We start from the raw sequence: 57671 nt of genomic DNA on the forward strand, positions 1-57671 counted from the left end.
TTATCGTCCTTATGCTTTTTGTGCTTCCAGTCAGAGCTTTCGTGGTGATCGTGCCACTTATGATCCTTATGCTTTTTGTGCTTCCAGTCAGAGCTTTCTTTCTGGTCGTAATCGCTGCTGCTCTCTATATGCTTGAAATATTTGCGTTCTTTTTTTCTTTTGCATTTGCTGCATTTACAATTATGCTCATAATGTTCATGGTCAGTAAACATATCGGACTCTCCTTCCTTTCATATTAATCGATCTACTACAGCATATGGGGAAAAGCCGTTTCCGTATGGGGAAATAACTACTTAGAAAAAATTCTTATCATAAAGAGGCAGTGTGAAATTTGCTATTTGTGTATTTTAGATTCAAAATTAAAGTACAAAATAAAGTTACCGTTATTAAGTGGAGGTCTGTAAAGTGTTGAAAAAAGGAATGGAGCATTATATCCAAAAAAAGCTTAGTGAAAACAAAGACAGCGTGGAACTTTTTCGAGAGGAAAAAGAGTATGGAATTAAACATGATTTATTCGATCAGGGCTCGGTTTCAATCATCGATATGCCATCTGAAAACCGATTTAAAGACGCGTATATCGAAAGGGGAGATAAGGCAACAGATGAGTTTCTTGCCCGTGAAGATGAAGACTTCCTTGAAGAAAAGATAAATTATTTTGATAAACATAAAAATGAATTTTTGTATGTAGAATCACAATGGTGGGAAATGGTTGGCGCTGATGCTGTATCATTTGAAAAAGACGATGTATTTGGTAATTACGACGTTATGCTTGGTTTGAAGCTGCAAAAGAAACAGGATTCGAAAATCCGGCAATTTCTAAGCGAGAATCTTGCAGGTGAAGGTGCCGCGTACGATTTAATCTTTGATGGAAATGAAGGGGTTTGGAGTCTTAATTTTGCTTTAAATGATCTCGAAGGATATGATGAAGAACTTACTGTTGGCCAGGCTTTAGGGTTGATTTACAGCTTTTTAATGAAACTTGCTGAATCAATCGAAGTCTAATAAAGAGATTATAAGACGCCTTATGGCGTTTTAGATGAAAGAAAAATCAAGGGCCACTTCCATCTTGCGGACTAAATGTTCCTGAGGAACCAGCTGGTCTAAAGCAACCATCTCTAATTGGTCTTGTTGGATTGGATTATTTTTCGAAAGCATCTTCATCACCTCAAGCGTTATATGTTTCTATTTTAAAAGAGACTTATGGTTAGTTCCACACTAAGTTGAGGAATCCTGTTGATTGGAGTGGAAGGCGCGTAGACTCCTGCGGGATCAGACGGACAGGTGAGACCCCGCAGGCGCCAGCGGCGATGAGGAGGCTCACCGCCGGCCCCGCGGAAAGCGAAGCGCCTGGAACGGAAATCAACAGCCCCATTCCAGCACAAACCAAAAAAACTGTAGACAAGCTCGATTTCCATCGAGTTTGTCAGCGTTTTTTTTTTTTAGGTTTTCCCTTAAATTTTGCTGCTTCTCATAATTCCCACTAATGAACTATCCTTGAAATAGCCGGTTGAATCCAGAGAACGCTGCTTTCTTTTAAATAAACTCTTTAGTTTAGCAGTGTGTTACTATGCTAATATACTAAAATTTACCATATTGGGTTGACAGATAAGCAGTTAGCCACATAAAATTAGGTTAGTTATTAGTTAATAGTAAAAATTCTGAAATCGGGGTAAATAATGAACCGGAATATTGGAATAGGGAAGGCAGCGATCCTGCTGGCGACCTTGTCAGAAAATGAATTGGAATTATTGAGCCCTGCTTTAGATAACATTAAATTTTGTCTTGGTCAGGTTGGCTCTATGAATATGCAGAAAGTCATTTCTGCAGTTGAAACGGCTGCAAAGCGAAATGGGCTTATACACTCTGGATTGTATCGCGAAACACATGCACTCTATCATGCGATCATGGAAGGGATGGAAGGGGTAACTAGAGGCCATCTTGCAATTGGCGATATGAGCAGGACAGTTGGTCTTCGGTTTGCTGTTGTCCGGGGAAAGCCTTTCTCAGCGGATGCCGAAGGGGAATGGATTGCAGTAGCTTTTTACGGAACAATTGGAGCTCCAATAAAAGGCTCGGAGCATGAAACAGTTGGTTTAGGCATTAATCATATATAGTTTTGCATTGCCTATAGTCAAAAGTCAGAAGGAGGCGATGATGGTATAAATATGCCATTGTCGTCTCCTTTTTATATTAATTATTTCATTAGGAGGCAATTATTATGGTGGTATTAACCGGGGCATCGCTGAATCTTCAACATGTTAAGCGTGTATGCTTTGACGGAGAAGCTGTTGAAATCAGTCCGGAAAGCATGCAGAAAGTTCAAAAGAGCAGGGATGCAGTAGATAAAATTGTTAAAGAGAAGCGGACAATTTATGGCATAAATACGGGCTTTGGAAAATTCAGCGATGTAATCATTGATGAGCAGGATGTTAATGCACTCCAGCTGAACCTCATTCGTTCCCACGCTTGCGGAGTAGGAGACCCTTTCCCTGAAATTGTTTCAAGGGCCATGCTGTTGTTGCGCTTAAATGCTCTATTGAAAGGTTTTTCCGGTATAAGGCCTTTGATTGCGGAACGGCTGGCGGCATTGCTGAATAATCATATCCATCCAGTTGTTCCTCAGCAGGGATCACTCGGGGCTTCAGGTGATTTGGCACCACTTTCGCATCTTGCGCTCGTATTGATCGGAGAAGGTAAAGTCTTTTACAAGGGAAGGGTTTGCGCGACAGCAGAGGCATATAAAGAAGAAGGTTTGAACCCGATCTCATTACATGCTAAAGAAGGGTTAGCTCTAATCAACGGCACCCAGGCTATGACCGCAATGGGTGTGGTTAACTGGATAGAAGCGAATCAGCTGGCACTGCAGAGTGAATGGATCGCCGCTTTGACAATGGAAGGACTGGAAGGTGTAATTGATGCATTTCATCCATCAATACATGAAGCCAGGGGCTATAAACAACAGAAAGATGTTGCCGAAAGGATGCGCAGATTACTGGAAGGGAGCAAGCTTACCACAAGACAGGGAGAAAAACGAGTGCAGGATGCCTACTCGTTAAGATGCATTCCCCAGGTTCATGGTGCTTCCTGGCAGGCCCTTGATTATGTGAAAGAAAAATTAGAAATAGAAATAAATGCTGCTACAGACAATCCGCTAATATTTGATGATGGGAATCTGGTCATTTCAGGTGGAAATTTCCACGGACAGCCAATCGCAATTGCAATGGACTTTATGAAAATTGCAGTTGCAGAATTTGCAAGTATTTCCGAGAGACGGATAGAACGTTTGGTAAACCCGCAATTAAATGATCTCCCTCCTTTTTTAAGCCCCCAGCCAGGGCTGCAATCAGGAGCAATGATTCTCCAATACAGTGCGGCGTCGCTTGTGTCAGAGAATAAAACTCTTGCCCATCCGGCTAGTGTAGATTCGATTCCTTCTTCCGCAAACCAGGAAGACCATGTCAGCATGGGGACAATCGCTTCCAGGCACGCCTACAGCATCATACAAAATGCAAGGAGAGTGCTGGCGATTGAGTGTATATGCGCACTCCAGGCTGTCCAATATCGCGGAATTGATAAAATGTCACCTCATACAAAAAGCTTTTACGAGGATGCGAGAAATATCATTCCTTCTATCACCGAGGACAGAATCTTTTCTGAGGATATCGAAAGACTTTCAGAATGGCTTAAAAAAAATAATAGACAGTGGACAGCTATAGGGCAGAGAGAATTAAATATGGTATAAAAAGAGCTTCTTTTGGCAGGCCAGAAGATTCAGGAAATAAGTTGTTACTATCAAGGGAATCAATGTGATTCCAGTCATTTTTAGTTTTGGAAGCCTCTCCATGGACAAAATCATCAGTCCCATTTTAAAAGAGTAAAAATCAAATAGAATAAAGGAGTGTTTTAACATGAAAATAGAATCTTCCAAAGAGATTCGCGCAAAAAAAGGCCTGAAGCTAGAATGCAAAGGTTGGGAACAGGAAGCAGCTTTGAGAATGCTTTACAATAACCTGGACCCTGAAGTAGCTGAAAAGCCGGAAGACTTGGTAGTCTATGGCGGAATAGGGAAGGCTGCGAGGAATTGGGAGTCATTTGAAGCGATTGTGAATACTCTGCGCCGCCTGGAAAACGATGAAACATTGCTGATTCAATCCGGCAAACCAGTCGCGGTATTTAAAACACATAAAGCTGCTCCTAGAGTATTATTATCCAATTCAGTACTGGTGCCTAAATGGGCAAATTGGGAACATTTCCATGAACTTGATCAAAAAGGCTTGATGATGTATGGGCAAATGACAGCAGGAAGCTGGATCTATATTGGTACACAAGGTATTTTGCAGGGAACGTATGAAACATTCGCAGAGGCAGCCAGACAGCACTTCGGCGGCTCACTGAGAAATACGATTACATTAACAGCAGGGCTAGGAGGGATGGGTGGTGCCCAGCCGCTCGCCGTCACGATGAACGGCGGCGTATGTATCGCTGTTGAAATCGATCCTAAGCGGATCCAAAAGCGGATTGATACCCGGTATTGCGATAAAATGACGGACTCAATAGAGGAAGCGATGAGATGGGCGACGGATGCAAGGAATAAAGGAGAAGCTTTATCCATTGGACTTATTGGGAATGCAGCAGAGGTACATTATGACTTACTTCAGCGTAATTTCAAGGTAGACATTGTTACGGACCAGACTTCTGCTCACGATCCTTTAAACGGATACATTCCGGTAGGTTATACTCTCGAGGAAGCTGAAAAGCTTAGAAAAGAAAATCCAGAAGAGTATGTTAAGCAATCTTCCCGCTCCATGACTAAGCACGTTGCCGCTATGCTGGAGTTCCAGAGGAAAGGGGCAGTCACATTTGATTATGGAAACAACATACGCCAGGTTGCCAAAGATCAAGGAGAAGAGCATGCCTTCGATTTCCCTGGATTTGTTCCTGCATTTATCCGGCCGCTTTTTTGCGAAGGCAAGGGACCTTTCCGCTGGGCGGCTTTATCGGGAGACCCAGAAGATATTTACCGTACAGATCGGCTGATTAAGGACCTTTTCCCAGAGAATGGACCACTCCAGCGCTGGATTGAAATGGCTCGTGAAAAAGTGGAGTTCCAGGGGCTTCCTGCCCGCATTTGCTGGCTGGGCTACGGTGAACGAGTAAAAATGGGATTGGCAATTAATGAATTAGTCCGTAAAGGTGAGTTGAAAGCGCCCATTGTAATAGGACGTGACCATCTTGATTGTGGTTCAGTAGCCTCTCCAAACCGGGAAACAGAGGCTATGAAGGATGGGAGTGACGCGGTCGGTGACTGGGCTATCCTTAACGCTCTTATTAATGTTGCAGCTGGCGGTTCATGGATATCAGTACACCATGGCGGCGGCGTAGGAATGGGTTATTCTCTTCATGCCGGTATGGTTGCGGTGGCTGATGGGACCGACCTGGCAGAGGAAAGATTGAGAAGAGTCCTGACAACTGATCCAGGCATGGGAATCGTACGCCATGCGGACGCCGGGTACGATAAAGCGGTTGAGGTTGCAAAGGAAAAGGGCGTCGACATTCCAATGTTGAAATAAAGTCATTAAGAAGAAAGGTTGGTTCATTTGGACTTTGATTTGCTAGTACACAATATAGGGCAGCTCATTCTGCCTGAATATACTGGAAAAGCTTTAAAAGGGAAAGAAATGAAGCGATTGAATGTAAAAGAGTCAGCAGCATTTGCAGTAAATGATGGCAAGGTTGCATGGATAGGATCAGATGCAGAAGCGAAATCCTTTAACGCCAAAGTAAAGCTCAACGCAGAAAAGAAGGTTGTTTCACCGGGCTTGGTCGATCCTCATACACATTTGGTCTTTGGGGGGTCCCGTGAGCATGAACTGGCGTTGAAGCAGGAGGGAGTCCCTTATCTCGAAATACTGGCAAGTGGGGGAGGCATTTTGTCCACTGTGGAAGCGACAAAAAGTGCTACATTGCAAGAACTCTTAGATAAAGCAAGCTTCCATTTAGATAGAATGCTTTCCCATGGTGTAACAACTATTGAGGCAAAGAGTGGATATGGACTGGAAAGAGAGACTGAACTGAAGCAGCTAAGAGTCGTGAAACAATTGAATGAAAAGTATCCTGTTTCCATCGTATCCACCTTCCTGGGACCGCACGCCATCCCGCCATCCTATAAGGGAAATGAAGATGTATTCTTACAGGAAATGACGGCTTTGCTTGAGGAGATCAAAGAAAAGAATCTGGCGGAATTTGCGGATATTTTCTGCGAAACAGGTGTATTTTCAATTGAACAATCAAAGTTGTTTTTACAAAGAGCAAAGGAAAATGGTTTTGGTTTGAAGATCCATGCCGATGAAATTGACCCCCTTGGAGGAGCAGAATTGGCGACATCACTGGGAGCGGCGAGCGCCGACCATTTAGTGGCAGCCTCTGATAAAGGAATCGCAATGCTTAGTGAGAGCGAGACAGTTGCCGTATTGCTTCCTGGGACGACCTTCTATTTAGGGAAAGACCATTATGCAAGAGCAAGGAAAATGATTGATGATGGAGCCGCTGTAGCCCTGGCAACAGATTTCAATCCAGGAAGCTGCGTAACCGAGAATTTACAATTGATTATGTCCCTGGCAGCACTGAAATTAAAAATGTCATCTGAAGAAATCTGGAATGCAGTAACCATTAATGCAGCACACGCAATTGGCAGAGGTGAAAAAGCTGGAACACTTGATGTCGGCAGGCAAGCGGACTTCGTCGTATGGGACGTTCCAAATTACAAGTACATTCCTTACCATTACGGTGTGAATCATGCAAATTGCGTATATGTTTCGGGAGAAATCATATGGGAGAGGATGCCTTTTGGGAAATTTCAGTTATCTGAATCCAGGTAAACCGGCAATGTTTAAGGACCAGTATGTTACGAAGGTCAGCGAATGTATTGTCCCTTTTGCAGCTGAGCAAAGCGGTGATGTCGGATTGGTCGGACTGCCCTTTTCTAAAACGTCCATTTCATTTTCCCAGGCAGCGGAGGCGCCAAAAACCATCAGGGCCTGTCTGGGCAATTTTTCTACTTACTCAGGGGAACAAAACAAAGACTACAAAGATGTAAAGATTATCGACTTCGGGGATGTAATCACACATCCAACAAATACTGAAGCAAGTATTGATCGAATGTATACCAGTGTTAGGGAAATGCTGGATAAGGGTGTTTGTGACCGTTATATCCTTTTAGGAGGTGACCATGGAGTAAGCTATCCGTCCATAAGAGCCTTTCAAGAAAAATATGGAACAGTGGGGATCATCCAGTGGGATGCCCACCATGATGTCCGCAACTTGGACGATGGGGGAAGAACAAATGGAACACCTTTCCGAAGCCTGTTGGAAGGAGGTTTTATTAAAGGGGAGCACCTAGTGCAAATTGGAATCAGGGATTATGCAAACGCAAGGATGTACCATGAATACACAAAAGAAAATGCAATTTCTGTATACACTATGGCTGACGTGGAATCTCAAGGCATCATTCCAATTGTAAGGCGGGAGGTTGAGCGTCTGTCCCATCTTGTGGACTTCATATACTTATCAGTAGACATGGACGCAGTAGATCAGGCTTTTGCACCTGGCTGCCCTGCAATTGGTCCTGGGGGACTGACAAGCAGGGAATTATTGGCCAGTATTTCTGAAGCCTCTCATCATGAAAAGGTTATTGCCATGGATATTGTAGAAATCGACCCATCAAAAGATTTCCGTGATATTACAAGCAGACTCGCAGCAAACGCCATGCTTAAATTTATGTATGCAAGGATAGAATGAAAATTAACAACATTATTAAAAGCCTGTAAACCTTATGATAAGTTTACAGGCTTTTGTTCGTTATTTATTTTTTAACAATTGATCAAGCATGTCGGAGAGAGAAGAGTTTGGCTGAAGGTTTTCCGGAGAAAATTGTTTCTTCAACTCATCTCTCATTTTCCCCTGGCTACTGTTTAAATTGTCCTGGAGTTTTTTGTAGTTACGCTTCTGTTCGCGCTGCCTCATCAGGTTGTCCATGAGCTGTTCATTCATCTTGCGCATTTGTTCGACCATATCTTTGCTGTTTTGATTATTCATCCCTTAACCTCCTTCTCAATCGTTCTGCCTTATTACAGAACATCCAATTTAACGACTACAGCGATCAGGATTTGCAGAAGGGCTTGAATATTAACGGCAACGTCTGTGTCAGTGGTAGTTACTTTTACGTTCTTGGAACTTTCAACAATCGTTTTTTGAGTGTTTCTCTGCTTATTTTTCATTACTTGTTTGATATCCTGTACTACAGCATTTCCGCGATCAGTATCCCCGATTGTAATGCTGATTACTGCTGCAATCGCTGCCTGTAGACCTAACTGTAAGGAGACAGCAGCTTGAGTATCAGTTGTTTGTACATCTACACCCTCAGAATCCTTGATGATAATCCATTCGAATGATTGTTGGTCAGTTTTCATGAACTGATCACCTTCTTGCAAAACCGTTGCGCCGTCATCGCATTTGTCTTTTCCTTTATCACAATGGTCCAATGCTCTCCACTTTTTATCTTCACTCATGTTAATTTCACCTCTTTTTTATAAATTTTAATTACAATACGTCAAGCTTTACGACTACTGCAACCAGTACCTGAAGCAATGCCTGGATGTTGACAGCCAAGTCTGTGTCAGTAGTAGTAACATTAATATCTTTAGAGTTTTTAATGATGATTTTTTGCTTGTTCGTTTGCTCTGAATCTAGTTTCTGGGATATCTCTTGTGCAATCTTGCGGCCCCTGTCTGTATCACCAACAGTAATGCTTACGACTAGTGCAATTGCTAATTGCAACCCTACTTGAAGAGAAACCGCTGCCTGTGTGTCAGTTGTCTGGACACAAATATTACAAGAGTCCTTGATCCAAATCAGTTCATCAGAATCCTGCTCAATACCTGAAAACTGAAATCCATCCTGTACTACGTCTGCATCTTCTTCTTTTTTGGACTTATGTTTCCCGTCGTCGTATTTATCGCCGTGGTAGCCATAGTCCTGAGGTTTGCCAAATTCATGGTAATTCTTGCTTGCCATTTATTTCACTCCCTTTTACTTGGTATGGAATATCATATTAAGTTGCATGCTGTATAGATTGTGTGTATTCACTAGTTGCCTAGTAATATTTCAAAAAAAAACGCCCTTTTTTTAAGAGCGTTTAAATTAGGATTACTTATCTGTACTAGAGTTCTTTTTTGAATGATTTGAATTCAGGAAGGTATCTACCTGCTTACTTAGATCTTCTACTAACTCTCTGATTGCTTGCTTCTTATCGTCAGTTATTTGGTCTTTGACTTCTTCCGTGTTGATACCGTTTTTCTTGAATAAATCGTTTACAAGCAAGTCAATGATACTGTTTGGAATCCCGTTAGGCTTATTCTGGTCGGCCATCATCTTCTCTCCCTTTTGTAGAATATCGTCGTTTTAGACTATGCGAATAAGTCTTAAGAAGACACAACGAAGTTTGGGGAAGAACAGCAAATATAAGCCTATTTTCCATTTATTGTGGATTTCCATCCCGAAACGTCGGGGTTCTATATAGAGATTAAAGGGAAGGGGACCCATTTTCTTGCTATGCTATCTACAGCAATCAGGGGTACAGGGGGTTACTGAAATTCAGTTAAGCAAAAGGAGAAGGACCTAATGGCGGTCCTTCTCCCTTTGCAGAAAACCAATATGTCAATTAATGAGACGGTTTATCCTTTAGCTTTTAAATACATCAGAAACCATTTCGAAGGATTTCAGTCTTGCTTTATGGTCAAAAATTTGCGCATTGATAATCATTTCGTCTGCCTGGGTTTCATCCAGGAATTGCTGAAGTTTCGTTTTAATGGTTTCGGGACTTCCAACGATTGAGGAGCCAATACGGCTGCCAAGCAGCATTTTTTCATACTCGCTCAGCTGATCCTCCAGGTTCTTGACAGGAGGAAGCAGGGGACTTGGGTTATTCCTGAACAGGTTAAGGAACTGCTGCTGCATGGATGTTGCCAGGAACTCTGCTTCCTCATCAGTTTCGGCTGCAATCACGTTCACACCCACCATCGCGTATGGCTCTTGCAAAACATCTGAAGGCTGGAAGTTCCTTCGGTACAGCTTTAATGCACCAATTGTATTTTCCGGCGAAAAATGGCTGGCGAATGAAAATGGCAGCCCGAGTTGTCCCGCAAGCTGCGCACTGTAGCCACTGGAGCCTAATAGCCAGATTGGAATGTTCAGTCCTTCACCGGGTATCGCCCTGACACTGCGATATTGCGAATCGATTTCCGGATTGAAATAGGCGCGAAGCTCATCCAATTGCTCCGGGAAGTCCTGACCATCACTTCGACGTTCGCGCCGTAGCGCATAGGCCGTCACCTGATCAGTTCCTGGAGCGCGTCCGAGTCCAAGGTCAATGCGACCCGGGAAAAGAGATTCAAGTGTTCCGAATTGTTCAGCGATAACAAGTGGGGCATGGTTAGGAAGCATGATCCCGCCTGAGCCGACTCTGATGGAAGAGGTTCCCGCTGCAACATGGCCGATTACAACCGAGGTAGCGGAGCTTGCGATGCCAGGCATATTATGGTGCTCTGCTAACCAATATCGGTTATAGCCCCATTTTTCAGCATGCTGGGCAAGGTCAAGTGTGTTTTTGAATGCATGCGCTGCTGTGCCCCCTTCTAGAATAGGGGACAAGTCGAGCACAGAATACTTTATATCGTTTAAACGTTTATTTTCTGTCATTTTTCCATCTTCCTTCATTTAAAAATATAAACTCGCAGGAATAGCATTTTTCCTGTTACCAGCGTTTATACAATAGTATCAATTATCTTTCGGCAATCAAAATAAAATGTTTTGAGAAGGCTCTTTTCTCAAACTTTGTTGCTTTGGACTACTAAATAGGATTGTTTGACCTATTTTTCTTCACAAAATTGACTCTTTTGGGAGAAAAGAGCAGCAAACTTAATACTGACAGCAAAATGGCCTTATATTACGTTAAAATGGGTTTTAGGTTTTTAACAACAATCTTTACGAAAACAAGCCTTTGAGAAAAAAGGAATACGGAAATTCAGGTGAGGGAATTGGGGAGGTAGGGGGGAACAAGCTTATCTAATCAATGATAAATATTCATAAACCTCCCGCATGTTTTGGTAGCCTTGTTCCCGGGCTTTTTGAATATAAAAAGCCCAAAGCCTTGCTGCCATTTTTGCATCCGCAAGTGCATGGTGCCGATCTCTCACTTCAATCCCGCACTCAAGGCAGATTTGTTCCAAAGGCAGCGAATAGACTAATGGCTGGAATAATCTAATCAAAAATGAAGTATCAATTACTCTGTGGTCAAAATTCAAGCGCAATTCTTCACTTGTACATTTCTTCATAAAGGCTTGTTCATGCTTTGCATGGTGAGCCACAAGTACTGAGGTGCCTATGAAATTTAAAAACTCCATCAGAACCTGGGAGGTTATTGGGGCACTCCTTAGTTCCTCCTCGGTGATAGATGTCAGCTTAAGGACAGCAGGCGATACGGGGATTTCAGGGTTGACCAAAGAGTAAAATTCCTCGTTATCAAGTATTCTGGAGCCAATTACCTTAACAGCTCCTATAGAGAGGATTCTATCGCCTTTTTCAGGATTAAAGCCAGTTGTTTCGAGGTCAAAAACGATGACTGGCAGTTCTTCCAGCGGACAGTCCAGGCTGTTTTCTTTCTTCATTTCTTTTTGCAGCTGCCTTAGAAACGACATTTGCTGTCGGTTTGCATGAGGGGGCATTCCAGCATAGATGTTCGATCCAAGCCTGCCAGTCATTTGCCGGAAAAAACGAACCATATCATTCATTCCCATATATCTTACATCCTCTCAAAAAGCTTTCTGACATGTTCATAAAATTGTTCACCAACTTTAAGAATATCCTTCAATGATTTCTTTTCTCCTTTTGTGAGCTTACTGGTATTTACATAATGGCCGGAGTCATAATCTCTATGGGCTCCATGTTTTAGCCGGAAGTCAAGGAGAGCAGAGAAATTCTTGCTGTATAAAGAATTATCATGATAGGGCAGGACCTTGTCAGACACACGGCTGATACGGGAGAGTGTGGGAGTTTCTTTTATCCCTTCATAAAATGACAACAGCCTTGCTGCATTTACAAATGGTAAAAACGCTGTCTCCTTTAAATTAATAGATCCAGAAAAGGCTCCATGACTTTCTACTATCAGCTGACCAAGTACTCCGACCCCTTTTTTCAGATACATTGTGTTATCGAGCATCCTTAATAGTAATTGCTCTCTGTTAACTTCATTAAAAGCTTTATCTTTTAAGCTGCTTAACAGGCAGGAATCCCCGTGAATAGACCTGGCATCTGCAAATATTAGTAAATAGCGGATTGATTCCCAGGTAGATTGACCAGCCCAGAGTCCTAGTTGATTCTCCCAATCTTTCATTGATTTGCACCACAATGGATTGCTTGCCATAACAGCTCCGGGACATTTTTTATAGCCAGTGAGCTCTAATCCTCTGGAAATCTCTTTACCTAACTGTAAAAAATAGTCCTTCGCATCATCATTGTGAGCAGTGAACACAAGTCCGTGGTCCTGGTCACTCCAAATCGTTTGCTCCATTCTCCCGGCACTGCCCATGACGAAGAATGAGAATGGGGAAGGGGGACTCCCGTATCCTTCTGAAAAATTGCTTACTGCAGCGGAGATGACTTGGTCATAGATTAGGTCATGGAAATGATTTAATTGTTCATTGTTAAAAGAAGCTTCCGTCAGTCCCTTGGCTCTTAATGTGTTTATATTAGAATAAATATTGAGGTTCATAACCTGCATTCCCCTTTCGCCATCATCAAAAGACGGCTGCCCACGATATGGGCCGCCGTTCGAAAGTGTTATTTCCATTAATCTAATTAACAGATGGCTGCTGTGAATTTAAAGGGACATTGGCTGTACTTTTAACATCCACAGATCCCTTGGCTGCTGCTTCCTTGTTGACTAATTCCGGATACCCATAGCTCCCATGTTCACTAATGTCCAGACCGATGATTTCTTCCTCTTCGGTTACCCGCAAGCCCTTCATTGCGACCTTCATTATCGATAAGATGATGAAGGATACGATGAAAGCGAACGCACCTGACGCAATTACACCTAGCGCCTGTACTCCCAGCTGTTCAAAACCGCCTCCATAAAGCAAACCCGGATTGCCAACCGCGGCCAGCTCTGGTGTCGCGAAGAATCCTGTAGATAGAGTACCCCAAACACCAGCTGTTCCGTGGACTGATAGCGCGAAGATAGGATCATCTATCTTTCTGCTTTCAAAGAAACGAATACTATAGAACACTAGGATGCCAGCGATCAGTCCAATCACAACTGCTGCCCAAGTATCAACAAAAGCACATGATGCTGTAATGGCTACAAGGCCTGCAAGTGCTCCGTTCAGCATCATTGGAACATCCGCTTTGCCAACGACAATCCACGAGATGAGCATAGCTGCAACGGTACCAGCAGCTGCGGCAAGATTCGTGTTAAGCGCAACAAACCCAAAGAATGCTCCATCGACAGAAACGGTGCTTCCAGCATTAAATCCAAACCAGCCAACCCATAATAACAGTACGCTCAACGCTGTGAAAACCTGATTATGCCCTTCGATATTATTAGCAGAACCATCCTTATTGTATTTTCCAATACGGGGCTTTAGAAGAATGGTGGCAGCCAGTGCTGCCATAGCTCCCGTCAGGTGGACAACAGTTGAGCCAGCAAAATCCTGTTTTCCATGTTCAGCAAGCCAGCCGCCGCCCCAAATCCAATGGGCAATGAACGGATAAACAAAAATGGAGAATAGGAGTGCAAAAACAAGATAGACAGATAATTTTGCCCTCTCAGCAAATCCTCCAAAGGCAATCGTTAAAGAGATCCCCGCAAATGCCAGCTGGAATAGAAAGAATACAGCACCTGAAAGTCCTAATCCCTCTACATCATAGCCTGAATAAAAAAAGTCTGAAAATCCAAGAATTGAGTTTCCTTCTCCAAAAATAAGTCCATAGCCTACAGCCCAGAAAACGATTGATGAAATACCAAATGTCAAAATTGTTTTTCCGGCAATGTGGCCGGCGTTCTTCATTCGTGTGGATCCAGTCTCAAGAAGGATGAAACCTCCAATCATCAAAATAACTAAAACCGTGGAAATCATAACCCAAAGACTATTCATTACAAATACCGTATCCATTTGTTTCTCTCCTTTCAAATTGTGAATGTAGTTTGTATTCTCGCATGTATTTTTTTAACAATCTACAATCGTGTAAGGAAACCTAACATAATTTTTAGTAAAGGCTCTTTTCTCAAACTTTGTTGCTATTGACTACAAAATAGGATTGAATGACCTATTTTTCCTCGCAAAGTAGACTTTTTTGTGAGAAAAGAGCATCTCAACTTAATACCGACACGCAAAATGGCTTTATATTACGTTAAAATCGGCTTTAGGATTTTAACAACAATCTTTGCGAAAACAACCTTGGTAAAAAAAGAAAACCTCCCGAATTGGAGGTTTTATAGTTTAATATTTTCGAACGCCGAAACGGGCATTCAATTGACCCTGAATCATTTTCTTATGAGCTTCTTCATCAGTCCGTTTCTTTTCCCGGATCATTTCCTGTCGAATTTCGTATGTCTGGACACCATCTTCAATCTTATTGGCAATCTCGACTAATTGTTCAACGTCAGCAAAAGAATACCTCCTGCTGCCGCCAGGGGTCCGGTCCGGGAAGATCAGCTTCCTTTCTTCGTAATAACGGATCTGCCGCTCTGAAAGTCCAGTTAATTCTTTAACAATACCTATCGTGATTACTTTTTTATCTTTATAGGAAGATTCATTTGCCAACCTGATTCACCACGTTTCAATTGTTAATTTATTTTATGTTATATTTTCTCACATGAACACTATACTTGGCAAAGATTATCATTAAATATCATTTATTAAGCCCGTTACAGATATTTTGAAGTTCTGTGATCGTCATTTTTTTCAAGTTTTCTTCTGTTTCGTCAGTAATTCCTGATGTAAGCAAGTGGCGGATATAATGGTCCTTGAGCTTTTCAATTGCAGAACGTAAGTGAAATGACATTTTATCGCCTCCTAATAAATACCATTTTGTGCTGCTCTCAACAAATCCTGAGCATGATTTCCTTGTCGTTCCAATAACTCTTCGAATAATTCATCCCGAAATGTATCGATCAGGATAATTAAGTAAGCCAAATCCAAATCACTTGGTTGGTCCATCTTTGTTCCTCTTTTCCATACCTTAATTTTTTTCTATCATAAAGGCGTTTTTAAAAGGAGTCAGTAAATGTGTTAGAAATTCTCACCAGATTTTTTGGCAGATGACTAATGATTGAGTAAAAATAAGGTAAACCTATAATGATTTGTCCATAAGGAGGAATAAAAGATGGAACAGAAAATGCAGCCGGAAAATAGAGGGTATGTCATAAATGAATATGATGTACTTAAAAAGGTCATTCTTTGCCAGCCGCAGTATATGACAATCCGTGATGTGATAAATGAAACCCAGAAACACTTCAAGGATGAGGGCATACATATAGAAGTTGCCTTGGAACAGCACAGTGAATTTGTGAATACATTAAAAAATTTCGGAGTGGAGGTCATCCTGCTTCCATACCATAAAAAATACCCTGAGCAAGTATTCACAAGGGATATCGGTTTTACACTCGGCCAGACCATTTTTGTTGCTGACATGGCGAGTGATGTCCGCAAGGGAGAAGAAGATGTCCTGAAACAGTGGCTCGAAGATGAGGAAATATCTTATTACAATTTGTTAGGTGACCAGATCGAGGGCGGAGATGTTGTCATTGACCAGGACACAGTGTATGTAGGGTTAAGCAATCGCACCAACCAGCAAGCAGCAGATCATTTACAAGGTTTGCTGCCGCAGTTAAACGTGCGGGCCATTCCATTTAAAGCAGAGTATCTGCACCTAGATTGTGTCTTCAATGTCGTATCACCGGAAGTTGCACTGATCTACCGCCCGGCATTGACAGAGGAAGATATTAAATTATTCAGTTCGCACTATGATTTAATTGACGTTAGCGAGGAGGAACAATTCACTCTAGGGACTAATGTACTTTGTATAGGAAATAAAAGAATCCTAAGTCTGCCAGTAAATAAAGATGTGAATGAACAACTCAGAAGTAAGGGATTTGAAGTAATTGAAGTCGATATCACAGAAATTATTAAATCAGGCGGGTCATTCCGCTGCTGTACACTTCCGATTTTGCGTGAGAAAGGTGTACATTAATACCTGATGGAATGAGCGGGAGACGATCGTCCTCTCGCTTTTTTCATTTGGCTCTTTTCTCAAACTTTGTTGCTATTGACTACATAATAGGATTGTATTACCTAAGTTTCTTTACAAAATTAAGGCTTATTATGAGAAAAGAGCTTGCAAACTTAGTACCGACATACAAAATGACTTTACATCACGTTAAAATCGGCTTTAGGATTTTAACAACAGTCTTTACGAAAACAGCCTTTCATTTTAAAGGATACAAGGCCAACTTCGGACAGCTTTGCAGAGAACCAGCGAAAACATGTCCGAACATGGAGCAACCTAGTGTAAGGACAGCATGAAACCAGCTAAATCCCTGACCGGACTTGTGTTTTTATACAGTTTAAATAATAGTTTACTGTTAAATATCAGTTTTTGATTGTCCTTTAGCCTAAATTATCTTATAATTCAAAATAGCAAGAAATCAAATTTGTAAAGGGGGATTCATTTGGAAGCTTTTGTTTCTTGGCTCAATGGGATTTTGTGGAGCAACCCGGTCATTTACATCATTTTAGGAATCGGCTTGCTTTTCTCAATCCTGACACGTTTTCTGCAAGTTAGACTTCTGAAAGACATGGTTAAACTAATGTTCACAGGAAGAAGTTCCGATGCTGGTGTTTCATCTTTTCAGGCCTTATCTATCGCTTTATCTGGCAGGGTCGGAACAGGTAATATCGCAGGTACTGCCACGGCTATTGCAATGGGTGGTCCTGGTGCTGTTTTCTGGATGTGGACGATTGCGTTTATCGGGGCAGGAAGTGCATTCGTAGAATCAACTTTAGCCCAGATCTACAAAGTTAAGCAAGATGGTCTCTACCGAGGCGGCCCGGCATACTACATCGAAAAAGGCCTTGGAATCAAATGGTTCGCGATTGTATTTGCCATAGCTGCTTTGCTGGCAATGTCTCTGCTAATGCCGGGAATTCAGTCGAACTCGATTGCACTTGGTCTTGAAAACGCTTTTGGTGTAAGCAAGACAGTGACAGGTTTTATCGTAATCGCACTTTTAGCACTAATCATTTTCGGAGGCGTCAAAAGGATTGCAACAGTTGCCCAATATACTGTTCCATTTATGGCTGTTGGATATATCCTTGTGGCCCTTGTCATTATCGGCATGAATATCTCTGAGGTTCCTGCAGTTTTCTCCTTGATTTTCAAAAGCGCATTCGGTGCTGACTCAATGTTTGGCGGTATTCTTGGCAGCGCAATTGCATGGGGGGTAAAACGAGGTATCTACTCCAATGAAGCAGGACAGGGTACTGGTCCGCACGCAGCCGCTGCTGCAGAGGTTTCACACCCGGCGAAACAGGGTCTGGTCCAGGCGTTCTCTGTTTACATTGATACTTTATTTGTTTGTTCCGCTACAGCATTCATGATCCTGTTCACAGGAATGTTCAACACGGTTGGGGCTGACGGTGCATTCATTGTCGAGAACCTAAAGGGTGTTGAAGCAGGTCCAGGCTATACACAGGCTGCCGTTGATGCGGTTCTTCCAGGATTCGGGGCGGAATTTGTTGCTGTGGCATTGTTCTTCTTCGCTTTCACAACAATCATGGCCTACTATTACATGGCTGAAACAAACATTGCTTATCTCCTTAGAGGAAGAGATGGAAAAGTGCCTATGTTTATCCTTAAGGTTGTTATTCTGGCTGCAACCTTCTATGGTGCGGTCAAGGAAGCGGCTCTTGCATGGGCGCTGGGAGATGCAGGTTTGGGATTAATGGTGTGGCTCAACCTCATAGCCATTGTCCTGCTAGCGAAGCCGGCATTGATTGCTTTGAAGGATTATGAGGAACAGAAAAAGCAAGGCCTCGATCCAGTCTTCAATTCAAAAAAGCTAGGCATTAAAAATGCTGAGTACTGGGAAGAAGAATATTCCTTCAATCATGATAAAGAAAAAGTATCATAATATTGTCATATCGGAAGAGCTGCCTCTTATGGGCAGCTCTTTTTCAATACTAATCCAGTTTATTTATATTGTTTTGGTGGAATGGGAAGGATGATAGTATTAAGCTTGTTGCGGGGGAATATCATGAAAATGTTGTGCATTGACGGTGGCGGCGTAAGAGGTGTTTTTCCGATTGCCATCCTGCAAGCGATAGAAGAAGAGTATGAAACGCCTGTAGGTGATTTATTTGACATTATATCAGGGACCAGCACCGGAGCCATCATTGCTGCATCCGCAGCGTTGAACACATCAATGCAAGAGGTGATGGAAAGGTACGAAACTTATGGAGAAAAAATCTTTGAAAGAAAGTCAAAGGTCGGACTTTTCAAAAGTGTCTATAGTGACAGGTATCTGCGGCGGCTGTTAAAGCAGGCCTTCAAGGATCTATCACTGAAGGATATCGAAAAACCTTTACTGATTCCTGCTGTGGATATTACTCACGGAAAACCCTATATCCATCGAACGGACTTCGGTTATTCGTCAGAGAATGAATTATCGATAAAATTATGGGATGCCGTTTTATCGTCCTGTTCAGCACCCATTTATTTCCCCCCAAACAATGTGAACAATCAGTATTTATCTATCGACGGAGGATTATGGGCTAATAACCCTTCACTGGTTTGTATAACAGAAGCCTTGCATCATTTTAAAACGGACTTAAGTGATATCCGGATACTGTCCATTGGCACAGGCCAGCAGAATATTGATTTCACAATAGAAGAGGACCGATACTGGGGAATCCGTCAGTGGCTCCCATTCCAGCTACCATCCTTGAAGGTCATGCCAAAGCTTTTGGATCTGGCTATGGATCTTTCTTCTGAATCAGTTTCCTATCATTCCAGGCTATTGCTGCGTGAAAATTACCTCCGCTTAAATACGGCTTTAACGGAGGAAATCCCGTTTGACGATTTTACTTATATGTCTCAATTAAAGGAATTGGGACGGCAAGTGTTCGACGGACACAAGAAACAGATTGCCGCATTCTTAAATGAATAGTTGATGATACTTTCTGTTTAGATTACTCTTAAAATGGAATATTGAAACGATCGATTAGAAATACTATTCTGTGCAGAAGGACAGAAAAGGGAGGAATTAGATTGGAAAAGATTGAAGTAGGCGAAGTATTCACAATCAGTGACGAGAATGATGTAGAACAGGAGGTCGAGGTGATCGCTACGGTCACGATTGAAGGATCTGATTACGCAGCAGTAAGCTTTGTAGAAGATCTTCAAACCGAGACGGACGAAGATATTGACATCTTTTTCTTGAAGGTGGATGAAGACGGAGATTTTGGGGCAATTGAATCTGATGAGGAATTTGAAAAGGTGTCTTCCGCATTTGATGAAATGATGAATGAAGAAGAATAATGAACAGGAGGGAGGTTAAGCCTCGCTCCTTTTTTGGTATTATAAATAGGAGTTAAAAGCTTTATTGGTAAAAAATCTGTAAACAGAAGGAAATCAAACGATTTTGTCGAAATGTTCTTAAAGGAGTTGATTCAATTGGATAGCGTCGTCCTTGTTACTTTTAAAATTAAGGGAATTCCGATTCCTATTAAAATAGCATCTACTACCGAACCAAGCAGGGAGCAAATACTTAAGAAAATTTCGGATTTGGCCAAGGGATATGACCTATCAGGCGAGATCCAATTCAAGAAGCTCCTTAAGGAAAACGGCCATAAAATGTATATATATGAAATTGGCGACAGGAAATGCATGGTACTGGTAGAAAGGCTTGAGAAAATAAGAGAATTTGAAGAAATCGGCTCCTAGCACTTCAGCAGCTAGAAGAGAGGCTGCCCTCCACCTATTTGGGCCTTAGTAAAAGGAGTTACTTTTTATTATCTCTCTCCTAAACAGTTTCGCTTCATTATGAACGGTATTTCTCGAGAATTGAAAGAAAGAATGTTTATCACTGGAACTGAACTGGACAACTGAATCTGCAAAAAAAAAGGGAAGCCCATAGCGGCTTCCTTCACTATTTCCTGGTATAGTACCGAGGATCTTCCTGTGTTTTTAATTCATCTGCGATAAGAGCCGTGGCACTGTGATCCCCTTTAGCATCAAGACCTGCTTCCCATACCATCAAGCCTCCCAGCTGTTGGGAGAGGGCAAGAGTTGTTTTCTTTTTCAAAGTGGGATGGCCATTATAATGGTATGTTGTCCCATTCATTTCGACCTGGTCCTTTCCTGTATTAGCAGGGTGATGTTGGATAAGAGCTTCGTATGAGACCTGTTTGATCGAAGGATCCTCAGGCTGTGCATATAGCGGCACACCCAGGACAAGTTTCTCCCTCGAAAATCCATGCTTGTCAAAAAGGGCTGTCCAATAGGCTACTATATTAGCAGAATAAGAGTAAGGTGATAAATTCGCAGCGTTATATTCTCCATCCCATTGGCCATCATAAGCCATCAAATTGACATGATCAAAGTATTTGAACATGGAAGGCTCAAAAACGACAGAGTGAATTTCAGTCCCTGTGACACTATGCACCTTGGCGTTTACCGCAATCGACAGTTCTTTCCCATTTGGTTTCAGCTGTTCACTTAATTCCTTTGCGAAGTAAGCTAGATAGCGGGCATCTTCTGAAGAGCGAGGATGCTCAAAATCAATATCGACTCCATCAAGCTTTTCTTTTTCTGTAAAACTTACAAGCTCGCGAACTAGTCTTTTTCTTGATTCAGAGTTGGAAATGGCCGCCTTGAAATAATCATAGGATTCTCCGCCATTAATGTGGTACCAGCCGCCGACTGCCAGCATAACCTTCGTATCGTACTTTTGCGCATTAGCAACAACCGCCCTTAAATTTTTAACGGAATAATCGCCATTCATTAACAGGCTGCCATCCTTGTTTGGATGCGCAAACGAAAAAACAACATGTGTCAGATTTTTATAATCGATGTCTTCAGGCTTCCTGAAATCCTGAACATATCCAATCAAAACCTTTGCTTCTTGCTCTTTCAGTTGTGGTTCTTTTTTAACTCCAGGTAGTTTGGTTGAATGTGCAGCTTCAGCACTGATTGCGATCGTTTTGATTTTTTGTGTATTTGAATATAATGTTCCAGTTATAAAACCGCCCATGAAGGTGAGTAAAACAATCATCATAGGCAGGAAACGTTTTTTCATAAGGTATCCTCCTGTGTTTTATCAACCTCAAAATTGTAACAGAGAATACACCTTTATAGCTGTGGAAATATCAGCCTGTATATGATAGCGATAGATTATTAAACGAGTTTCAGGGAATATAATTAATATACTTAATGATAGGAGCGGAATGTATGGACTCAAAGGTAGTAAGAGTTGGGAGTACGGAAATGAGTTTTATTGATGAAGGCAAAGGAGATCCAATTCTTCTCATACATGGATTTGCCGGCAGCAAGCACTATTGGGATAAAATCATTCCTCAAGTCGCCAACGAGTACCGGGTGATTGCACTTGATCTGCCTGGACACGGGGAGTCAGGCATGTCAAAAAACAACTATTCAATTGAGGACATGGCCGGAACAATTAAAGAATTACTTGATCAAATAGGGTTGGATAAAGTGACCATGTTCGGTCATTCACTCGGCGGTTATATCACCCTGGCATTTGCAGAGATATATCCTCAGTATTTAAACGGCTATTCTTTAGTACATTCGACGGCTAATCCGGATTCCGATGATGCAAAGGAAGCTAGAGAAGCAAATGCAAAGAAGATTCAGGAAGAGGGAGCGGAACCATTTATCGAAGGACTTTCCAGAAAGCTATTTTCTCCTGAAAATACTGTAGAAAATTCAACGGAAATCGAAGAGACTGTGAAAATTGGCATGAATACAATAGCGGAAGGCCTTGTCAGCGCATTGATCGCCATGAAAAATAGGCCAGATAGGAATCATGTGTTGGAAGACACTGAACTGCCTGTTCTTTTGGTTGCAGGCGAAATGGATCAGATTATTCCTGCTGAAAAAACATTTACTGTAACGAAACCAAATATCGAAAAGCAAATCATTGAAGGTGCCGGCCATATGAGCATGTACGAACAGCCGGAAGAACTTGTCAAGGTAATGAAGGATTTTCTCTCAAAAATATAACGGTCCAAGGCAGCCTGTCCGCATAGGGCAGGCTTTTTTTATTTATCTTTCAGGGATGATAAAATATATTCAGCAAGTGTAAAGGAGTGAATATATTGGGGGATAGAATAGTTTTAGATGGCCATCCCATCTTGGTCAAAAGTTTAGAAATGGGAAATCAAGGCGGACTCAAGCGAATTGCAGTGGAATTTCCCGTTACAAGCGAAGACTATCATGATGTCACCACATTATTATATAAAGGAGAATTTGATGTGCAGGTTCCTGCGCGAGATGCAGCCTTTAGAGGAAAAATCGTCGAGTACTCGACCTCTGTTACGAATTTATATAAAAGCGGGCAGGTCGGTACCTTTAAATTAGCCTTATTGGAAATAAAGGAGTAAGCCATGAAGTTAAGTATACTTGACCAGGCACCGATTTCGGCGAATCAGATGGCCAGAGATGCATTGGAGCAATCCGTTTTGCTTGCACAGACTGCCGAGAAATTAGGGTATACACGTTACTGGATCGCTGAGCACCATAATATACCTGGTTTGGCATGTCCAGCACCCGAGGTCATGCTGCCCTATATCGGGGCAAGGACAAGCAAGATTCGAATAGGTTCTGGCGCTGTATTGCTTCCACACTACAAACCGTATAAAGTGGCGGAGCTTTATAATTTGCTTGCAACATTGTTCCCAGGCCGGATTGATATCGGAATCGGCCGTGCTCCAGGAGGAGCTGCAGAAGTAACAAATGCTTTATCAGACAACTTCCTGCAAAATGTTTGGAAACTGCCTGAATCATTGAAGGACTTGCTTCATTTTATTAATGACAATCATCCGGAAGACAGTGAACTTGCTAAAATTACAGCCGCACCCTTACCAGAAGTCCCTCCTGAACCCTGGCTTCTCGGCACGAGTAAAAAAAGCGCGAGGCTCGCGGCTGAGTACGGAATGGCTTATGCGTTTGGTTTATTTATGAGCGACAAGGACCCACAAGACATTTTGCAAGGATATTATAATTCCTTCAAGCCAGGAAGCACAAAATCTCCGCATACCATTTTGACTGTTTCGGCCATATGTGCTGAGACCACTGAACAAGCGGAAGAAATTGCATTAAGCTCGCTTATATGGAACATCCAGCAGGGAAAAGGAGAAGGTTTATCTGGTGTACCTTCTATGGAAGCCGCAAAGGAATACAAGCTTACTGGAGAGGATTATCAAACTGTAGAAAACATGAAGCGAAAAATGATTATAGGGAATCCAATGCAAGTAAAAGAGAGATTGCTTGATTTGCATCAGAAGTATAACGCTGATGAAATAATGGTCCTGACTATCACATATTCACCAGAGGACCGGATAAAATCCTATGAACTAATTGGGGGAGAAATGCTTTAGCGGCGAGTGGACATTTCGTGTTCCAATAACCCGTATTGAGACACTTTTTTCATTCGGCCTGTTGAATTCGTGTTTCAATAACCCGTATTGAGACACTTTTTTCATCCTGGTATTCTGTTTCGTGCTCCAAGAGTGCCTATTTGGACATGAACACTTTAGTTCCCCCGTATACTAACCTCTTAACAAATCTTCCATTTAAGGTATAATATTATCTGTGAGAAGATGCTGCAGCATGTATCTAAATAATTGCGGCTATCTGATATAAGTTGAAAGAGAGTGGAATTTATGGGTCGTAAATGGAACAACATTAAAGAGAAGAAAGCGTCCAAGGATGCAAATACAAGCAGGGTTTATTCAAAATTCGCGCTTGAGATTTATGTTGCAGCCAGACAAGGTGAACCAAATCCAGAATCCAACCAGGCGCTGAAATTCGTCCTCGAAAGAGCGAAGACATATAATGTACCAAGAGTCATTATTGACCGTGCAATCGATAAAGCCAAGGGCGGAGCCGAAGAAAATTATCAGGAGCTTCGATACGAAGGGTTTGGCCCTAATGGATCCATGGTGATCGTTGATGCACTTACAAACAACGTAAACCGTACTGCTTCCAATGTGCGAGCTGCTTTTGGTAAGAACGGAGGGAACATGGGAGTAGCTGGATCCGTATCTTATATGTTCGACAAAACTGCAGTAATCGGATTTGAAGGAAAGTCAGCTGATGAGGCATTGGAAATATTGATGGAAGCGGATGTTGATGCACGCGATATCCTTGAAGAAGATGAATCCATCATTATTTATGGTGAGCCTGAACAATTCCACGCAATCCAGGAGGCATTCAGGAATGCCGGTATCTCAGACTTTACTGTAGCTGAACTTACCATGCTGCCTCAGAATGAAGTGGCTCTGGACCCAGATTCGCAGGAACAATTCGAAAAGCTTGTTGATGCGCTGGAAGATTTAGAGGATGTACAGCAGGTATATCATAATGTTGATTTAGTATAATTAAACGTAAAAAACAAACCCATCAAAATTGAATGGGTTTGTTTTTTTTGAAAAAATTCAACCTGCCAATTTATGTTTGTCCAGTTCCTTGTCCAGTTTACCTAATAAGATTAACCTGTACATGCGGAAATCTGCACGGAGTGACCAGACGGGGTGCCCGAATGTGGCTGGCTTGTTGCCTTCGATAAAGAAATGGCTGAACCATGCGAACGCGTAAGCAGTGACTGGAGCCAACAATATTAACCAGAAGTTAAACGTAATGAGAGCAGCGATCAAAAATACGAAAACGAAACTTGTACCAACAAAATGCCATCCTCTTGTTGAACGTTTACTATGCTGCGATAAATAGAAAGGCCAGAACTCTTCATAATCTTTAAACTCCATTGTCAACCTCCTAATATTATTTACTAAATATAGTTCTATGCGATGCTGAAAATTCCTCTAATTTTCAAGAATACAGATTTCTTGCGGGAAGAAAGGGTAAATTAATAAAGGCTCTTTAGGAAGGCTATTTTCGTAAAGATTGTTGTTAAAATCCTAAAGCCGATTTAAACGTAATTTAAAGCTATTTAGCAGGTCAGCATTAAGTTTGCATCCTCATTTCTCCTTATTAAGTCAACTTTGCAAAGAAACATAGTTCATTCAATCCTATTTTTGTGTTCAATAGCAACAAAGTTTGAGAAAAGAGCCTTTCGGAAACGTTGTTCTTTCCCTGCCAAATAGATTTTTACGGTTATTCAGAGCCCTATTCAATGCACGAGGGAAAAAATCCGAGACAATAATTGGCTTTTAAAATATTGGAGGTGCACCATGGCTTCAAAAGGCGATCTAGTCCAATCCATTAAAAATCATGCAGTAAGATTTGATACATATGATGACCTCGACGCAATTGTAGAAGCTGCTGCAGAAAAACAGTATGTGATGCTGGGAGAGGCTTCTCACGGAACGTCCGAATTCTATACCATCAGGGCAGAAATCAGTAAAAGATTGATTGCAGACCATGGGTTTTCTTTTATTGCTGTAGAAGGTGACTGGCCATCGTGTTTCACTGTGAATCAATATATTAAAGGGTTTAGTGACACCGACTCTCATACAGCACTTAAAGATTTCGGCCGCTGGCCCTCATGGATGTGGGCAAATGAAGAAATACTTGAACTTGTAAGATGGTTAAAGAACTATAATGAGTCAGCAGAAAAACCAGTTGGTTTCTACGGTCTGGATGTTTACAGTCTGTGGGAGTCAATGGAAGAAATCATCCGGCAGCTTGAAAAAATTTCGCCAGGTGATGTCGAGTCGGCGAAACAAGCTTTTTCCTGCTTCGAACCCTTTGATCGACGGGGGAAGAATTATGCAATTTCATCAGCATATTATGGGGAAAATTGTACAGAGGAAGTTATAAAGGTTCTGATTGACCTTCAGAAAAAGCGGAAGAGTTACCCTAAAGAGCAGGAGGGTGACTTGAATTTGGAGGTTAACAGCCTTGTCATGCTAGACGCTGAACGTTACTACCGGGCAATGGCCAAAGGCGGTGCAGAGGATTGGAACATCCGTGATACCCACATGGTGAGCGCTCTTGAAAAAGTCGTGCATGCCCATGGAGAAGGTGCCAAAGCAATCATATGGGAGCATAATACCCATATTGGAGATGCAAGGGCAACAGGTATGGCGGATGAAGGCATGATAAATGTTGGACAAATTCTAAGGGAAAAATATGGCCAGGATGTTTACGCAATTGGTTTTGGCACACACCATGGCACAGTGATTGCTTCTGACCAGTGGGGTGGTTCTGTCGATGTAATGGACGTTCCGGAGGCCCAGAATGGAAGCTGGGAGGATGCTTTGCACCAGGCAGGGGCATTCGATAAATATATCTTATTCAGCCAGGAAAACGAAAGGGATTTTGATCGTGTGTTGGGTCATCGGGCAATAGGAGTTGTCTATGATCCAAAACTCGAACATTTAGGGAACTATGTTCCATCTTATATTGCCAGAAGATATGATGCCTTTATTTTTATCGATGAAACCAGAGCCTTATCACCAATATTCTTATGAACCTAAAAACGTCCCTTAAAATGGGACGTTTTGTGTAAGCTTTACGGCTTCAGGACCACTTTAATGCAGCCGTCCGTCCTGGTGTCAAAAATTTGATAGCCGTGTTTCGCTTGATCAAGAGGAAGAACATGAGTGATGACATCGCTTAGATCCATTTTCCCATTAGAAATAATATCATAAAGGTAGGACATATAAGGGATTACCGGTGCCTGGCCCATCTTGAGATCCACGTTTCTCTGGAAAATGTCGCCTAGAGGAAAAGCATTATATCTGCCTCCATAGACACCGGTGATTTGGATTGTACCAGCCTTGCGGACAGCCTGAGAGGCTATGACAAGACCGCCCATCGCACCGCCATGCAGCTTCAAGCCAGCAGCCAGGTATTCAAGCGGAGACATTTTTCCGCTCATACCCGTGCAATCAATGACAATATCAGCTCCGCCCTTGGTGATCTCCTTCAGGTATTCGCCGGTATTCTGGTGTTCCTCTATGTTAACTGTTTCAACTTTATTTGTCTTTTTTGCATGCTCTAAACGGTAGTTCAAATGATCAACAGCTATTACTCTCTTCGCTCCTTTAAACCAGGCGAATTTTTGCGCGAGCAAACCCACCGGACCGCAGCCTAAAACCACCACTGTGTCGCCTGATTTGACACCTGCATGGTCAACGCTCCACAATGCTGTTGCTGCAGCATCTGCCAAAAGTACAAGTTTTTCATCCTCAACTTCACAATCCTCGGGGATTTTAAAAGGGGTGAAATTCCCGTAAGGAACACGCATATATTCAGCCTGGCCGCCAGCGTAACCTCCCGTTGTTTCCGAGTAGCCAAAGAAACCTCCCATTTCTCCATGTGGATTGGAATTATCACACTGTGAAGTGATGTCATTTTTACAATACCAGCATTCTCCGCAGCTGACATTGAAAGGAATGATCACTCTGTCGCCTTTCTTTAGCTTGTTCACACCAGGTCCAACTTCTTCGACTACACCCATTGGTTCGTGCCCAATTACGTAGTCTGTAGGCAAATTCGGGATCATTTGATGCAAAAGGTGCAAATCAGACCCGCAAATAGCCGAAGCGGTTACTTTTATGATGATGTCATCTGAATTCTTTATTTCAGGATCTTTTACATTCTTGACCTGTATATTTTTGCTCCCTTGATACGTAACGGCTTTCATAATAGACATTCCTCCTTTATTTATCTGGTGTCGCGAACATTCCAAGCCGATCCGTGTCAATTGGGAATAGATCCATCTTTCCGATACTTACTGCCATGTCCGCAGATTTTAAATCCAATTCCACTTGCTTTCCTACATCATGGGGGTACAGCCAGCCCTTCTTCATCATCAAATCGGAAACTTCAGCGTGAAGGTCAATCGCTTGTTCCATTTGATTGTATAGGGATTTCCTAAGCTCTCCATTGGCTGTTTCAGTGATGGCAATACCGTAAGTGTGTATACCAGTTTTGATCCAGAGGAGAAAGTCCAGCGCAAATGATGCATCGGCCATCTCGGGCATGTGCTCAGCACCCTGGGGATCAAGGTAATCCATTTCCATCAGACTTCACCTTCCTTCAATGGTTTTGTTCTAGCACCTTTATAAAATACTTTCAATTCATCAATTGCTGCGATCGACTGTTGGACATCTTTTTCCATCAATGCTTTCAGGTCGTTATCAAAACAGAGACCCTGCATCAATTTTGATTTAAGGACACTGATTGTTTTAAAATTCAATATTTCGTGAGCTTCCATCGTTTCATGGAAGGCAAGTGTTTCTTTCTCCATAAATTCACCTCCAATAAGAACATATTTAATTTTCCAATTATGGAGGGTGTTTATACAGAATGTCAGAATAATGGAATGTTTTAATGGAAATATAACAGGGAGAGCTTAGAAATAGGAGAGATAGCTTATGACGAAATATTTAGGTATACATGAGACCCTTGAATTGCTGGAGGTTATGACGTTCAAAAGTGTCACATTAACAAAAGCAACAGCTATGGGCTTGCTTGTTAAGGACTTAAGGCTAAAAGAAATCTTAACCGATGAAGTGGCGGCATCAACCGCACATATCAATCGGATGAAGGAGCTTTTGACCAAGAAGGAGGAGAATCGGGCATGACGAACATCTTGCACAATCTGGCGGGCATGGCAGGGATGACAGACCAGGTAATCGCAACAGATTATTTAATATCCATTAAGTCAGGGATCCGAAACCTTTCATTCGCAATAACGGAAACTGCCACACCCGAATTAAGGGAGGCATTTCGGGAACAGCTGAGGGCGGCAGTAGAAGCTCATGAGAACATTTCAGAGTATATGGTTGAAATGGGATTTTACCACCCGCATAATCTTGGAGAACAAATCAGAGTGGATTTGGATACTGCTGATACCGCTTTGAACCTAGCGGATTAAACTGTAAAGACTGCATACGCAGTCTCTTTTTATACGGAATTTTTGTTACAAATTTCGTTTATCGTTGTCCAACTGTAGTGCTTTTAAACCCGTTAAGTTTAATCCGCTTGTTTTACAGGAATAGACTGATATATTGGAATTGCAGGTGGGACACATGGTAGATACTTTTATTAGGGACATTTCTCGCGGCGATATTATCAGACTTGCTGTATTTTTAGTGATCATTATAGTAGGAAATTGGCTAATAAAAAGGGTTGCTAAGGTTTCGGCTGCACAAGATTCGAGATTCTTCCAAAGATCTCTGCCGATAATCGATTCGCTTGCGGACTGGGTAACTTTTTATGGGATTATCATTTTACTCCTATTAACCTTCTCAGAGAATGAATGGTTATTTGAACCGCTATATACCCATGGGGAAGTAAAGGTGACAATCTTGCTGATTGTCATAGCCTTCCTGATCGTTTCGCTGGCACACAGGCTAGTTAAGCTTTTCAATAAGTATATTTTATCCTCGATCTACGATTACTACGGAGTGGATAGAGGATTGGGCTACACTTTCAACCAAATCATATACTATACTGTTATGTTTGCCGCACTGGCTGTAAGTCTGACCAGTGTCGGGATCAACCTGACTGCGATAGGAGCCGTTTTTGGAGTTCTTGGCATTGGTATTGGTTTTGGCATGAGGAATGTTGCTGGTAACTTTGTATCGGGTATCATTATTTTGTTTGAAAGACCAATCGAGGTAGGGGAAATCATTGAGATCAATGATAAGGTCGGACGGGTAGAAAATATCCGCTTAAGATCTACAATTATCCGTACTGCAAAGGAAGGGACTTTGATTGTTCCTAACCAGTATTTTATCGAACAGATCGTCAAGAACCGAACCAGCGCAAGAATGATGGCTCAGGTAAAGGTGAGTGTCGCTTTTGGAACAGATACCCATATGGTGCAGGCACTGCTTGAACAAGCGGTACACGAAATTAAGGAAAATGAGGAAGGAATCCTTGATTCTCCGGAACCTGATATCCGTTTTATTGATTTCCACAGCAAGGCAATGGAGTTCCTGATCGAAATTCCGGTCGTTAACTTTGAAATTAAAGAGAAGATCGAAAGTAAATTGAGACATATGGTAGCAGCGATTTTTGTCGATAAAAATATTCAGCTGCCAGCAATAACCTTCCAAATGAGTGATAAAACTAACCATTTCACATCAGAAGAAGCAGAATAAGAAAAAGGAGAGTTTACCAGCATGGCAAACTCTCTTTTTGATGCTGATTAAATGTTTTTAAGAGCATCAACAATATCAGTTTCTCCAGAAATTAAATCAAAAGATTTCTTGAATGTATTTTTCGCTTTTAAGCATGCCAATACGGTTTTTGCTACATCAACTCTTGGAATCGAGCCCGTTTTCAGGTTCTCAGCAACCTCAATTTTACCCGTACCTGCTTCGTTCAGTAACCCGCCAGGCCTGATGATTGTATAATTAAGGCTGCTCTGCAATAAAGCGCGATCCGCATAGTGTTTTGCTACATAATAAGGCTTAATGGCTTCAGACCAATTCTCTCTTTTGTGTGCTTGCAGGGCACTGACCATTATGAACCGGTCAATCCCAGCCTGTTCTGCAGCCTCCACCGTTTTCACAGCGCCGTCAAGATCCACTAACAGAGTTTTATCCAAACCTGTATGTCCTCCTGAACCTGCTGCGAACACAATGGCATCGCAGCCTTTTGCTGCAGATGCGATGTCTTCAACGGTACCTTCAAGGCTGGCGATTACAGTTTCAACACCTTTTTCTTCAAACTCCGGAGTTTGTTCCGGTTTTCTCAGCATCGCTCTTACATCATGTTCGCTGCTTTCTTTAAGCAGATCAACGAGTTGTTTGCCAATCTGTCCATTTGCACCTACGACAAGTACTTTCATCAGATAACCTCCTTGAAAATTCTTAGGTCATACAAAATAAAACTCTGGTTCACATTAAGGTTTGTATAACGCACATGTATATAATCTACCCTTTATTTACTATTGTAAAAGGTATGAATTGAACTATTAAATCCAATTAGGTATGGATTATATGAAATGGGGAAAATAAAGAGAAACTTTTTATTCTTATTGGAGGGGACAGGATGGAGAATTACAGTGGACTAATAGAGAAACAAAGACAGTTTTTTTTCAGTGGAAAAACAAAGGAAATTCCATTCAGGCTTGAGGCTCTGAGATTATTAAGAAGCTTGATCAAATCCCATGAACAGGAACTGATGGATGCCTTAAAGGCGGACTTGAATAAGACTGAGTTTGATTCATACCTAACCGAAATTGGAATAGTACTTGAGGAGTTGCGGTTTACCATAAAGCATGTCCGCAAATGGGCAAAGCCAAGAAAAGTAAAATCTACTCTGACTTTGTTAGGGTCTAAAAGCTATATATATCCCGAACCGTATGGAGTAGCTCTTGTCATTGCTCCATGGAACTATCCTTTCCAACTGGCGGTAGCCCCTTTAATTGGAGCTATCGCTGCCGGAAACTGTGCCATCTTAAAGCCTTCAGAGCTTACTCCCCGTACCTCCGGGGTCCTCGCGAAGCTCATTCATGATAATTTTCCTGAGGAATATCTGGCTGTTGTTGAAGGCGGAGTGGAAACCAGCCAGGGACTTTTAAGAGAGAAACTGGATTATATCTTCTTTACAGGAAGTGTTCCGGTGGGAAAGATCATAATGGAAGCGGCAGCTAAGAAACTTACTCCCGTTACCCTTGAATTAGGAGGTAAAAGTCCATGCATTGTACACCATGATGCCCATTTAAAGTTTGCAGCAAAGAGAGTTGCATGGGGCAAGTTCATGAATGCAGGACAAACCTGTGTTGCTCCGGACTATCTTTATATCCATAGAAGTGTAAAAGATGAATTTTTAAAGCTGTTAAAAGAATCAGTAGAGGAATTATACTCATTGGATGCGATTTCAAGCGGAAACTTTACGAAAATTGTAAGTGAGCGGCATTTTAACAGACTAACGGGTTTCCTCGATAATGGTGACACATTCTTTGGCGGAAGAACAAATGAAGAAAAGCTTTCAATAGAGCCTACCGTTCTAACCAATATCAACTGGGAAGATGAAGTGATGGAGGACGAAATTTTCGGTCCGATTCTGCCTGTCCTCGAATACGATGATTTGTCTGATATGATAACGAGAATCAATGCTCGGCCAAAGCCGCTTGCACTCTATATCTTCTCTGAAAGTGAACAGGTCCAGAAAATGATTCTTGAACATATATCCTTTGGCGGTGGATGCATCAATGATACCGTCTACCACTTAAGCTCACCGTACCTGCCATTTGGCGGTGTAGGTGAAAGCGGTATCGGTGCTTATCACGGGCAGGGCAGCTTCGATGTATTTTCACATGAAAAAAGCATATTGAAGCAAACCACTCGCTTCGATCTTCCATTCCGGTATCCTAATACCAAGAATGCGCTAAAGAAAGTGAAGCTGTTTATTAAATAGGCATGGTTTTGCAAATTGTAAGGAGGATGGAACACATGGGTGCAGTAGAACGCAGCGGTTATATTTTCGAACCGGAATACAGTGTGATTAACCAGGATGGAGCAATCCATGTATATCATAAAGGGGAATTCATCGAAGAGTTGAGATTTTCCTTCCAAGGCGAAGCTCCTGATCCCAGTCTTACTGAGCGACTAATCGACCAATACTGTGAAAAGCATGGAATTGACTAATGGGTTTTACTCACTGTGAATAAATAACAGCTGCTCCGAAAAAGAGCAGCTGTTTTTATTTTCAGCATATAAGAAAGAAAATTAACTTATGCAGTAACATTTTCGTCTATTTCAACCTCTTCTAAAGTTTCCCCTTCAGAGCGGGCAACATAGACGGCGCAGGCAGCATCACCGGTAATGTTCACAGCAGTTCTGCACATGTCAAGGAGACGGTCAACCCCCAGCACTAAAGCTATAGCTTCAACAGGCAAGCCTACTGAAGTTAATACCATAGACAGCATGATTAATCCCACTCCAGGGACGCCTGCTGTTCCGATACTTGCCAGTGTCGCAGTCAATATGACGGTCAATAATTGTCCCAGTCCCAGTTCGGCTCCATAAACCTGAGCAATGAAGATGGTGGCAACCCCTTGCATGATGGCTGTTCCATCCATATTGATCGTGGCTCCCAGCGGCTGCACGAAACCACTGACACTTTTGGAAACTTTGAGATTATTTTGCAGTGTTTTCATCGAAATAGGAAGGGTAGCAGCACTGCTAGAAGTACTGAATGCTACAATCATAGCTGGTGAGAATTCTTTGATGAATTTAATTGGATTCAGTTTTCCGAGCAAAGATACCGCTGACCCATAGGTGATAACAAGGTGAAGCAGCAGGACGAAAAGAACCACGAACATATATTTACCCATTGCTGCGATTGCTTCCAGTCCCTGGCTGCCGATTGCCGTTGCAATCAAACCGAAAGCGCCGTATGGAGCGAACTTCATGATTGCCTGAACTAAATACATTAGTACTTCATTGGCCTGTTCGACCAGTTTAATCAATCCAGCTGCTTTTTCACCGACTCTTGCTATACCAAAGCCAATGATAATTGAAAATGCAATCACCTGGAGCATTGAACCCTCGACCATGGCCCCAAGAGGATTGGCAGGAATAATATTCAATAATGTTTCAATAACCGGCGGTGCCTCAGCAGCTTCAAAGCTTGCGCCCTCCAATTGGAAGCTGCCTGAACCTGGTTGAACCAGAAGTGCCATTCCAATCGCCAGAACTAATGCAATTGCGGTAGTAATCAGGAAAAAAGAAATCGTCTTGCCGCCGATCCTGCCGAGCTTCTTAGGATCACTAATTCCCGCAGTTCCTAGTATAAGAGAAACGATGACAATAGGGACGACAAGCATTTTAATCAAATTGACAAAGATTTTTCCAAGAGGGACAAATACATAACTATTGACTGTTTCGAACACTTCAGGCAACGCCAAGTTAAAAATAAGACCGACAATAATACCCAATCCCATACCATAAAGGATTTTGCGCGTGAGTGACATTTCATCTCCTCCTAATAAAAAATAATAATAAATGAAAGCGCTTACTAAAATAACTGATAATTATAAATATTTTGTTACACTTAAAGTATGACTATTTTCGCTTGAAAAGACAATATGTTTTCTGAATATTTTAAAAACATATGTTGTAAATGAGAGTGAGGTATATCTATGTTATATTTTAGTTAACTTTTCTTTTGAAGGCAGTGATATAGAGTGGATGCTCAAGGTAAATGGAATCGAAAATACATGGATAGGTTAATAGACGGGAAGCCTCCGGAACCAAATAGAAGGCTGCTAAGGATGGCTGCTTATTTGAAAGGCGGGACAGCAATAGACTTTGCCTCAGGACTGGGAGGCAATAGCATTTATCTGTCAGAACTAGGCTATGACATGACTGCAGTTGATATTTCCGACGTCGCTATAAACTATGTACAAGCGGAAGCAGCCAGACGAGGGTTGAATATTACGGCTAAAGTAACTGATCTCACAAAAGAAAGATCCTTTTTAAAAGACCATAAGCATGATTTAGCGGTAATGACCTATTATCTGGACCGTTCTGTATTTCCACTACTAAAACAAGTTATCAAGGATAATGGATATTTATTCTTCGAAACGTTTTACAAACATAAAACTGCAAATAACGGGCATATTTCGAGTCAATACAAGCTGGAATCGAATGAGCTGCTGAAAGAATTAGGAGATTGGAAGATTCTCTTTTTTGAGGAAGATGAACAGGAAGGACGACAGACAATTTTTTGCCAGAAAAAGAATGAATTCCAATAGAATTTAAGGTTAACCCCTGCTGATCTATGAAAGAAGCAGAAACAGTAAGGACCTGTTTCTGCTTTAGAAAGACTAACTTTATATAGATTCTGCTATCACTTTACGTTCGAATTTTAAAGCTACAAACAGGAAGGAGAAGGCGGCAATCACCCGGAACAGTGATATCAGATTCATCGCCGCATTCATTCCAAAACCATTAAGGAGCAGGACACCCATCTGCGGGGCAATAAACCCGACGATCGAAAGCAGGAAGTTATAATTGGCAATATAATTCGTTCGGTCTGTCTCTGGAGAAGCTTTAAGGAGCTGGTTGAACAACAGCAGATTGGTTCCAGAAACAAACAAGCCAATCCACAGATTAATCATTGTCAGGTAGACGAGATTTGTTGAAAGCATCGTCAAAGCAGGAGCAGTTGCCATACCGGCTGCTGCAATAAATAAAACGAAGCTGTTTCCCCGGCGGTCTGCAGCATTCGCCCACCATTTTATAGTGATGATTTGCGCCAGCTGGTTTGTGACAGAAAACAGGCTCAGCCACAATGCAGTGGCATTTGCCTCTTTGATCTGATAAATACCGAACAGGGACCAGGCCATCTGCGCGGAAAAGCCGAACAATAAGGCAGAAATAACGAATGCTAAGAACGGCTTATGCTTATATACTGCGAGCGAAAGCTTCTTGCTTTTCTCGTCTGTAACTTTTTCATTCATAGGCCTTTCAGGTTCCTTGTGTTTAAAAAGATAATATATCTCAAACACTGCAAATAAAAATGCAGCAATGAATAATAATTGGTAAGGAAAAGCGTTATCTTTATCAAATTGCTGCAGGAATACTCCAGTACCAAATGTCACAGCCATTGCTGCTATCGTGTTGTATCGGTTACGGGAGCTAAAAAATTCCCCTCTGCGTTTTTCAGGAACCAAATCCCCAATCATTGACTGCCATGACAAACCAGATAAGGCACCAGGAAAGTTTAGCAGTGCAATCAGGATCACCAGTGCCCATGCTGCATAAGGACTTCCAAGGAAGGGAACGAATAGGATCAAGCTGAATATTAAACGGGTGAGCAACGTTGAAATTACAGCAAAATTCTTTTTGCTCTGCACTCGATTAAGCCAAATAGCTCCCGGAATCAATGCAAGCATGCCTATTATGGAAGGCAGGGAGACAATCAAGCCGATTTGCTGGTTGGTTGCTCCCAGAACTCCAATTGCAAACAAAGGGATATAACCGTTAACCATGTTAGTAGCTGCAGTTGAAGCAAGCCCGCTATAGATGCTCAACTTCTCATTTTCATTAAATTTCAATCCTTATTTTTCTCCTCTCAAATAAATCGCACGAATTGGATTGTACGATTTTGCTTCTCGATTGGCAATAGAAGCAGATAAAAACGGTACATTAAGCATACCTTCTCAATAAAGAACAGAGAGTTTCCTGCCCTATCTTTTCTAAAAGGATTCGCCGATCGTTTTACTCGTACCACAAAAAAAGAATGCCTTCGAAAGCATTCTTTTTCACTTTAGAAAAATCTTTTCAGAACTGCGTCTAAATTCTCGATCCGTCTTGAATAGCTTGAAAGCTGTATGTGGAACTCTTTCAAGTCCTTTTCACTTGTTAGGAAGCTCAATACAGCCTCTTCAATACCAGCAATAGGGGCTTTCATAGCGAGTTTCTCCTCAAGCAGGAACTTTTCGTTTTGCTCCTCGGGACCTGGAAGTGATTCAAGCAAGAACAAAGGAATTTCTTTGCGGAGGCATTCACTGACAGTAATACCCCCAGGCTTGGTTAAGGCTGCATCAATCCGGTCGTATAATTCATTCATTTCCTCTCTATCTGCAATATAAGAGACCGGGATGATGCGCGGATTTTGAAGCTTTTCTATTTTCCAGAACAGCTTATTATTTTTTCCACATAACACATAATAATTTAATTCAGGAGCATGTCCCAGCTGTTTAACAATATTTCCAATTTGCCCTACGCCCAAATTCCCCCCAGCCACTAACACGTTAAAAAGTTTTTTGTTTTTATTTTCCGTTATTTTCTTTTTATCTGTGATTTTCGGATGAACAGGGATTCCTGTAACAACAATCTTACTTTGAGGGACTCCGTTTCGTTCAAGAAATTGCTTAATTGTGTTACTGCCAGCAAAATGCAAATCAATATTCCTTAGTCCCCAAACGGAGTTGATAAAGAAATCCGTATAAGCGTTAATCACTGGTATAGGAAAATGATGCTGCTGCTTCAATACATTTAAAAGATATGAAGGGAGGCAATGTGTGCAGATAATAAGATCGGGATCTTCCGCATTGATAAGCCTCTTCATACTTCCCAAGAACATAAATTCGTATAATAAATACCGTTTCTCTTCCTCATAGTTTTTACATGCATTTTGGCGGTACAGCCAGCTATAAAACGAAGGACTTAGTTTCAATGCCTTTAAATAAATATTGGTAGAAATGCTTTCCGCTATACGGGAGGTATAATGGAAAATGTCTATTTTCCTGACCTCTATTGTCCGATCTATTTCTTTGAAACAGTAACTTAATGTATCAGCTGCCTGGTGATGTCCCGAAGGCATTTGTAAAAACGGCAATATAAGAATTTTTGTCATCTATTCTCAAAACCCTTTTTTTCATACTATTCGCTTCCATCTCCAAATCCATTCCAGAATGTTTAATCCTTTCATTACCATTTCTAAAAAATAGGCAATTTAACCAACCTATAATTGAACGAATGGAAAGGAGCTAGGATAGAAATGGTAAGATCAATTTTTATATCTATGTGGAGCTGGATAGATCCTTTATACTTCTGGTTTACCCGGCTGCAATATATATGTCCTGAAAGTAAAGATAAAGGCATGTTCAGGGTTCGTCTAACGCGATACAAAGGAAAAGAAGTTATTTTGTCAGATGGAATAAAAATTCGCAAAAATGATCTTCTGCTTAAAATCCATTTACATAATGTCAGGATTTTTAAAGATGTTGCCAGGATAAAAAATGACGTTTCTAGGGGAAGATTTGTTTTTCGAGGTGTGATGGAATCTATGCCGCTTTTGAGTGATTACATCCTTAATCATCCGGAAAATTCAAACATAAAAGGAATTATAGGTATTACCCTTATCAATAAAGGTTTTAAGCCACTCGGCTTTGAGTGTATTCAGCCGGATAGCAAAATTTATGCAAGGTTTAAACAATTAATGCAAACTCCAATCTGGCTGCTTTCGAATTCACATCCGCTTTCTGGCAAAAAAGGAATACAATGTCCGGTATACTTAATGATGTCAAAAGAAAAGCTGTTAGAAAAATATAAAAGATAGTATTTCCTTCAACTCCCTCTAGCCCTTTCTCCTCATCCTTACTATACTGGATAGGAGGGAGGGGAGACTATGGTCCTGTTTTTGATTTTTTCAGCTTTAATTGGAGTGGTATTTTTCTTCGCAAACAGAAACACCAAGAAGGTTGAAATTAATACGATTTCTGTATCCAGACCTAATATCGAAGTTTCATCAAACAACTTGAAAATTCTCCACCTATCTGACCTGCATCTTGAAAATATCTCTGTAAATCCAAATGAGTTATATAATATAGTTTCGGGACAGCCTGTGGATCTTATTGCCCTTACGGGAGATTTTCTCGACCGTAAAAGGAGCATTCCAAAGCTTAGAGGTTATCTAGAAGTATTAAATAAGCTGAATCCCAAGTATGGTATTTATGCAGTATTCGGCAACCACGATTATGTTTTAAAGGGAAAGAACTTTGAAGCTTTGAAAAGGACACTTGAGGATAATGGGTGCCAGACACTACAAAATGAGCACATTACCATTAAAGTAAATGGGGAGAATTTGAATATCATAGGTATTGATAATTACAGTACTCATCATAGTGATGTTCATAAGGCATATCTCAATGTGCCTGAAGGATACAACCTGGTTTTGACGCATGATCCTAATGTCGTACTTGAGATGGAAGAAATCCACTTTGATTATTTATTATCCGGCCATTTCCATGGCGGTCAAATCCATTGGCCTAAACCATACCATCTGATCAAAATGGGCAAGCTAGTCCGTATGAAAATGGTCAAAGGCCTGCATTACCATGGAGGGAAGCCGTTTTATATCAGTGAAGGGCTTGGCCAAACAGGGGTCAACATCCGTATTGGAAGCCGTCCAGAAATAACTTTCCATGAATTATCGTAAAAGATGAAAGCTTGCCATCCATACTATGGCAAGCTTTTTTCTGTTTCGTTTCCTCAGCTAAAAGCTAACTAGGATCAACTTCGTCAAGGGAAAGTGAATATACATTAGTAAACTCTCCTTTTTCTTTCTCCTCTTTTGAAGCGTCCATATCCAGTTCCTCTTGATCATCCATTCCGGGAGCAATGGTCGGTTCTTTCATATTTTCTTGTTTCTTTTTCACGAATTCGTTACCTCCATCAATAAGATCATGCCAATATAGTTTGTGTGAAATAAAGAGATATTATTAGCCAATCGGTAAATACTGAAAATCACTGAATGAATGGACCCAAGGGTTTCATATAATATGATTATGACCAAACGGGAGAGGGATGCATATGTATAATATTCTTTTGTTTACCGATTCAGGTGTCGATGACTCACTTGCACTGATGTACGCACTTTTACGCCCAGAATTAAATGTTGTTGGTGTTGTAACCGGATATGGAAATATCACGAAAGAACAGGCAATAAACAACACAGCCTATTTATTGCAGCTGGGGGGAAGAGAGGATATACCGATCATCGCAGGTGCCTCTGGTCCTTTATCAGGGGAGATAGCCACTTTTTATCCTGAAATTCATGGTCCAGAGGGGCTTGGTCCCATCAGGCCGCCCGAGGACCTTGGGGAAGTTAAGGTATATGATATTAATAAAATTCTTGATATTGTGAATCAGTACTCCGATAATCTAGTAATCGTTGGTGTTGGAAGGCAGACCGAACTGGCCATACCCTTCATACTTTATGGCACGGAAGCTTTTAAAACGGTCAATGCCGTGTATATCATGGGAGGAGCTTTCCTCGTTCCAGGTAACGTCACAGCGGAAGCCGAGGCAAACTTTTATGCTGATCCAATCGCTGCAAATCAAGTGCTGGAAAAGGCAAGGAATGTATTCTTGCATCCGCTGAACATTACCAATAAAGCAATCATTCCTCCTGCAGTGATCGATTATCTTGCTCAAAACAGCCAGTCTCCTTTTAAGGATCTGATCAAACCTGTTTATGATTATTACTTTGAAGCTTATAAAAAGAATGTTCCTGGCATTACCGGGGCACCACTTCATGATGTCATCACATTAAGCGCTCTTGTTAACAAGAACCTGGTAAAATATTTGCCAAGGCGGGTCACTATTGAACTGTTTGGACGGGCAAGGGGTAAAAGCATTGCTGATTTTAGGCCGAAACCTGAGCCGGAGCCGGAAGAGAATTTAGATTGGATCGGCATGGAAGCCGATATCCCTGCCTTTATAGAGGATTTCACCCTGACATTTATGGGAACGACCACAACTAAAAGCTAAAAATGAAGTCACGGCAAATCAATGTAACGAGTTCTCTTTTGGAGTGCAAAACGCGAAAATACTATTCAAATAGCAAGTTAAATCGTTTACGATTTAGCATGCTATTTTTTATTGGTATAGAACGTTTATGACCAATTTTATTTGATAATCAATACTTTAATTTGCATATCAATTAGTAAAGTGAGAATGAATATTCTCATGGTATAAGTTTATATGCAAAACGCTTGTTCATACTTCGTTAAATTTGATAAGAATGGCAAATTTCCAAATGTAAAATAGATGCACCAGGAGAAAGAAGTTCTGGTCCTTAGATAAGAAAACAGCGAAAGTAAAATAAGCGGAGGTTTTCCGGTTATATTCAGAATGAAGCATGTTTTTGGCTGAATAAGCGGAGTATTTCCGGTTATGCCAAGCAATATCCACCAATTTAATGTATTTCGAGTAAATAGACGGAATTTCTCCGTCTATTTAGCCTATTTTCAATACAATTTACTTATTAAGCGGAATTTTTCCGACTATTTATCAGATCCGGTATTTCTTTGAAAACTCCCCAAAATGTAATTCCAATTATAACGACTTTAAATTATAAAATTCAGAAGTTAAAAAGCATGATGATTTAATTGCTAATCACCATGCTTTTTCTGCATTACTTGTACTGTTATATCTGATTTCGCACTTCCAAAGAGAATCCGGAATCAATGCCGGGAATTCTTTTTGATCGCTGGTCTATATACTTTGTTTGATCTCACGTAGTTTCTTTTGTTTTCCGCTTGAATAAATCATCACTAATATGCTTGTGGTGATTAAGATTCCATGGAAAACCCAGACCATTTTAGCCAGGGTGAGGGTTTCGAGAAGAAGAGGGGCAATCACAAAACCAAGTGCAAACCCTAATGATTTTAACAGCATGCCAACTCCAAATATTCTTCCTCTTATGTAATTATCCGTTTTCTGGAGGAGTGTCGCGTGCAGAGTCGTAAAGCAGGCATCAAAAATGCCGGTAATGAAGGCAAACAGCAGGACAACCCAAACATTCTTGTTTGACAAAAAGATGATAAATCCAGTTGACATCATAATCGCTGCAAGAAAATATGTACGATACAAGTGGTTACCCTGCAGAAATTTCAATCTTGGCAGCAGAAGGGTGGCAAACACAGAGCCAGCTCCCCAGACACCCCAGATCAGTCCATAAATCAAGCTTTGTTTGCTCGTATCAATTGAGTCTGCCAGCAAAGGAATACCTAAATTGTGAGAGGCGCCGGCAAATGACCCCACGAGGAAAACGATATTGACATACATTAACATCGGCACAGAAAGGATGAAAGAATATACCTCTTTTAAATCCTTACCAACTTGGGATACTTTTTGTTTAACTCCATTCGTTATCAAACCTGATTGAACTGGATTTGTTGTTTCCCACTTAATTTTGATTAGTACTGCTGCAGATATTAGATAAGTAGCAGCGTCGATGATCAGGGTAACCTGGTAACCAAGAAAATCTGTGATCACTCCAGCACCAATGAACCCAAAAACCAGGCTGATCGATGTCAATCTCGAGATCAGAGCATTGGTCTCTAATACCTTATCCTGGCCAAAGATTTGCGGTATTTCCGCACTGTAGCTGACAGCAAAAAAGCTGCTCGTCAACCCTATCAAGAAGCAGACGATCAGGATCATGACTGGATCAGGAAAGGGGATCAAGCTCAGGATGATGATTGCCCTAAAAACATCGGTCCATATCATGATTTTCCTACGGTCAAAACGATCTGCGAGAACACCTGAAAATAAGCTGGATAAAACTCCGCCCAATGTCCGGAATGCCATGGTAGCAGCAAGCCAGGCAGGACTTCCTGTTGCCATATACATCAAAACATTGATTGCGATTAAATCCATAAAGGTTCCAAGGTCGGAAAATGCTTTTACATAAAGAAAAACTTTGCGGTTCATAGGATCTCCCTTAATCATGAAGTTTAGTTATTCTGTTATATTTTAAAGATTTTAAATTTACTTCGCAATACGAAATTTCAGTTTTTTGCTATAATAGAATAAATTTCCTCATTAGAAGGGAGAAACTCCCTGTCGAACAGGGAGCTCTTTTTATTTTGCAATTACCACCATGGCCTGCCATACCAGCGGCGACGACCGAAACCATACCATGGACGGCGGCCAAATCCGTACCACGGTCTGCGGCCGTACCAGTACCCAGGTCGGCCATAACCATACCACGGAGCGCCAAATCCATACCCGCCATAAAATGCAGGTGCAGCAGCAAGGAATAATAACGGAATAATCCTTTCATCATTCTGATGATCTTGCCTGTGAAAATAAGTTTGAGGATAATTCATTGAGCAACCTCCTATATTTTATTCAATATAGGATATGTGACTAAAAATTTGATGGCATAAATATAAAAAAATAGACAGTTGCCCATGCTTCTAAGAGAATGGAACACTATAAAATCAAAGGAGGAACACAAAACATGATTCAATTAATCAATCAAACTGTCATGCATAGTTATCCAGGAATGGTCGCACTGGTTACAGTGTCTCATAAGGAAGAAAATAATATAATGGCTGCTGGCTGGCATTCATATATATCATATGATCCGCCAATTTATGGAGCAGCTATTGGCCGTGAGCGATATACTTATCAACTGGTAAAATCAGCAGGGAAATTTGCCATTAATTTTGTGCCTTTTGAATATTCAAATCTTATTCAGCAAGCAGGCGTGTATACCGGTTCGAAAATCAATAAATTTGATATAGCGAACATCAGTTTTGACCACGGGTCAGCTACAAACTCACCGATACTGCATGATGCTTATATTGCGTATGAGTGTGAAGTTATCGATCGGAATACATACGGAGACCATGACTGGTTTGTGGCAAACATCGTGGGTTTTTACCGGGATGATGATAAATTTCTTGCTAACGGATTGCCAGATTTCGAAAAGCTTTCAATTCCGCTATACATAGGGAGGTCAACCTATACAAAAGTTGATAAAGATAATCATTTTATTTCCCACCCGGTAAAAGAAATTTAATTGAAATAAGTAAGCTGATGATTCAAAAAGAGAAAAGCTGAATTAGAAAACAGCTTTTCTCTTATACTATATTAAATGCGTGTCTTTTAGTTATCCCGCGAACATCCTGCAAGCCTGTGCACAATGAAAACATTTTTAAGAAGGGGAATGGGATGAGAAACATAAAGAAACATTTATTTGTTTCATTTCTGGCATTTTTATTGAGTTTAATATTTTATTATAGCCGATCTGGCTGGAATACAATGCATTCCTTGAACAGAGCATTTGCGGATGTGGCCTTATTATTTCTGATTATTACGATGATACTGGGTCCGCTAAGCAAATTTCATCCTGTTTTTCTCCGTTTTTTATCCTGGAGAAGAGAGCTGGGAATTTGGTGCACCATCATGGTATTATTGCATCTTTATATCCTTTTCAAAGGGTGGTTTTACTGGGAGCCAATTAGATTAATTATCGGGGTTAATCAGGTAACAGGCCAGCTTGATTTTGATCCTGGCTTTACACTTGCCAATCTAATTGGGTTTGTCAGCTTGTTCTATCTGCTTTTGCTTAGCCTGGTATCAAATACTCGCTCTGTCAAGATATTAGGGGATAAAGGGTGGGAGCACCTTCAAAGACAAAGTGGCACTCTGTTCGTGTTGGTTATATTGCACACCACTTTCTTTCTGTTCTTTTTTCGATTCGGGCAGTATAACTGGTTACAAAAGCCATTTCTTGTTATTATTGCAGCTATATTTATATTGAAATGGGCCGCATTTATACTAACTGTAAAAAGGAATCGACCTAAAAACGGCAGAGAAAAAAATTAAAATAGACATGCAAAGATAACTTTAAGTAAAAAGTTCATAGGCCAGTGACCGGAATCAAACTAATCAAGCATTAAAGCCAAACAACGTTAAGCCATCACTTGTAGATGAGTGCAGGTGGCTTAACGTTCATGAGCCTAACTAATAATATGATCGTTATTTGCAATGTAAAAGACGGGAGGAAGGTAAGCTGAGCCCTTTCTATAAAAAACCTTTTTCCTAGTTTACATAACATAAATTCTAGGAAGTTGCATAAAATCATTATAGTATTGTCTCACTAACTAAGTATACTTAAACTAGTGAGACGCAATCGAAAATTCACCTGGATTCTCATGATATTAATTTGTTTCTGCTTAAAATAATGACTTCTAATTTAATTAAATTTTTTTTGGTTAGTTCAAGTCTATTGCTTCAGTTCATTCCAGTTTGCATCTGGGTCTTATTAGAAAAAACTTCTTATATCTCGTTTCGCGCCAGAAGTTTTCCATTCGCTTTATTTATGGTATTAATCATACTGTTATCTGTCTCTATCCTCTTTAACAATTTCCCTTAGTTTACATAATATTATTATGTACCTTCTTTTCCGGTTCATGCATGCTGTATTTAAAAAAGCACAGGTCTCATGCCTGTGCTTCTGGTGTTCTTTCTTTATTCGCTTTGTTAAGATACGTTCTAGGCGTACCATAGCAGCGGATTTGATTAAATTCTGGATAGATCGATGAAAACTGTACGTAAATTGGCGCATCAAGCAGCCATGGATAATATGTGAAAAAGCTTCTATCTCCATAAATCATCGCAGTCAATGCTAAATCCAATTCTTTCTTGAAAATCATGTATCGGATTCTGGACATATTCAAATCGTATTCGCCGTTGCTGATATAAACCTTTCCATACAGTAAGTATTCACCGTTGAGTGTCACCCAGTCGGCCAGTACTTCATCGCGCATTTCATAATTGATGGCCTGGTAGTCATAGACATTCCCGATGGCAAGAAATAATTCTCCAGTAAGGTCAGAATGAGTAAAAGTATATTTCCTGCTGTCTATAGGCACAAAAGCAGTTGCTGGTGGAATAAAGGTAACTTTCAGTCGTTCTGGCTTGAATTTGCTCACGTCAGAAGGCTCCTTCCTGATAAAAGAATCCTTTTCCGATAGCTTATGCCAGTTGTGGGAATTACGTGACAATCGCCTATTTTATTGAGCTTTCAGGGGTTTGACTTCAGCACTTAATAATTCCCATTTTCCGTTTTCATATAACCAGGAAGATTCAAGATTGGCGATTCCATAAGCATTATACGCTCCATTTATCCGCTGGCTCCCTTTTAATCCGTAAAGGCCATTTTTGACCTTCTCTGTCTCTAATAATCCGAATGGAAGAACCATTAGTTCTGCCGGTTCATTTAATTTTCCATCCTGATATAGCCCGAGCCTTTCATAATCATCTTTCCTGTCGCTTAAGTCAAAGCTGTACGACTGGCCTGTTTCCTCAATCGTAATGGAAGCCTTGTATCCATCCTCAAATTGACTGCTGACTGCCAAAGGTTCTGGCACAGTGAGATTGGTAACTTGGAAATCCCTTAAACTATATAAGTAATAATTCGAAAGACCTCCGCTTCCTCCCGTAGGAACACTGATAAATATGTCTTTTACAGAATCGTGATTCAAATCTTTATATATAGCAGCAGGATCGTAGCCACCCTCTAGATCGATCTTATAGATTTCTCCATTGGAGGCTCTGATTTTCAGGAAAATATTATTGAGATATTGAGCCCCTTCTTCATAAGGCACGCCTTTCACATAAATCAAATCTTTCTTCCCATCGCCCGTAACATCCACTTTTCCCTCTGATATTGTCACCGTTTTCTCACTGGATTCCCCTGCGTATACGCCGGTGAAGGCGGTTAACGACATAAAAAAGAATGCGCCAAACGTGATTAATAGTTCCCTTTTCATTTTAAATCACCCCGTTGAAGTTATCTTCTCCAGAAATGGTAAAAAAATGCATAAAAAACCCCTCTGACCGAATCAGAAGGGTTAGTTACTATTACTTATTTTTGGACTCTACAGCCTTTTGATAATCCCAGGACTCTATTCCTGTCAAACCATCAATTGAATCAGCATAGAAAACTGGATCTTTTCCTTGTTTTCGCTGTTCCCTGTAATCCTTTAATGCTGCCATAGCAATCTTCGCTAGCAAGGTTATGGCTATAAGATTGATCAATGCCATGATACCCATGAAGAGATCTGCCAAATTCCAGACGATGGCTAGCTCGGCAATTGAACCGAACAAAACCATTCCTATAACAGCAAGACGGTAAATAAAGAGAGCAGTAGGGCTTTTCTTGATGAATTCAATATTCGTTTCACCATAATAGTAATTTCCAATAATGGAGGTGAATGCAAAAAGGAAAATAGCTCCGCCGACGAACGCTGGTGCCCATGAACCGACATGAGCTGTCAGAGCTGCTTGAGTTAACTGTATTCCATCCAAATCAGGGTTCGTATATTCGCCCGACATAATGATGATAAAGGCTGTTGCCGTACAAATCAGTAAAGTATCCGTAAATACACCTAATGTTTGGATTAGGCCTTGTTTTACTGGATGGGTTACAGCCGCAGTAGCAGCTGCATTTGGTGCACTTCCCATCCCGGCCTCGTTGGAGAATAGTCCTCTCTTGATTCCCATCATAACCGCTGCTCCCATTCCACCGCCTACTACTTCCTGCAGGCCGAATGCGTTCTTGACGATCAGTGAGAGCATTGCAGGGATTTCTGTGAAATTCATGATCACAATGATCAATGCAAGGATTAAATATAACACTGCCATGATTGGCACGATAATTTGAGAGACAAAAGCGATCCTTTTAATTCCGCCAAAAATGACCGCCGCAGTCATAACAGCCAAAATGACTCCCATCCAAAAGCGATCGAATCCAAACGCCTGGTCAAAGGCAAGGGAAATGGTGTTGGATTGTACAGAACTAAACACCAAGCCAAAAGTAAAGACAATAATTATAGCAAATAAGATACCCAGCCATCTCTTATTTAACCCGCGTTCCATATAATAAGCTGGACCGCCGCGATATTCTGCCTCGTCTTTATCTTTAACCTTATAAATTTGGGCTAGAGTACTTTCGATAAAGCTTGATGCTGCTCCTATTAACGCAATGATCCACATCCAAAAGACGGCTCCTGGCCCTCCGGCAGAGATGGCTGTCGCAACTCCAGCCAGGTTCCCTGTACCAACCCTTGAAGCTAAGCTGACTGTAAATGCCTGAAATGATGACCTGCCCCGTTTCCCTTCAGAAGATACAGTGGCTGGATCTTTAAGTACCTTGATCATTTCAGGGAAGTATTTGAATTGAACAAATCTGGTTCTGAACGTAAAATATGTACCCAATACAACCAGTACAGCAATTAATACATAGCTCCACATATAATTGTTTAATTCGGATATAATGTTGTTGAAAATCTCCATAAAAAACTCCTTTATTATGTATTAGACAAAGATATTTTAGTATAGTTTTTAATGTACCAAAATTGTAATCGCTTTACAATGGTACTTCACTCCCATTATCAGATTTGCCTCCGAAAGACAGGAAGCTACCTACCTATTACCCTGATTTTTGGATTAAAAACAAAAAACACAGCAAATACACTGTGTTTTTTGTTGGAACTGGTATTATTGCGAGCCTTTTGCTTGTTCATTCTCACTTTTCCAGATACCTGTAAGCTTTCCAGTTTCACTATCATCCACAAGGAAGGATCCATTTGTATATCGATCGCTGAACCTTAATTCTGTAGCTTTCACTGAAACAATTTGCTGTTTTTCTGACTGGAAGAATAATTCTTCATCGTCCTGGACTGCCTCCACACCAATAATACGGTGAGGGTTTGCTTTCAATTCACGCAGCATGACAACACCGCGTTTAGCCCTGGAAGTCTTCTCGAACTCAGACATCTTCATTTTTTTAACGGCACCACGCTGCGTAGCTATGACGATGGAATGGCTGCGATTGTTGTCAATAGTTTTCCCGCCGACAACATAATCCCCATCCTTCAGGTTCATCCCCTTTACTCCAGCTGCCCTGACTCCAATTGGACTAATTTCTTCTTCGCTGAACCACAGACCATAACCGAGATGTGATGCAAGGAATAAATCCTTCTCACCATTGGTTACATGTACATCGATGACACGGTCGTCACCTTTTACATTGATTGCGGTTAGCGGCTTGGAGTAACGCTGGGCTTTATAAAGGTTTAATTCAGATTTCTTTACCATGCCATTCCTGGTCACAAATACAAAGAAAGAATTCTGTTCGAAATCCGTGACAGGGACAGCCTTTATGATTTCTTCATCCCGGTCTAACGGCACAAGGTTTGCAACATGCTGGCCAAGGTCTTTCCAGCGGATGTCAGGAAGTTCATGGACAGGCAAGTATAGGTAGCTGCCTTTATTTGTGAACAACAGCAGGACATCCTTTGTATTCATATTCAACTGTGATAAAAGCCTATCCGTGTCCTTCATCGCAAAATCCTGCCCATTGGAGGCGGCATATGATCTTTGGCTGGTTCGTTTAACGTATCCATCCTTCGTCACAGTAACGATGACATCCTCGCTTGCAATCAGTACTTCAAGGTTAATCTTGATTTCCTCAATCTCTTCCTCGATTTTTGTTCTGCGCTCATCAGAGAACCGCTTTTTGACATCCTTCAGTTCCTTTTTGATGACAGATAATAGCTTTTTCTCACTGCCGAGTATCGCGGTAAGCTCCTCTACTTTCTTGGCAAGCTCCTCTGCCTCGGCTTGAAGGGCAGTAATATCGGTATTCGTCAGGCGGTATAATTGCAAGGATACAATTGCTTCAGCCTGTACTTCAGTGAATTCAAATTTCTTAATCAAATTATCTTTGGCGTCACGCTTATCCTTTGAAGCACGGATTGTTGCGATCACCTGGTCGAGGATAGATAAAGCTTTCATAAGCCCTTCAACGATATGCTCTCGGTCACGAGCTTTTTGAAGGTCATATTGGGAACGCTTTGTCACAACATCCTTCTGGTGGTCAATATAAGCATCAATCAATTCGGCAAGTCCCATCAATACAGGTCTTTTCTTGTTGATGGCAACCATATTGAAATTATAGGTAATCTGCAAATCGCTGTTCTTATACAGGTAATTCAAAACACCATTTGCATCAGCTTCTTTTTTCAGCTCAATTACGACACGGAGCCCTGTGCGGTCGGTTTCATCACGCACTTCCGAAATGCCTTCCACTTTACGGTCAAGCCGGAATTCATCAATCCGTTTGACTAGATTGGCTTTATTGATTTCATAAGGGATTTCTGTGATGACAATCTGCTGTTTGCCGCCGCGGATGTCTTCGATTTCGGCTTTACCGCGAACGATGACCTTTCCTTTACCGGTTTTATAGGCTTTAGTGATTCCCTCAACACCCTGGATGATTCCTCCTGTGGGGAAATCCGGAGCTTTAATGACTTTCATCAAATCTTCCACAGTGCACGCAGGATTGTCCATCCTCATGATGACCCCATCAATCACTTCCGCCAGGTTATGAGGAGGAATATCTGTCGCATAACCGGCGGATATCCCGGTAGAACCATTGACTAGCAAGTTTGGGAACATCGCAGGGAGTACCGTAGGCTCACTTGATGTGTCATCAAAGTTCGGGATGAATTCGACTGTTCTTTTCTCGATATCCCTTAACAGTTCACCCGCAATGGCAGACAATCTTGCTTCTGTATAACGCATCGCAGCTGGAGGGTCACCGTCTATGCTTCCGTTGTTACCATGCATTTCGACAAGATAGTTCCGCACTTTCCAATCCTGGCTCATACGGACCATGGCTTCATATACAGAGGAATCACCGTGCGGATGGTAGTTACCAATTACGTTACCGACTGTCTTGGCTGATTTCCGGAAGCCTTTCTCACTTGTGTTTCCTTCCACGTGCATAGCATACAAAATCCTGCGTTGAACAGGTTTGAGCCCGTCCCTCGCATCAGGAAGTGCACGTTCCTGGATAATATATTTACTATAACGGCCGAAACGGTCGCCTAATACATCTTCTAATGGGAGGTCACGAAATTTTTCAACTGAACTCATTCGCCAGCAACCTCCTCTGTAACTGAGATATTTTCATTTTCAAGGATGTTTCCATCTTCCTCCAGGCCGAACGCTACATTGGATTCTATCCACTTCCTGCGTGGTTCCACCTTATCCCCCATAAGGGTTGTCACTCTTCGCTCCGCTCTAGCTGCATCGTCAATTCTAACCCGGATCAATGTCCTTGTCTCAGGATCCATCGTGGTTTCCCAGAGCTGATCGGCGTTCATTTCCCCGAGACCCTTATAACGCTGGATAATATAGCCTTTACCGACCTTCTTCATCGCGTCCTTCAGCTCTTCGTCGCTCCAGGCATATTCGATGACTTCTTTTTTGCCTGTTCCCTTGCTGACTTTATATAGCGGCGGCAGGGCAATGAATACCTTACCGGCTTCAATCAGCGGCTTCATATATCGGTAAAAGAATGTCAGCAACAGCACCTGGATATGGGCACCGTCGGTATCGGCATCCGTCATGATGACTATTTTGTCATAGTTGATGTCTTCTACATTGAAGTCAGAACCTACTCCGGCACCAATGGCATGGATAATCGTATTGATTTCTTCATTTTTGAAGATGTCCTGAAGTTTTGCTTTTTCGGTATTAATTACTTTACCCCGCAATGGAAGCACAGCCTGGAATTTCCTGTCGCGGCCTTGTTTGGCAGAACCACCAGCGGAATCACCCTCTACCAGGTAAAGTTCATTTTTCGCAGGGTTCTTGGATTGTGCTGGCGTCAGTTTGCCAGACAACACCGCATCTGATCTCTTTCTCTTCTTCCCGCTTCTTGCATCCTCGCGCGCTTTTCGGGCAGCTTCACGCGCCTGATAAGCTTTGATGGACTTTCGAATCAGTAATGTACTGAAATCAGGATTTTCCTCAAGGAAATATGATAAGTGTTCAGAAACGACAGAATCAACCGCGGATCTGGCTTCACTTGTCCCCAGTTTCCCCTTTGTCTGGCCTTCAAATTGCAGCAGCTCTTCAGGAATGCGCACGGAAACAATGCCCGCCAACCCTTCCCGAATGTCAGCGCCTTCAAGGTTCTTGTCCTTCTCCTTAAGCAACCCAACCTTGCGGGCATACTCATTGAATACCCTCGTCATCGCCGTTTTGGCACCTGCTTCATGTGTACCGCCATCTTTTGTCCGGACATTGTTGACGAATGAGAGCACATTCTCAGAGTACCCATCGTTAAATTGGAAGGCAAACTCAACTTCTATTTTGCTGTACTCACCTTCAAAACTGACAACTGGATGCATCACATCTTTTTCTTCGTTCAAATATTCTACGAATGCCTGTATTCCAGTCTCATAATGAAAAACATCCTTAGCATCATTACGCTCATCGATTAACTCTATTTTAAGTCCTTTTAACAAAAAGGCAGACTCTCTAAGACGTTCAGAGAGGGTATCATAGTTATAAGTTAACGTAGAGAAAATTTCCGGGTCAGGCTTAAAGTGGATTGTCGTTCCTGATTGGTTGGTTTTTCCGATCTTTTCAAGGGTTGTCACTGGTTTTCCGCCATTTTCAAAACGCTGCTCATAGATGAAACCATCACGCTTGATGGTTACAACCAGCCATTCTGATAATGCATTTACAACGGATGCACCTACACCATGAAGGCCGCCGCTCGTTTTATATCCACCCTGACCAAACTTTCCGCCTGCGTGCAGGACAGTAAGGATGACCTCTGGAGTTGGTTTGCCTAGCTTATGCATCCCCGTTGGCATGCCTCGGCCTTTATCCTGGACACTGATGGAATTATCTTTATGGATTTTGACGATGATTTGATTACCGTAGCCGCCAAGTGCTTCGTCTACAGAGTTATCAACGATTTCGTAAACGAGGTGATGAAGTCCCCGTGTATCCGTGCTGCCGATATACATACCCGGCCTTTTGCGTACCGCTTCAAGGCCTTCAAGCACCTGTATGGCATCATCATTATAATCAAAAGCTTGCTGATTTCTTGCCACAAACATACCCCTTTCATTTCTAGCAATCAACATTGACGGTTTTTATGTATAGTGTCAATGAATTCGTTAAGTATTCGTCTTTTTTTATAAGGCTTTTTCGTATTGATAGTTGCTTTTCGTAGAAAATGTCTATTCCAGCGCGTATTTTAGCTTCGAAACTGTATTCTTGGTTTCTAAAATGAAGAAAGACATTAGACTCATACAAACCCATAAACCCGTTTTCTTTAGCTTGTAAAACAACACGTTTACGAAAAGAGCCATTGAAAAAGTAGTAAGGTTCTTATCTCCTTTTTCAGAATCAGAACAATTGTTCTCTTAGTTATTTTACCATAAGAATGGCGTCTATGCTTAATTGTAGCGATTAATTGGGATTTGGCAAACGGATTTCAAGAATTAATTGGAATTTTGTCATAAAAAATCGGTTATTTGGGGACTTATGTGAAGCTTTCATGTCATTTTTTTGCTGTTAAATTCGATTCCATAGAGAAGTAAACCTCTTTCACCCTTCCACTTTCACCGGCCATTTAAACTCCCAGAGATTTCCGCCGTTAATTTTTCAATTGTACTGCAACATAAGAACAAATACATTTTACGGAGGCCTTTTATTTATGAGAAGAGCGAAGGTGTTCATTCTTGGATCGTCATTCATCCTTCTTCTCGCCCTTACTGCAGGCGGGGTGTTCAGGAGTGATGATGATCAAACAGGACATGGAGCACGAACCCATTCCTCGGGACAGCAAAGTATGTTGACACGGTCTATGGCAAAGGTTAATAACGTGAAGATAGGTGAGGAAATCAAGCATCAACTTGACACTCAAGAAGAAGTCACACTAATTTTTCATAATAAAAAGGATACAAGCCATTATTATGACCATGAAGCCACAGTTGACTTTGTTAACGAACCCAGTGTTGAGGAATTAGACCAAATTACACGCGATATTAAAGGCTGGGTCATCAAGCATCTAAACTCAATTTATATTTTCAGGTCAACGGTGATGGAAACGCCGGAAATGATCGATTACTTTAATCAGAGAAAAAATATAGAATATGCTGAACCCAATTTTATCTTGATGCAAAATGAAGTGAACGGTCCCAATGACCTGCTCTACCAGGAAAATTATCAATGGAATTTGCCAGTCATAGGTACTGAGCAAGGATGGAAGGTAACCCGCGGAAATGAAGATATTGAAATAGCGATTGTCGATACAGGTGTTGATTTGGACCATCCCGATTTAAGGAACCGCCTTGTTAAAGGCTATAACGTGATTGATGAAAAATCTGAACCGGATGATGACAACGGGCATGGAACCCATGTAGCGGGAATCATTGCTTCGGAAACGGACAATAACGAAGGTGTGGCGGGCATGACATGGTTCAGCAAAATCATGCCGATAAAAGCAATGGGCGCAAAAGGCTATGGCACAACCTTCGATATCGCAAAAGGGATCGTCTGGGCGGTCGACCATGGTGCCGATGTCATCAATCTTAGCCTTGGCAATTACCAGCCTTCAAGGGTTCTCGAAGAATCTGTACGTTATGCCTATAAGAAAAATGTGGTCATGGTTTCTGCAGCTGGCAATGATGGTTCAGACCAGCCGACCTACCCTTCTGCATATCCTGAAGTATTGAGTGTTTCTGCAGTAGACTATAATGGGAACAGAGCAAGCTTTTCAAACTTCGGGGATTATATTGATATTGCCGCTCCGGGTGTGTATATTCCCAGCACGTATTTTAACCAGCAATATGCTGCCCTTTCCGGGACCTCAATGGCCGCACCGCATGTCGCTGGCCTTGCTGCTTTAATTAAATCTGCCAACCCTGACTTAAGCAGTTCTCAAGTGATTAGGATCATAAAGAATTCCGCGATCGATCTGGGGGAGCAAGGGAAAGATAGTAACTATGGAAATGGCTTAATTGATGTTAATTCAGCACTGCAGGAAGCAGGCAGAGAAAAGCCAAGCCTTCGCAAACAGGAGAAGTCGTTATTTGACTGGCTCAGATAATGCTTAATCTGTAAAACAACAAGCCGCCATTGATTTTTGGCGGCTTGTTGCTGTCAGACGAGATTATATAGTTGTTCATCAACCTGTTCAAGAAGCGGACTAAGCCTTCCTTTAGAAAGGACATACAGCTCATGCATTGCCCTTGTGCAGGCGGTATATAACAATTTCCTTTCTTCAGCTCTTGTGTAGGACGATGAATCGTAAATGATCACCGCGTCGAATTCAATCCCTTTAGCCAGGTATGTCGGTACAACATTGACACCATTTTCAAACGTCAATGTCCCTTTTTCGATCAATCTCGCATTATACGCTTTTTTGACTTCCTCGAAAGCTGCTTTGCTTTCTCTGGCAGTTTTGCAAATAACCGCGATATTTTTATGTCCTGTTTTCTGCAAATCGGAAATAATTTCATTTGTCATCAAAATATGATCGCTGTCTTCACGGCTTTGAACGATAACCGGCTTTGGTCCTGTTCGATTGAAAGGCTCAATCAAATCTCCTCCCTCGATCAATTGGCAGGTAAACTCTACAATTTGTTTCGTTGACCGGTATGTCTTCGTAAGCCTGTAAAGTTCCTTTTCCCCAAATTCAAGGGCTGATTCCGCAAGAATAGTGGGGGCGCCTGTTGGTCCCGAGTAAATTGCCTGGTTAATATCCCCTAGCAAAGTCATCTTGCTGTATGGAAACAGCATTTTAATATAGGCAAATTGGAAAGGGGTATAATCCTGGGCTTCATCAATGAATACGTGGCGTATCGAAGTATTCGATTTCCTTCCTTCAATCAAGTCTTGAAGGTACAGAAAAGGAGTCGCGTCCTCATATGCTATATATCTGTTTTCCAAGTTACTTATGGCTTGTTCACAAGACACAGTCCAATTTTTAGGCATTGAGTCAGTTTTTAGCTGATCATCCTTGAAGAAATTCATGTAAACGGCTCTGATATTAATGAATTTTAATCTTCTAACCGCATTGAACAATGGCTTAAAACGTCTTTTAACTACCATTTCCGATAGCCACTGCTGCTCACGATCATAATCATGGAAGGTATCATCAGCTCCTCCCTGTTTTTGCTGACTTTGTTTGAAGGCCTCCAGATAATCTTCCTTTTCAAGGAATTGAATCTCTTTTTCAACCCATTCCTGGGACAATTCTGCTTTTGCTTTTTTCTTTAGTTCCTTTAACAGCCATTCCTTCACAAGCTGAACTCTATTTGGAATTGAAATATTGCTGTCGAGTGAGTCATAGTAAGCCGCTATGTCCTTCTTTGATATGATCGACCGTTTATTTAACCCTAAACTCTTAAAAACAAGAGTCTCCCTGGCAAGTTTCGCGGCGTACTGATCCAATAATTCTTTAAATTCCAAACTCGCCTTAAAACGGATGCTTTCAATCCTGTCTAAATAACTTTCATTTTTTTCTGCTTCAAGCAGAAACTCCATCTGCTCAAAAGAATCTTCCAGTTGATAGTCTGAGCTAAAACGAGTTGAAAGATATTCCTGGAAGGTGGCCTGCTGCATATTTTCCTCGCCAAGCTCGGGCAAAACCGTTGCAACATAGCTATTGAAAAGTGGATTTGGTGAGAATAACATGATATTTTCTGATGTAATGATATTCCTGTACTTGTATAGTAAATAAGCGACACGCTGCATGGCTGCAGAAGTTTTGCCGCTTCCGGCCACACCCTGTACGACCACAAGGCTGCTGGAGTCATTGCGGATGATTTGGTTTTGTTCCTTCTGGATGGTAGCCACAATGGTTTTCATCTGGGAATCGGCATTGTTGCCCAGGACTTCCTGAAGCATTTCATCACCAATTGTTACCCCGGTTTCAAACATTGCTTTAATTTTGCCGCCTTTAATAACGAACTGGCGTTTTATCTCCATTGATCCTTCAATTATATCTGTTTCTGTTTTATATTGTGCCGGACCGGGGGAGTAGTCGTAATAAAGACCCGAAATTGGCGCTCTCCAGTCATAAATCAGGAAATTTTCTTCCTTTTCATCCATAAGAGTTGCAATCCCTAAGTAAATTCTATCAGTTTCGTTTTCCCCATCTTCTTTAAAATCCACTCTGCCGAAGTAAGGAGAAAACCTTAGGCGGGATAATGTTTGCAGCTGCTTGATCATTTGTGATTGTGTTCGCTCACGTTCTGATAAAAGAGCGGCCTGCTGCTTGATGCTCGTGAAGGTTTCCGCTACGTCATCAGCTTCATCAAAGTTAACCGTAACATCCTCCCAGAAGGTTTTTCTGATTTGAAGAGCATCTGAGCCTACATCACTTGAACTTTCATTCCATTTTTCTGCTTTTTTATCAATTTCCTCAATGATTGAATCGACACGTTCCTGTTCCATTTCTAAATCTTTAAGCTGCTTTTCTTCCACAAAAAATCACTCCCAAACTCAAAGCTCTTATACTTGACTGCCTCTTCATTTTGTGTTATTGTTATGTTAGAATCTTCATGCATGTAACACTTTACCTAAATACTGCCAACTTTCATTTTACTATGTACATATCTTTATTACAAATATCTAATACCTAAAACCACCTTAAGGGTGCTTTTTTATTTTTTACATTAGTTTTAATTATATTTATTCTATTACCAACCTTTTTAAACATAAAAACCGCGATGCTGATTTTGCTGCACGCGGTTTTTTCATGTTTTTTTATTAATCGTTTATTTGCTTAGTTTGATTACGGATGCAATATTTGCTGCAATTCTTTCGACATATGTGTGAGCGTTTTTAAATGCGTCATCCAAAGTAATGACACCTGGTACTATGCTGAACACAGCGTCGATCCCATGCTCGTGGACAACCTGACTGTCCGAGGCTACATTCCCTGCGATGGCAATGACAGGTACATTATGTCGTTTCGCTGTCTTGGCAACGCCAATAGGAGTTTTCCCGAAAATTGTCTGTCCATCAATCTTGCCCTCACCAGTAATGACAAAATCGGCATCTAGTAAGTGGGTTTCTAGATTGGCAGCTTCAAGTACAATGTCCACTCCTCTTTTTAACTCGGCTGACAGGAATGCCATCAACCCGCCACCAAGTCCCCCTGCTGCTCCGGCGCCGGAAACATGTTCGATATCCTTGCCAAGGTCTGTAAGGATAATTTCAGCGAAATGGCGGAGGTTGTTGTCCAATACTTCAACC

58 protein-coding genes and 1 pseudogene (1 of these 59 running past the window's edge) are annotated in these 57671 nt (G+C 41.5%); 27 read left to right on the forward strand and 32 right to left on the reverse strand.

Going from position 1 to position 57671, the window contains the following annotated elements; all coding sequences use genetic code 11:
* A pseudogene (locus tag J7E37_RS08495) lies at nucleotides 1–212 on the reverse strand (hypothetical protein); the annotation flags it as partial.
* 193 nt (nucleotides 213–405) lie between these two features.
* On the opposite strand from J7E37_RS08495, the gene J7E37_RS08500 reads away from it, so the two are divergent.
* Nucleotides 406–1002 (forward strand): branched-chain amino acid aminotransferase, encoded by a 597-nt coding sequence (locus J7E37_RS08500; RefSeq protein WP_215023534.1) that lies wholly within the window; start codon nucleotides 406–408, stop codon nucleotides 1000–1002.
* Between the two features lie 30 nt (nucleotides 1003–1032).
* Here J7E37_RS08500 and J7E37_RS22235 read toward each other — a convergent pair whose 3' ends face one another.
* Nucleotides 1033–1155 (reverse strand): hypothetical protein, encoded by a 123-nt coding sequence (locus tag J7E37_RS22235; protein ID WP_285290305.1) that lies wholly within the window; start codon nucleotides 1153–1155, stop codon nucleotides 1033–1035.
* A 521-nt stretch (nucleotides 1156–1676) separates the two neighbouring features.
* On the opposite strand from J7E37_RS22235, the gene hutP reads away from it, so the two are divergent.
* From hutP to hutG, 5 genes are all read left to right on the forward strand, one after another.
* Nucleotides 1677–2114 carry a histidine utilization transcription antiterminator HutP gene (gene hutP / locus J7E37_RS08505; protein WP_215023536.1) on the forward strand — a complete coding sequence of 146 codons (438 nt, stop codon included), beginning with the start codon at nucleotides 1677–1679 and terminating at the stop codon, nucleotides 2112–2114.
* 104 nt (nucleotides 2115–2218) lie between these two features.
* The gene (hutH, locus tag J7E37_RS08510; RefSeq protein ID WP_214778951.1) at nucleotides 2219–3742 is read left to right on the forward strand and encodes a histidine ammonia-lyase; all 1524 of its coding nucleotides are present in this window, start codon (nucleotides 2219–2221) and stop codon (nucleotides 3740–3742) included.
* 166 nt (nucleotides 3743–3908) lie between these two features.
* Nucleotides 3909–5570, forward strand: coding sequence for a urocanate hydratase (gene hutU / locus J7E37_RS08515; RefSeq protein ID WP_215023538.1), 1662 nt, complete (start codon nucleotides 3909–3911; stop codon nucleotides 5568–5570).
* 27 nt (nucleotides 5571–5597) lie between these two features.
* Nucleotides 5598–6878 carry an imidazolonepropionase gene (gene hutI / locus J7E37_RS08520; protein WP_251009563.1) on the forward strand — a complete coding sequence of 427 codons (1281 nt, stop codon included), beginning with the start codon at nucleotides 5598–5600 and terminating at the stop codon, nucleotides 6876–6878.
* Nucleotides 6847–7797: a formimidoylglutamase gene (gene hutG / locus J7E37_RS08525; protein WP_215023540.1), complete on the forward strand. Its 951-nt coding sequence runs from the start codon at nucleotides 6847–6849 to the stop codon at nucleotides 7795–7797. Before hutI ends, hutG begins: the two co-directional genes overlap by 32 nt.
* Before the next feature lie 60 nt (nucleotides 7798–7857).
* Here hutG and J7E37_RS08530 read toward each other — a convergent pair whose 3' ends face one another.
* From J7E37_RS08530 to J7E37_RS08580, 11 genes are all read right to left on the reverse strand, one after another.
* Nucleotides 7858–8094 (reverse strand): hypothetical protein, encoded by a 237-nt coding sequence (locus tag J7E37_RS08530; protein ID WP_215023541.1) that lies wholly within the window; start codon nucleotides 8092–8094, stop codon nucleotides 7858–7860.
* Nucleotides 8095–8126: 32 nt separating this feature from the next.
* Nucleotides 8127–8567, reverse strand: a complete 441-nt coding sequence (locus J7E37_RS08535; protein WP_214778959.1) for a spore coat protein — start codon at nucleotides 8565–8567, stop codon at nucleotides 8127–8129.
* A 31-nt stretch (nucleotides 8568–8598) separates the two neighbouring features.
* Complete coding sequence (locus J7E37_RS08540; protein WP_215023543.1) at nucleotides 8599–9072, reverse strand: spore coat protein; 474 nt, start codon at nucleotides 9070–9072, stop codon at nucleotides 8599–8601.
* 132 nt (nucleotides 9073–9204) lie between these two features.
* Complete coding sequence (locus tag J7E37_RS08545) at nucleotides 9205–9426, reverse strand: spore coat protein (RefSeq protein WP_214778962.1); 222 nt, start codon at nucleotides 9424–9426, stop codon at nucleotides 9205–9207.
* Nucleotides 9427–9738: 312 nt separating this feature from the next.
* Nucleotides 9739–10755, reverse strand: coding sequence for an LLM class flavin-dependent oxidoreductase (locus J7E37_RS08550; RefSeq protein WP_214778964.1), 1017 nt, complete (start codon nucleotides 10753–10755; stop codon nucleotides 9739–9741).
* 362 nt (nucleotides 10756–11117) lie between these two features.
* Nucleotides 11118–11852 carry an exonuclease domain-containing protein gene (locus J7E37_RS08555; RefSeq protein ID WP_215023545.1) on the reverse strand — a complete coding sequence of 245 codons (735 nt, stop codon included), beginning with the start codon at nucleotides 11850–11852 and terminating at the stop codon, nucleotides 11118–11120.
* Nucleotides 11853–11857: 5 nt separating this feature from the next.
* Complete coding sequence (locus J7E37_RS08560) at nucleotides 11858–12826, reverse strand: DUF294 nucleotidyltransferase-like domain-containing protein (protein ID WP_215023547.1); 969 nt, start codon at nucleotides 12824–12826, stop codon at nucleotides 11858–11860.
* Nucleotides 12827–12908: 82 nt separating this feature from the next.
* Complete coding sequence (locus J7E37_RS08565) at nucleotides 12909–14228, reverse strand: ammonium transporter (protein ID WP_215023549.1); 1320 nt, start codon at nucleotides 14226–14228, stop codon at nucleotides 12909–12911.
* 327 nt (nucleotides 14229–14555) lie between these two features.
* Nucleotides 14556–14879, reverse strand: coding sequence for a MerR family transcriptional regulator (locus J7E37_RS08570; protein WP_213367635.1), 324 nt, complete (start codon nucleotides 14877–14879; stop codon nucleotides 14556–14558).
* An 88-nt stretch (nucleotides 14880–14967) separates the two neighbouring features.
* On the reverse strand, nucleotides 14968–15120 hold the full coding sequence (gene fbpA, locus J7E37_RS08575) for a Fur-regulated basic protein FbpA (protein ID WP_214778972.1): 153 nt from the start codon (nucleotides 15118–15120) through the stop codon (nucleotides 14968–14970).
* A gap of 11 nt (nucleotides 15121–15131) precedes the next feature.
* Complete coding sequence (locus tag J7E37_RS08580; protein WP_214778974.1) at nucleotides 15132–15275, reverse strand: hypothetical protein; 144 nt, start codon at nucleotides 15273–15275, stop codon at nucleotides 15132–15134.
* Between the two features lie 166 nt (nucleotides 15276–15441).
* Here J7E37_RS08580 and J7E37_RS08585 point away from each other — a divergent pair, with 166 nt between their 5' ends.
* The 5 genes from J7E37_RS08585 (at nucleotide 15442) to J7E37_RS08605 (ending at nucleotide 20058) form a co-directional block, all read left to right on the forward strand.
* On the forward strand, nucleotides 15442–16308 hold the full coding sequence (locus J7E37_RS08585) for a dimethylarginine dimethylaminohydrolase family protein (protein WP_251009564.1): 867 nt from the start codon (nucleotides 15442–15444) through the stop codon (nucleotides 16306–16308).
* Between the two features lie 478 nt (nucleotides 16309–16786).
* Complete coding sequence (locus J7E37_RS08590; RefSeq protein WP_214778976.1) at nucleotides 16787–18247, forward strand: alanine/glycine:cation symporter family protein; 1461 nt, start codon at nucleotides 16787–16789, stop codon at nucleotides 18245–18247.
* Between the two features lie 123 nt (nucleotides 18248–18370).
* Nucleotides 18371–19282 carry a CBASS cGAMP-activated phospholipase gene (locus J7E37_RS08595; RefSeq protein ID WP_214778977.1) on the forward strand — a complete coding sequence of 304 codons (912 nt, stop codon included), beginning with the start codon at nucleotides 18371–18373 and terminating at the stop codon, nucleotides 19280–19282.
* Nucleotides 19283–19383: 101 nt separating this feature from the next.
* Complete coding sequence (locus J7E37_RS08600) at nucleotides 19384–19653, forward strand: DUF1292 domain-containing protein (protein WP_215023551.1); 270 nt, start codon at nucleotides 19384–19386, stop codon at nucleotides 19651–19653.
* Nucleotides 19654–19788: 135 nt separating this feature from the next.
* Nucleotides 19789–20058, forward strand: a complete 270-nt coding sequence (locus J7E37_RS08605) for a hypothetical protein (protein WP_215023553.1) — start codon at nucleotides 19789–19791, stop codon at nucleotides 20056–20058.
* Nucleotides 20059–20263: 205 nt separating this feature from the next.
* Here J7E37_RS08605 and J7E37_RS08610 read toward each other — a convergent pair whose 3' ends face one another.
* Complete coding sequence (locus J7E37_RS08610; protein WP_215023556.1) at nucleotides 20264–21412, reverse strand: glycoside hydrolase family 18 protein; 1149 nt, start codon at nucleotides 21410–21412, stop codon at nucleotides 20264–20266.
* A gap of 152 nt (nucleotides 21413–21564) precedes the next feature.
* On the opposite strand from J7E37_RS08610, the gene J7E37_RS08615 reads away from it, so the two are divergent.
* The 4 genes from J7E37_RS08615 (at nucleotide 21565) to J7E37_RS08630 (ending at nucleotide 24734) form a co-directional block, all read left to right on the forward strand.
* Nucleotides 21565–22356 carry an alpha/beta fold hydrolase gene (locus J7E37_RS08615; RefSeq protein WP_215023558.1) on the forward strand — a complete coding sequence of 264 codons (792 nt, stop codon included), beginning with the start codon at nucleotides 21565–21567 and terminating at the stop codon, nucleotides 22354–22356.
* Between the two features lie 86 nt (nucleotides 22357–22442).
* Nucleotides 22443–22736 (forward strand): DUF3219 family protein, encoded by a 294-nt coding sequence (locus J7E37_RS08620; RefSeq protein WP_483297204.1) that lies wholly within the window; start codon nucleotides 22443–22445, stop codon nucleotides 22734–22736.
* Nucleotides 22737–22739: 3 nt separating this feature from the next.
* Nucleotides 22740–23732, forward strand: a complete 993-nt coding sequence (locus J7E37_RS08625) for an LLM class flavin-dependent oxidoreductase (RefSeq protein WP_215023562.1) — start codon at nucleotides 22740–22742, stop codon at nucleotides 23730–23732.
* A 285-nt stretch (nucleotides 23733–24017) separates the two neighbouring features.
* The gene (locus tag J7E37_RS08630; RefSeq protein ID WP_215023564.1) at nucleotides 24018–24734 is read left to right on the forward strand and encodes a YebC/PmpR family DNA-binding transcriptional regulator; all 717 of its coding nucleotides are present in this window, start codon (nucleotides 24018–24020) and stop codon (nucleotides 24732–24734) included.
* A 57-nt stretch (nucleotides 24735–24791) separates the two neighbouring features.
* On the opposite strand, the gene J7E37_RS08635 is transcribed toward J7E37_RS08630, so the two are convergent.
* Entirely contained in the window at nucleotides 24792–25118 is a 327-nt protein-coding gene (locus tag J7E37_RS08635; protein WP_214778994.1) for an Mpo1-like protein, read from the reverse strand.
* Nucleotides 25119–25544: 426 nt separating this feature from the next.
* Here J7E37_RS08635 and J7E37_RS08640 point away from each other — a divergent pair, with 426 nt between their 5' ends.
* Nucleotides 25545–26786 (forward strand): erythromycin esterase family protein, encoded by a 1242-nt coding sequence (locus J7E37_RS08640; RefSeq protein ID WP_215023566.1) that lies wholly within the window; start codon nucleotides 25545–25547, stop codon nucleotides 26784–26786.
* Nucleotides 26787–26827: 41 nt separating this feature from the next.
* Here J7E37_RS08640 and J7E37_RS08645 read toward each other — a convergent pair whose 3' ends face one another.
* Genes J7E37_RS08645 through J7E37_RS08655 form a run of 3 tightly spaced genes read right to left on the reverse strand, consistent with a single transcriptional unit; the run spans nucleotide 26828 to nucleotide 28570 of the window.
* Nucleotides 26828–27964, reverse strand: coding sequence for a zinc-dependent alcohol dehydrogenase (locus J7E37_RS08645; protein WP_215023568.1), 1137 nt, complete (start codon nucleotides 27962–27964; stop codon nucleotides 26828–26830).
* A 16-nt stretch (nucleotides 27965–27980) separates the two neighbouring features.
* Nucleotides 27981–28343: a spore coat protein gene (locus J7E37_RS08650; protein ID WP_215023570.1), complete on the reverse strand. Its 363-nt coding sequence runs from the start codon at nucleotides 28341–28343 to the stop codon at nucleotides 27981–27983.
* On the reverse strand, nucleotides 28343–28570 hold the full coding sequence (locus J7E37_RS08655) for a spore coat protein (RefSeq protein ID WP_214779002.1): 228 nt from the start codon (nucleotides 28568–28570) through the stop codon (nucleotides 28343–28345). The genes J7E37_RS08650 and J7E37_RS08655 overlap by 1 nt, the downstream gene beginning before the upstream one ends.
* Before the next feature lie 127 nt (nucleotides 28571–28697).
* Between J7E37_RS08655 and J7E37_RS08660 the strand changes: the two genes are divergently transcribed.
* The 3 genes from J7E37_RS08660 (at nucleotide 28698) to J7E37_RS08670 (ending at nucleotide 30431) form a co-directional block, all read left to right on the forward strand.
* Nucleotides 28698–28907, forward strand: coding sequence for a hypothetical protein (locus J7E37_RS08660; RefSeq protein WP_192472069.1), 210 nt, complete (start codon nucleotides 28698–28700; stop codon nucleotides 28905–28907).
* Nucleotides 28904–29200, forward strand: coding sequence for a spore coat protein (locus tag J7E37_RS08665; protein ID WP_215023571.1), 297 nt, complete (start codon nucleotides 28904–28906; stop codon nucleotides 29198–29200). The genes J7E37_RS08660 and J7E37_RS08665 overlap by 4 nt, the downstream gene beginning before the upstream one ends.
* 154 nt (nucleotides 29201–29354) lie before the next feature.
* Nucleotides 29355–30431, forward strand: coding sequence for a mechanosensitive ion channel family protein (locus J7E37_RS08670; protein ID WP_214740025.1), 1077 nt, complete (start codon nucleotides 29355–29357; stop codon nucleotides 30429–30431).
* Nucleotides 30432–30478: 47 nt separating this feature from the next.
* Here J7E37_RS08670 and J7E37_RS08675 read toward each other — a convergent pair whose 3' ends face one another.
* Complete coding sequence (locus J7E37_RS08675) at nucleotides 30479–31123, reverse strand: SDR family oxidoreductase (protein ID WP_214740023.1); 645 nt, start codon at nucleotides 31121–31123, stop codon at nucleotides 30479–30481.
* Between the two features lie 203 nt (nucleotides 31124–31326).
* On the opposite strand from J7E37_RS08675, the gene J7E37_RS08680 reads away from it, so the two are divergent.
* On the forward strand, nucleotides 31327–32697 hold the full coding sequence (locus J7E37_RS08680) for an aldehyde dehydrogenase (RefSeq protein ID WP_215023573.1): 1371 nt from the start codon (nucleotides 31327–31329) through the stop codon (nucleotides 32695–32697).
* Between the two features lie 35 nt (nucleotides 32698–32732).
* Complete coding sequence (locus J7E37_RS08685; RefSeq protein WP_214740019.1) at nucleotides 32733–32927, forward strand: YbxH family protein; 195 nt, start codon at nucleotides 32733–32735, stop codon at nucleotides 32925–32927.
* An 86-nt stretch (nucleotides 32928–33013) separates the two neighbouring features.
* On the opposite strand, the gene J7E37_RS08690 is transcribed toward J7E37_RS08685, so the two are convergent.
* A complete protein-coding gene (locus tag J7E37_RS08690) occupies nucleotides 33014–34255 on the reverse strand; it encodes a dicarboxylate/amino acid:cation symporter (protein ID WP_214779010.1) in 1242 nt (413 codons plus the stop codon).
* Between the two features lie 246 nt (nucleotides 34256–34501).
* Between J7E37_RS08690 and J7E37_RS08695 the strand changes: the two genes are divergently transcribed.
* Entirely contained in the window at nucleotides 34502–35038 is a 537-nt protein-coding gene (locus J7E37_RS08695) for a class I SAM-dependent methyltransferase (RefSeq protein ID WP_214779012.1), read from the forward strand.
* Between the two features lie 78 nt (nucleotides 35039–35116).
* Here the strand turns inward: J7E37_RS08695 and J7E37_RS08700 are convergent, their stop codons facing one another.
* Nucleotides 35117–36343, reverse strand: a complete 1227-nt coding sequence (locus J7E37_RS08700; RefSeq protein ID WP_215023577.1) for an MFS transporter — start codon at nucleotides 36341–36343, stop codon at nucleotides 35117–35119.
* 212 nt (nucleotides 36344–36555) lie between these two features.
* Nucleotides 36556–37647: an MGDG synthase family glycosyltransferase gene (locus J7E37_RS08705; RefSeq protein WP_215023578.1), complete on the reverse strand. Its 1092-nt coding sequence runs from the start codon at nucleotides 37645–37647 to the stop codon at nucleotides 36556–36558.
* 144 nt (nucleotides 37648–37791) lie between these two features.
* Between J7E37_RS08705 and J7E37_RS08710 the strand changes: the two genes are divergently transcribed.
* Together J7E37_RS08710 and J7E37_RS08715 are read left to right on the forward strand one after the other, a co-directional pair.
* A complete protein-coding gene (locus tag J7E37_RS08710) occupies nucleotides 37792–38352 on the forward strand; it encodes a YkoP family protein (RefSeq protein ID WP_214779018.1) in 561 nt (186 codons plus the stop codon).
* Nucleotides 38353–38421: 69 nt separating this feature from the next.
* Complete coding sequence (locus J7E37_RS08715; RefSeq protein ID WP_215023580.1) at nucleotides 38422–39231, forward strand: metallophosphoesterase; 810 nt, start codon at nucleotides 38422–38424, stop codon at nucleotides 39229–39231.
* Nucleotides 39232–39295: 64 nt separating this feature from the next.
* Here J7E37_RS08715 and J7E37_RS08720 read toward each other — a convergent pair whose 3' ends face one another.
* Nucleotides 39296–39451, reverse strand: a complete 156-nt coding sequence (locus J7E37_RS08720) for a hypothetical protein (protein WP_214779391.1) — start codon at nucleotides 39449–39451, stop codon at nucleotides 39296–39298.
* Nucleotides 39452–39605: 154 nt separating this feature from the next.
* Here J7E37_RS08720 and J7E37_RS08725 point away from each other — a divergent pair, with 154 nt between their 5' ends.
* On the forward strand, nucleotides 39606–40565 hold the full coding sequence (locus J7E37_RS08725; RefSeq protein WP_215023582.1) for a nucleoside hydrolase: 960 nt from the start codon (nucleotides 39606–39608) through the stop codon (nucleotides 40563–40565).
* Nucleotides 40566–41291: 726 nt separating this feature from the next.
* Here J7E37_RS08725 and J7E37_RS08730 read toward each other — a convergent pair.
* Nucleotides 41292–42512, reverse strand: a complete 1221-nt coding sequence (locus tag J7E37_RS08730; protein WP_215023584.1) for an MFS transporter — start codon at nucleotides 42510–42512, stop codon at nucleotides 41292–41294.
* 161 nt (nucleotides 42513–42673) lie between these two features.
* Nucleotides 42674–42910: a hypothetical protein gene (locus J7E37_RS08735; protein WP_215023586.1), complete on the reverse strand. Its 237-nt coding sequence runs from the start codon at nucleotides 42908–42910 to the stop codon at nucleotides 42674–42676.
* Nucleotides 42911–43044: 134 nt separating this feature from the next.
* Between J7E37_RS08735 and J7E37_RS08740 the strand changes: the two genes are divergently transcribed.
* The gene (locus J7E37_RS08740; RefSeq protein WP_215023588.1) at nucleotides 43045–43608 is read left to right on the forward strand and encodes a flavin reductase family protein; all 564 of its coding nucleotides are present in this window, start codon (nucleotides 43045–43047) and stop codon (nucleotides 43606–43608) included.
* 1426 nt (nucleotides 43609–45034) lie between these two features.
* On the opposite strand, the gene J7E37_RS08745 is transcribed toward J7E37_RS08740, so the two are convergent.
* The 5 genes from J7E37_RS08745 to parE form a co-directional block, all read right to left on the reverse strand.
* Nucleotides 45035–45526, reverse strand: a complete 492-nt coding sequence (locus J7E37_RS08745) for a staygreen family protein (RefSeq protein ID WP_214779029.1) — start codon at nucleotides 45524–45526, stop codon at nucleotides 45035–45037.
* A gap of 81 nt (nucleotides 45527–45607) precedes the next feature.
* Nucleotides 45608–46366, reverse strand: coding sequence for a hypothetical protein (locus J7E37_RS08750; RefSeq protein ID WP_215023590.1), 759 nt, complete (start codon nucleotides 46364–46366; stop codon nucleotides 45608–45610).
* A 91-nt stretch (nucleotides 46367–46457) separates the two neighbouring features.
* Nucleotides 46458–47891, reverse strand: coding sequence for an alanine/glycine:cation symporter family protein (locus tag J7E37_RS08755; protein ID WP_214779031.1), 1434 nt, complete (start codon nucleotides 47889–47891; stop codon nucleotides 46458–46460).
* Between the two features lie 204 nt (nucleotides 47892–48095).
* Nucleotides 48096–50537: a DNA topoisomerase IV subunit A gene (gene parC / locus J7E37_RS08760; protein ID WP_214779032.1), complete on the reverse strand. Its 2442-nt coding sequence runs from the start codon at nucleotides 50535–50537 to the stop codon at nucleotides 48096–48098.
* On the reverse strand, nucleotides 50534–52513 hold the full coding sequence (gene parE, locus J7E37_RS08765; RefSeq protein ID WP_214779033.1) for a DNA topoisomerase IV subunit B: 1980 nt from the start codon (nucleotides 52511–52513) through the stop codon (nucleotides 50534–50536). The genes parC and parE overlap by 4 nt, the downstream gene beginning before the upstream one ends.
* Before the next feature lie 608 nt (nucleotides 52514–53121).
* On the opposite strand from parE, the gene J7E37_RS08770 reads away from it, so the two are divergent.
* A complete protein-coding gene (locus J7E37_RS08770) occupies nucleotides 53122–54516 on the forward strand; it encodes a S8 family peptidase (RefSeq protein ID WP_214779035.1) in 1395 nt (464 codons plus the stop codon).
* Between the two features lie 53 nt (nucleotides 54517–54569).
* On the opposite strand, the gene helD is transcribed toward J7E37_RS08770, so the two are convergent.
* Together helD and J7E37_RS08780 are read right to left on the reverse strand one after the other, a co-directional pair.
* Nucleotides 54570–56897 (reverse strand): RNA polymerase recycling motor HelD, encoded by a 2328-nt coding sequence (gene helD, locus J7E37_RS08775; protein ID WP_353049999.1) that lies wholly within the window; start codon nucleotides 56895–56897, stop codon nucleotides 54570–54572.
* A gap of 293 nt (nucleotides 56898–57190) precedes the next feature.
* A protein-coding gene (locus tag J7E37_RS08780; protein WP_214779036.1) for a glycerate kinase crosses the window boundary here: on the reverse strand, nucleotides 57191–57671 show its end. 653 nt of this gene lie beyond the right edge of the window; the window shows 481 of its 1134 coding nt (coding positions 654–1134); the start codon falls outside the window, past its right edge; the stop codon is at nucleotides 57191–57193.

It is taken from the genome of Bacillus sp. ISL-39 (assembly GCF_018613295.1).
Lineage (GTDB): Bacteria > Bacillota > Bacilli > Bacillales > Cytobacillaceae > Mesobacillus.

Excerpts from the sequence above, each read along its gene's own strand:
- J7E37_RS22235 (WP_285290305.1), bottom strand. The coding sequence starts at position 1,155 with ATGCTTTCGAAAAATAATCCAATCCAACAAGACCAATTAGAGATGGTT.
- hutP (WP_215023536.1), top strand. The coding sequence starts at position 1,677 with ATGAACCGGAATATTGGAATAGGGAAGGCAGCGATCCTGCTGGCGACC.
- hutH (WP_214778951.1), top strand. The coding sequence starts at position 2,219 with ATGGTGGTATTAACCGGGGCATCGCTGAATCTTCAACATGTTAAGCGT.
- hutU (WP_215023538.1), top strand. The coding sequence starts at position 3,909 with ATGAAAATAGAATCTTCCAAAGAGATTCGCGCAAAAAAAGGCCTGAAG.
- J7E37_RS08530 (WP_215023541.1), bottom strand. The coding sequence starts at position 8,094 with ATGAATAATCAAAACAGCAAAGATATGGTCGAACAAATGCGCAAGATG.
- J7E37_RS08535 (WP_214778959.1), bottom strand. The coding sequence starts at position 8,567 with ATGAGTGAAGATAAAAAGTGGAGAGCATTGGACCATTGTGATAAAGGA.
- J7E37_RS08540 (WP_215023543.1), bottom strand. The coding sequence starts at position 9,072 with ATGGCAAGCAAGAATTACCATGAATTTGGCAAACCTCAGGACTATGGC.
- J7E37_RS08545 (WP_214778962.1), bottom strand. The coding sequence starts at position 9,426 with ATGGCCGACCAGAATAAGCCTAACGGGATTCCAAACAGTATCATTGAC.
- J7E37_RS08550 (WP_214778964.1), bottom strand. The coding sequence starts at position 10,755 with ATGACAGAAAATAAACGTTTAAACGATATAAAGTATTCTGTGCTCGAC.
- J7E37_RS08555 (WP_215023545.1), bottom strand. The coding sequence starts at position 11,852 with ATGGGAATGAATGATATGGTTCGTTTTTTCCGGCAAATGACTGGCAGG.
- J7E37_RS08560 (WP_215023547.1), bottom strand. The coding sequence starts at position 12,826 with ATGAACCTCAATATTTATTCTAATATAAACACATTAAGAGCCAAGGGA.
- J7E37_RS08565 (WP_215023549.1), bottom strand. The coding sequence starts at position 14,228 with ATGGATACGGTATTTGTAATGAATAGTCTTTGGGTTATGATTTCCACG.
- fbpA (WP_214778972.1), bottom strand. The coding sequence starts at position 15,120 with ATGTCATTTCACTTACGTTCTGCAATTGAAAAGCTCAAGGACCATTAT.
- J7E37_RS08580 (WP_214778974.1), bottom strand. The coding sequence starts at position 15,275 with ATGGACCAACCAAGTGATTTGGATTTGGCTTACTTAATTATCCTGATC.
- J7E37_RS08585 (WP_251009564.1), top strand. The coding sequence starts at position 15,442 with ATGGAACAGAAAATGCAGCCGGAAAATAGAGGGTATGTCATAAATGAA.
- J7E37_RS08595 (WP_214778977.1), top strand. The coding sequence starts at position 18,371 with ATGAAAATGTTGTGCATTGACGGTGGCGGCGTAAGAGGTGTTTTTCCG.
- J7E37_RS08610 (WP_215023556.1), bottom strand. The coding sequence starts at position 21,412 with ATGAAAAAACGTTTCCTGCCTATGATGATTGTTTTACTCACCTTCATG.
- J7E37_RS08615 (WP_215023558.1), top strand. The coding sequence starts at position 21,565 with ATGGACTCAAAGGTAGTAAGAGTTGGGAGTACGGAAATGAGTTTTATT.
- J7E37_RS08625 (WP_215023562.1), top strand. The coding sequence starts at position 22,740 with ATGAAGTTAAGTATACTTGACCAGGCACCGATTTCGGCGAATCAGATG.
- J7E37_RS08630 (WP_215023564.1), top strand. The coding sequence starts at position 24,018 with ATGGGTCGTAAATGGAACAACATTAAAGAGAAGAAAGCGTCCAAGGAT.
- J7E37_RS08635 (WP_214778994.1), bottom strand. The coding sequence starts at position 25,118 with ATGGAGTTTAAAGATTATGAAGAGTTCTGGCCTTTCTATTTATCGCAG.
- J7E37_RS08640 (WP_215023566.1), top strand. The coding sequence starts at position 25,545 with ATGGCTTCAAAAGGCGATCTAGTCCAATCCATTAAAAATCATGCAGTA.
- J7E37_RS08645 (WP_215023568.1), bottom strand. The coding sequence starts at position 27,964 with ATGAAAGCCGTTACGTATCAAGGGAGCAAAAATATACAGGTCAAGAAT.
- J7E37_RS08650 (WP_215023570.1), bottom strand. The coding sequence starts at position 28,343 with ATGGAAATGGATTACCTTGATCCCCAGGGTGCTGAGCACATGCCCGAG.
- J7E37_RS08655 (WP_214779002.1), bottom strand. The coding sequence starts at position 28,570 with ATGGAGAAAGAAACACTTGCCTTCCATGAAACGATGGAAGCTCACGAA.
- J7E37_RS08660 (WP_192472069.1), top strand. The coding sequence starts at position 28,698 with ATGACGAAATATTTAGGTATACATGAGACCCTTGAATTGCTGGAGGTT.
- J7E37_RS08665 (WP_215023571.1), top strand. The coding sequence starts at position 28,904 with ATGACGAACATCTTGCACAATCTGGCGGGCATGGCAGGGATGACAGAC.
- J7E37_RS08670 (WP_214740025.1), top strand. The coding sequence starts at position 29,355 with ATGGTAGATACTTTTATTAGGGACATTTCTCGCGGCGATATTATCAGA.
- J7E37_RS08675 (WP_214740023.1), bottom strand. The coding sequence starts at position 31,123 with ATGAAAGTACTTGTCGTAGGTGCAAATGGACAGATTGGCAAACAACTC.
- J7E37_RS08680 (WP_215023573.1), top strand. The coding sequence starts at position 31,327 with ATGGAGAATTACAGTGGACTAATAGAGAAACAAAGACAGTTTTTTTTC.
- J7E37_RS08685 (WP_214740019.1), top strand. The coding sequence starts at position 32,733 with ATGGGTGCAGTAGAACGCAGCGGTTATATTTTCGAACCGGAATACAGT.
- J7E37_RS08690 (WP_214779010.1), bottom strand. The coding sequence starts at position 34,255 with ATGTCACTCACGCGCAAAATCCTTTATGGTATGGGATTGGGTATTATT.
- J7E37_RS08695 (WP_214779012.1), top strand. The coding sequence starts at position 34,502 with ATGGATAGGTTAATAGACGGGAAGCCTCCGGAACCAAATAGAAGGCTG.
- J7E37_RS08705 (WP_215023578.1), bottom strand. The coding sequence starts at position 37,647 with ATGACAAAAATTCTTATATTGCCGTTTTTACAAATGCCTTCGGGACAT.
- J7E37_RS08710 (WP_214779018.1), top strand. The coding sequence starts at position 37,792 with ATGGTAAGATCAATTTTTATATCTATGTGGAGCTGGATAGATCCTTTA.
- J7E37_RS08715 (WP_215023580.1), top strand. The coding sequence starts at position 38,422 with ATGGTCCTGTTTTTGATTTTTTCAGCTTTAATTGGAGTGGTATTTTTC.
- J7E37_RS08725 (WP_215023582.1), top strand. The coding sequence starts at position 39,606 with ATGTATAATATTCTTTTGTTTACCGATTCAGGTGTCGATGACTCACTT.
- J7E37_RS08730 (WP_215023584.1), bottom strand. The coding sequence starts at position 42,512 with ATGAACCGCAAAGTTTTTCTTTATGTAAAAGCATTTTCCGACCTTGGA.
- J7E37_RS08735 (WP_215023586.1), bottom strand. The coding sequence starts at position 42,910 with ATGAATTATCCTCAAACTTATTTTCACAGGCAAGATCATCAGAATGAT.
- J7E37_RS08740 (WP_215023588.1), top strand. The coding sequence starts at position 43,045 with ATGATTCAATTAATCAATCAAACTGTCATGCATAGTTATCCAGGAATG.
- J7E37_RS08750 (WP_215023590.1), bottom strand. The coding sequence starts at position 46,366 with ATGAAAAGGGAACTATTAATCACGTTTGGCGCATTCTTTTTTATGTCG.
- J7E37_RS08755 (WP_214779031.1), bottom strand. The coding sequence starts at position 47,891 with ATGGAGATTTTCAACAACATTATATCCGAATTAAACAATTATATGTGG.
- parC (WP_214779032.1), bottom strand. The coding sequence starts at position 50,537 with ATGAGTTCAGTTGAAAAATTTCGTGACCTCCCATTAGAAGATGTATTA.
- J7E37_RS08770 (WP_214779035.1), top strand. The coding sequence starts at position 53,122 with ATGAGAAGAGCGAAGGTGTTCATTCTTGGATCGTCATTCATCCTTCTT.